The 40,726-nt window shown below is 64.4% G+C and carries 26 protein-coding genes; 9 read left to right on the top strand and 17 right to left on the bottom strand.

The genetic code is table 11. The features are described 5' to 3' along the window. Positions 1–61: 61 nt before the first annotated feature. The 15 genes from AB7F11_RS17970 to dapC all read right to left on the bottom strand — a co-directional run bounded on the left by AB7F11_RS17970 (position 62) and on the right by dapC (position 20,746). Positions 62–895 carry a histidine kinase dimerization/phospho-acceptor domain-containing protein gene (locus AB7F11_RS17970; protein ID WP_428300798.1) on the bottom strand — a complete coding sequence of 278 codons (834 nt, stop codon included), beginning with the start codon at positions 893–895 and terminating at the stop codon, positions 62–64. A 300-nt stretch (positions 896–1,195) separates the two neighbouring features. Then, complete coding sequence (locus AB7F11_RS17975; protein WP_428300300.1) at positions 1,196–2,167, bottom strand: diguanylate cyclase domain-containing protein; 972 nt, start codon at positions 2,165–2,167, stop codon at positions 1,196–1,198. Next, positions 2,164–3,285, bottom strand: a complete 1,122-nt coding sequence (locus AB7F11_RS17980; protein WP_428300299.1) for an HD domain-containing phosphohydrolase — start codon at positions 3,283–3,285, stop codon at positions 2,164–2,166. The genes AB7F11_RS17975 and AB7F11_RS17980 overlap by 4 nt, the downstream gene beginning before the upstream one ends. Next, positions 3,282–4,904 carry a cellulose biosynthesis protein BcsG gene (gene bcsG / locus AB7F11_RS17985; protein ID WP_428300298.1) on the bottom strand — a complete coding sequence of 541 codons (1,623 nt, stop codon included), beginning with the start codon at positions 4,902–4,904 and terminating at the stop codon, positions 3,282–3,284. The genes AB7F11_RS17980 and bcsG overlap by 4 nt, the downstream gene beginning before the upstream one ends. Continuing rightward, entirely contained in the window at positions 4,859–7,279 is a 2,421-nt protein-coding gene (gene bcsA / locus AB7F11_RS17990) for a UDP-forming cellulose synthase catalytic subunit (protein ID WP_428300297.1), read from the bottom strand. The genes bcsG and bcsA overlap by 46 nt, the downstream gene beginning before the upstream one ends. Continuing rightward, positions 7,266–9,149 carry a cellulose synthase subunit BcsC-related outer membrane protein gene (locus AB7F11_RS17995; RefSeq protein ID WP_428300799.1) on the bottom strand — a complete coding sequence of 628 codons (1,884 nt, stop codon included), beginning with the start codon at positions 9,147–9,149 and terminating at the stop codon, positions 7,266–7,268. Before AB7F11_RS17995 ends, bcsA begins: the two co-directional genes overlap by 14 nt. Before the next feature lie 8 nt (positions 9,150–9,157). Continuing rightward, on the bottom strand, positions 9,158–10,330 hold the full coding sequence (gene bcsZ, locus AB7F11_RS18000) for a cellulose synthase complex periplasmic endoglucanase BcsZ (RefSeq protein ID WP_428300295.1): 1,173 nt from the start codon (positions 10,328–10,330) through the stop codon (positions 9,158–9,160). A gap of 4 nt (positions 10,331–10,334) precedes the next feature. Continuing rightward, positions 10,335–12,470 (bottom strand): cellulose biosynthesis cyclic di-GMP-binding regulatory protein BcsB, encoded by a 2,136-nt coding sequence (bcsB, locus tag AB7F11_RS18005; protein ID WP_428300294.1) that lies wholly within the window; start codon positions 12,468–12,470, stop codon positions 10,335–10,337. Positions 12,471–13,010: 540 nt separating this feature from the next. Continuing rightward, a complete protein-coding gene (locus AB7F11_RS18010; protein WP_428300293.1) occupies positions 13,011–13,259 on the bottom strand; it encodes a GlsB/YeaQ/YmgE family stress response membrane protein in 249 nt (82 codons plus the stop codon). A gap of 65 nt (positions 13,260–13,324) precedes the next feature. Next, the gene (locus tag AB7F11_RS18015) at positions 13,325–15,271 is read right to left on the bottom strand and encodes an ABC-F family ATP-binding cassette domain-containing protein (RefSeq protein ID WP_428300292.1); all 1,947 of its coding nucleotides are present in this window, start codon (positions 15,269–15,271) and stop codon (positions 13,325–13,327) included. Next, complete coding sequence (prmB, locus tag AB7F11_RS18020; RefSeq protein ID WP_428291611.1) at positions 15,268–16,173, bottom strand: 50S ribosomal protein L3 N(5)-glutamine methyltransferase; 906 nt, start codon at positions 16,171–16,173, stop codon at positions 15,268–15,270. The genes AB7F11_RS18015 and prmB overlap by 4 nt, the downstream gene beginning before the upstream one ends. 10 nt (positions 16,174–16,183) lie before the next feature. Beyond that, entirely contained in the window at positions 16,184–17,356 is a 1,173-nt protein-coding gene (dapE, locus tag AB7F11_RS18025) for a succinyl-diaminopimelate desuccinylase (RefSeq protein WP_428300291.1), read from the bottom strand. 11 nt (positions 17,357–17,367) lie between these two features. Beyond that, positions 17,368–18,528: a PilT/PilU family type 4a pilus ATPase gene (locus AB7F11_RS18030; RefSeq protein WP_428291613.1), complete on the bottom strand. Its 1,161-nt coding sequence runs from the start codon at positions 18,526–18,528 to the stop codon at positions 17,368–17,370. A 121-nt stretch (positions 18,529–18,649) separates the two neighbouring features. Next, complete coding sequence (gene dapD / locus AB7F11_RS18035; RefSeq protein WP_428291614.1) at positions 18,650–19,474, bottom strand: 2,3,4,5-tetrahydropyridine-2,6-dicarboxylate N-succinyltransferase; 825 nt, start codon at positions 19,472–19,474, stop codon at positions 18,650–18,652. Positions 19,475–19,522: 48 nt separating this feature from the next. Beyond that, complete coding sequence (dapC, locus tag AB7F11_RS18040; protein WP_428300290.1) at positions 19,523–20,746, bottom strand: succinyldiaminopimelate transaminase; 1,224 nt, start codon at positions 20,744–20,746, stop codon at positions 19,523–19,525. 117 nt (positions 20,747–20,863) lie between these two features. On the opposite strand from dapC, the gene smc reads away from it, so the two are divergent. The 8 genes from smc (at position 20,864) to AB7F11_RS18080 (ending at position 35,156) form a co-directional block, all read left to right on the top strand. Then, entirely contained in the window at positions 20,864–24,382 is a 3,519-nt protein-coding gene (gene smc / locus AB7F11_RS18045) for a chromosome segregation protein SMC (protein ID WP_428291727.1), read from the top strand. 43 nt (positions 24,383–24,425) lie between these two features. Continuing rightward, the gene (locus AB7F11_RS18050; protein ID WP_428291728.1) at positions 24,426–25,559 is read left to right on the top strand and encodes a cell division protein ZipA C-terminal FtsZ-binding domain-containing protein; all 1,134 of its coding nucleotides are present in this window, start codon (positions 24,426–24,428) and stop codon (positions 25,557–25,559) included. Next, positions 25,559–27,637, top strand: coding sequence for an NAD-dependent DNA ligase LigA (gene ligA / locus AB7F11_RS18055; RefSeq protein ID WP_428300289.1), 2,079 nt, complete (start codon positions 25,559–25,561; stop codon positions 27,635–27,637). Before AB7F11_RS18050 ends, ligA begins: the two co-directional genes overlap by 1 nt. An 88-nt stretch (positions 27,638–27,725) precedes the next feature. Next, the gene (locus AB7F11_RS18060) at positions 27,726–28,685 is read left to right on the top strand and encodes an ankyrin repeat domain-containing protein (protein WP_428300288.1); all 960 of its coding nucleotides are present in this window, start codon (positions 27,726–27,728) and stop codon (positions 28,683–28,685) included. Between the two features lie 99 nt (positions 28,686–28,784). Beyond that, a complete protein-coding gene (def, locus tag AB7F11_RS18065; protein WP_428291773.1) occupies positions 28,785–29,324 on the top strand; it encodes a peptide deformylase in 540 nt (179 codons plus the stop codon). A 111-nt stretch (positions 29,325–29,435) separates the two neighbouring features. Beyond that, a complete protein-coding gene (locus tag AB7F11_RS18070; RefSeq protein WP_428300287.1) occupies positions 29,436–30,866 on the top strand; it encodes an efflux transporter outer membrane subunit in 1,431 nt (476 codons plus the stop codon). Continuing rightward, positions 30,863–31,990 (top strand): efflux RND transporter periplasmic adaptor subunit, encoded by a 1,128-nt coding sequence (locus tag AB7F11_RS18075; protein WP_428300286.1) that lies wholly within the window; start codon positions 30,863–30,865, stop codon positions 31,988–31,990. Before AB7F11_RS18070 ends, AB7F11_RS18075 begins: the two co-directional genes overlap by 4 nt. Before the next feature lie 10 nt (positions 31,991–32,000). Further along, positions 32,001–35,156: an efflux RND transporter permease subunit gene (locus tag AB7F11_RS18080; protein ID WP_428291266.1), complete on the top strand. Its 3,156-nt coding sequence runs from the start codon at positions 32,001–32,003 to the stop codon at positions 35,154–35,156. Positions 35,157–35,215: 59 nt separating this feature from the next. On the opposite strand, the gene AB7F11_RS18085 is transcribed toward AB7F11_RS18080, so the two are convergent. Further along, positions 35,216–37,924, bottom strand: coding sequence for a [protein-PII] uridylyltransferase (locus tag AB7F11_RS18085; protein ID WP_428300301.1), 2,709 nt, complete (start codon positions 37,922–37,924; stop codon positions 35,216–35,218). Between the two features lie 31 nt (positions 37,925–37,955). Beyond that, the gene (gene map, locus AB7F11_RS18090; protein WP_428291268.1) at positions 37,956–38,780 is read right to left on the bottom strand and encodes a type I methionyl aminopeptidase; all 825 of its coding nucleotides are present in this window, start codon (positions 38,778–38,780) and stop codon (positions 37,956–37,958) included. A gap of 127 nt (positions 38,781–38,907) precedes the next feature. Between map and purL the strand changes: the two genes are divergently transcribed. Next, positions 38,908–40,726 (top strand): phosphoribosylformylglycinamidine synthase (gene purL, locus AB7F11_RS18095; RefSeq protein ID WP_428300284.1); only part of this gene is annotated, 1,819 nt, incomplete at its 3' end.

A 40,726-nucleotide genomic window follows, 5' to 3' on the forward strand; every position in this document is an offset into this window, starting at 1 on the left:
GGACTTTTAATCCGTTGGTCGGCAGTTCGAGCCTGCCACGTCCTACCAGGGAACCAAGGACTCAGTCGAAAGGCTGAGTCCTTTTTTCTTGGGCATCATTTGCAAGTGGGCCTAAGCGAAGCACCATCAAAGGGCCTCCGCCTGTCGATGGATCAAGCCTGAAATCTCCGCCCTGGGTGTGCATCATCCGCTGACAAAGGTGCTCAATTGCACTCATGTTGTCAAAAATGCTTCGACTGCCTGGCGTCTCCAGTGTTTCTGCCGACGGCTCGGCGCTCGCCTCGAATTGGAGGAGGCGGGCGCCGTCACGAACATCCACGCTGATGCAAAGGCGCGCCTGTGCCATGCCTCGCGGTGCATCCAGGGCAACGCGTGTTGCAAGGTACATCACCAGCAGGGCGAGTTCGCCGCCAGACGGAACATGGAAATCCCGTACTAGACGGATCGAGACCCGGGCACGTTCCTTTGCGGTGAACGGATAGGCGTCCATCAATACCGCCACCAATCCGGATGCTGCGCAGCTGAGCGGCTGTCGATGGGGAAACGCACCCAGTGCGGCTTGCGCTGTCTGGGTCATGAGGCGCAGGCAATGTTTGGCATTGCGGCCGATGGCTTCCAGCGCCTTTTGTTCCGCACCTGTCGGTGCTGCCATGCCGGTGAGCATGCCCGAGCGCTGAATAAGCGCATCGGAATAGCCCTGAATGAGCGATAGCGGGGTGTTGATCTCGTGGGCGAGGATGGCGAGCGCGTCGCGCAGTCCCGAACCGCTTGCAGCCAGACGCTGTGCTGTTGGCCGCTGTCCGCCACACCAGTCCAATGCATCGTGAAAGTGCCGTCGGATCTCATTGCGTTCCAGTGGCATGGTCAGAACGCGGAACACGGGACTTTCGTTCATGGCTGCGAAGTCAGCGCGTGGGTCGCTGCAGTCGCTGATCAGCAACCTGACCATTCCCCGGTGGCGGCTCTGATCGCCTTGCGAAAGGTCCGACCTCAATCGGCGGAGCATGTGGTGATTGCCCGCGATCACTGCGGGTGCGAATCCGGGATCACACAAATATTGCAGCGCAACATCTTCACTGTTCGTCGCGCAAATGCAGAGTGCATCTGCGAGATCTGATGTCAAGTCGGGGCCTGACCCTGGATGACCGTGAACAAGCAGGATCTCAGCGCACGGAGTGAATGAAGCGTTCAGAGGTCAGCTCTCCGTCGTCAGGGTATCGAAGCCAGTTTCAAAGCCCAACTGGTCCTGTGGCTGACGCTGCCAGATGAACTCGTGTACAGACCCCTTGCGTGAACTCTTGGCCTCGTACATCGCTCGATCCGCCAGCTGGAGAAGCTGCTCGCTCGAACTGCCATGCAAGGGTGCATATGCAATACCAATTGAAGTGCTGATGGTGAGTTGTTGCCCTTCACCAGATTGCCATGGGTCATTCATCACGTGGCCGATGGTGCGTGCAATATGCAATGCCTCATCCCCCGTGGAGACGGGTAGCAGTATGACGAATTCGTCGCCGCCCATGCGGGCCACCAGCGTTTCCGATGCATCTGGGCTGTGGTCGCCGACGGCATGTTGGGAGCGCTGGATTGCGAGCCGGAGGCGACGGGCTACCTCGCGCAAGCACAAATCTCCAATGTGATGTCCCTGGGTATCGTTGATTTCCTTCAGGTCGTCGACATCCACAAAGAGCAGCGCATACTGGCGCTCTTCGCGACGCAGCGTGTGCAACTTTGACTCCAGCTGACGCAGGAAGTAGGCACGGTTGAAGAGGCCAGTCAGGGAGTCGAGCTGAGACAGTTCCCTGAGTCGAGCTTCGGTCTGCATGCGCTGGGAGATGTCGGACATGATGCAGGCGTGCCGAGTGCCGTTGCCATCCTGGTAGCGGTCGACCACCAGCCGCACTGGCAGGGGCGACGCATCCGCATCCGCGCGACGCAGCCAGATGTCGCCACTCCAGTGGCCAGTGAGCGTCAGAACGCTCTCTACTTCCTGGGCCACTGCGACGCTGCTGGCCTCGAACAGATCGCGCAGCGATAGGTCCCTCGGACAATCGCCTTCAAAACACATCATGCGCAATGCAGCAGGATTGGCAAAGTCGATCGTCAGATTCTCGGACAGCACCAGGATGGCTTCCGAGATACTGACCAGTGGAAGGTGATAGTCGATCATGTTGGCAGGGGCGACATCTCGTCGTCTCCGTGGGCGCGGGCAATCGCGGCAAACTGATCGGCGAGATCGAGAAACGCCTGGATGACATCTGGATCGAACTGTGTCCCGCTCCCTTCTCGTACGATGTCGACGGCCATTTCGTGGGGAAATGCGTCTTTGTAGACTCGCTTGGAGATCAATGCATCGAACACGTCAGCAACGGCCATAAGCCTGGCCGCAATGGGTATGGCGTCGCGCTCGAGACCTTTTGGATAGCCTTTGCCGTCCCATCGTTCATGGTGACCAATGACGATGTCTTTGGCATATCGGAGAAAGTCGACGGACCGGTCGAGCAGGCGCTCAGCGTCCTCGAGTGCCTGCAATCCAAGCGTGGTATGGGTGCGCATGATGGTCATCTCCTCGGGTGTGAGAGGTCCCGGTTTGCGCAGAATGTGGTCGGGGATGCCGATTTTTCCAATGTCATGAAGGGGTGCGGATTGTGTGATCAGCCGTATTGCGGTGGGTGTCAGTTCAGATGCAAACCGTGGGTGATCACGAAGTCGTTCCGCCAACTTTTGAACATACGCTTGCGTGCGAACGATATGACCGCCGGTTTCCGTATCTCGCGTGCGCGCCAGATTCACCAGCGCCAGCAGCGCGACCTGTTGCGTGGTCTCTATATGTTCGGTGCGTCGTTGCACTTCCTGTTCAAGCGCCGCTTCGCGATCGCGGACGATGTCGTGCGCAGCCTTGATGGCGAGCTGCGCCTGGATGCGCGAGAGGGCGACACGCCGATTGATGGGCTTTCGAAGGCAGTCGGAGGCTCCAACCTCGAACGCCCTGGCTTCACCCTCTGCATCAATGTACGCTGACATGAGAACGACCGGAATGTGACGCGTTGCCTTGTTGCTCTTCAGGCGCTCGCAGACTTCATAGCCATCCATACATTCCATGCGAACGTCGAGAAGGATCAGGTCTGGCGAGTGGTCCTGCGCCATCGTCAGTCCCTCAATTCCGTTGTCCGTCAGGCTGAGGTTGTAGCCTGGAGCAAGCAGCATGGAAAGCTGCTCCAGCATCTCCTGTGAATCGTCTATGACGAGGATTTGAGGCGATCCGTGCCTTGAAGATGGGGGGGTCATGGATGCTCCTGGTGTGCAAGCTGGCTGTATTTCTGGAGGCGTTCAAGATGTTGCCATCCACGGGATGCGGTGCGTATCCACATCGCCTTTTCGTCGAGCGTGACGATGGAATCTCCGTTGTCCGATACGAAGGGGACGCGAGGCAAGTTCTGCGGAGCAGTTCTTAGCACGTCCCAGGGATCTGGTTTGGACAGGAGTTCGGCGAGAAGTGCCGCAAAGCTCAGGTAGCTTGTTGGCCCAGACACCCGAACAGGACTCTGTAGTCCCGATGGGCGCAGAGAGTCCAGGCCAATGAGTTTGACGGCCACTGGGACAAGCGTGATTTCGGGCCATGGCGTTTCGCGCAGGCCCGCAATGGGCTGAGCGCCCTTGCGCAATGCAGCCCCGTGTTCTGGCAGCAGTGCGACAAGTGTTGGGCGTTTCGAAAGCTCGATGTCACCGATGAATCTGTCCAGGTCGCTCATCAGGTGTCCCAGACGCAGGCGGTAGCTATCCGCCATTTCCATTGCCGGCCCCCCTGGCTGGCGGTTGCCATCGTGCAGCGTGACGGTGTTGTAGTACAGCGCCTGGGGAAGGGTAGAGCTTGAAACTCCCGAACGCCAGGCCGCCAGCGTTGCGTGATCGCCGCCGATGGGTGATCCATCGAAAGCCTGCAGGGCGACTTGTGCTCCTGGCAGTCGCACTGGCGTGTGCACCGGCACCGATGTCTCGTCTGCAAGGCTGTCGGCAAAACCGTCAAACCGGCCATCGTGGTTGAGATAGGCCTGCACCTGGTAGCCAGCCAGGGTGAGCTGCCGCAACAACCCGCAGCGCGCGTCCTCGGGACGGTACAGATCTTCATGGTGTGTCTGCCCGCAATTTGCGCGCAAGAGCCGCAGCATGGATGGGCCGCTGTAGCTGGAGACCGAGTTGAACTGCTCGAACACCAGATCGAATCGGTCGAACAGCGCACTGCGTCCCAGACCGATGGCGTCCAGATCATCCCAGGAAAGCGAACACACATGCAGCAGGACCACATCGAAAGGCGGGCGCTCACCTTGCACGAACGGGTATGCCCTCTGCTGTTCGTCTCTCCAAAAGTTTTGCACCCTGGCTTGTGGGTCGAAGTTCGCGCCATTTTGTGGACCTGCCTCACCTGCATTCAGCATGGAGGAATCGGCTTGCACGGCATGTCGTTGGCTGGCGGCCAGTGGCAGAACCAGAAGCGACAGGCACAACAGAACGTCCAGTCGAAACCAGCGGTTGAGCCATAGGCTGACGAGCAGCAGGGCCAGCAGTGATGGGAGGAAGCCGTCTTGCAACAGTCGCAAGCCAAGCTCAAGGGCGTAGCTTTGAGAGAACTCCGTGAGCTGGCTCAACTGCTGAATCAGTCGTGGCCCGATGCTTGTCCCGACTTCGTGGGCTGCCAGTGCCAGTGCTGCAGGCCAGGCCAGAAGTGCACGCACCCATCGCCAGGGCCGCTGAGCAATCGGCCAGTACACCAGAAGCGCCAAGGGGAAGTTTAGCCAGGCCTCGAGCTGCAGGCGTTCGTGCGCTGCCAGGAAAAGTTTGGAGACAAAATAGATGTGCCAGCTCATCGGGCCTGCCCCCTTTTCAATCGCCGGCAGGCGGTGTGCCACGCTTCCTTGCACCCTAGCAAGAGGCCGTGGGCGTAACCGCTCGTTCCTGTGCGCAAGAGTTGGCGAACCTCAAAGAAGGGACGATCAAGGTGGCGCTGCGAAGACTGTCGACGCCACAGGTCTGATCGCGTGAAAGTGCAGGCCAAGAAATTGCGCTGCCCGAGCAGATCAAGGCGGTCGATTTGCAGGCCCAGCAAGGTGCCATTCGAGCGCGAGAGTGTGGCGGAAAATGTGTGCCATGTATTTCCGTCGTGCAGCTCCAGCTGGCAGGCAGTGCCTTTGGGGATGGGCCGCACGACTTGGGTTTGAAGTCCGACGCCATTCAGCGAGAAGTCGATCAGGCTGGCCTGGATAGGTGAGATCGACGGTACCAGCAGCCGCGCAGGGAGTGGTCGTGCGACGCGTACGCGTGGCGTACTTCGAATCTGCTGGCTCTCCGTGGCGACACGTATCGCGACACCCAGCGTAAGCAAATTGAAGATGGCCCATCCCATGTTGAGCCAAATGGCCGCGGCGTCGGGCCCGACGTTGGATATCAACGTTCTGGCACCGAAAATCAGGCCAGTCATATTGACCCCAACGAGCACGATATAGGGTGCGGCGATGGCCCAGTCGAAGAACTCGCGGTCAATTCGGCCACCCTTTGCTGTTACGTTGAAGCGCCCCAGGCGCGGCGCGACCAGGGCCGTCCAGGTTGGCCGAAGGATGTACCAGGCCAGCAAGGTTTCGTAGACGTTTCCCCAGGATGAGGCTCGGTAGGGGCCATGCACCTGGCTCTCAAAGATCTTCCCCATGAGTAGATGGGGGATGAGGTAGGCCAGCAGCGTGGGCATGCTGGTGTGGAGCAATTGCAACCCAAACACCAGATAGAAAAGAGGCGTGATCAGAAGAATCAAACGCGGCAAGGCACTGAAGAAGTGCAACATGGCATTGCAATAGCAAAGACGTTGCATCAGGCTGAGCCCGGGTCCAAGCAGCGGATTGTCGAGTCGAAAGATCTGCGCCATGCCCCGCGCCCACCGGATTCGCTGACCGATGTGTCCAGACAGGCTTTCAGTGGCGAGTCCGGCGGCGAGAATGCGGGGAAGGTAGGTTGTCGTGAAGCCCAGTCGATGGAGTTTCAACGCCGTGTGTGCATCTTCCGTGACGGTTTCCACCGCAATACCGCCGATGAGGTCTAGAGCGCTTCTTCGAAGTACGGCGCATGAGCCGCAGAAGAACGAAGCATTCCAGAGGTCGTTGCCCCTCTGGACCAGACCGTAGAAGAGCGTTCCTTCGTTGGGTATGCTGCGTTCCAGGCGGGTATTCCTCTCCATGGGGTCTTGCGAAAAGAGGTGGTGCGGTGTTTGCACCATGGCGCAGTCGGGTTGGCTTATCAACCACCCCATAGTGGCTCGCAAGAAATCGCGCACGGGCATGTGGTCGCAGTCGAAGATTGCAACAAACTCGCCCGACGTCAGCGCCAGTGCATGGTTGATGTTGCCAGCCTTGGCATGGCGGTTGTCAGCACGGCGGACGTAGTTCACCCCTGCAGCTGCGGCAAAGTCGGCAAATTCGTCGCGGCGACCATCGTCCAAAAGGTGGATGTGAAGCTTCTCCACGGGCCAGTCCATATTCTGGGCCGCCAGCACCGTGGGGCGCACAATGTTCAGCGGCTCGTTGTAGGTGGGGATGAAGATGTCAACATGGGGCAGGTCTGGATCGGCGACGAGCACTGGCGCTTTTGGTCGCCTCAAGGGCCAAGCCACCTGGGCATGGCTAATGGCCTGCACCGACCAGTAATACGCTTCTGTTGCCAGGAGCAACAACCCAGCGATCGCTTCGACTGCGCCGTTGAAGTGCAGCGTCTGCGTTACTCGCCACCACGCGTAGCGTCCCGCCAGTACGATGGAAAAACCCATGATGAGCAGCACGCGCGCGCGGTCGTCGGCCCTCCTGTGTGCTCGTGAACATAGAAGCGCCACGCCGATCAGGCTGCACCCCAACAAGGCTTGATGGAGGTTGGGCAAAGGCGCCAGCACGATGGCCGCCACGATGGCCAGTCCAAGGACCGCAGCGGTCCGCAAGACCAGCTCTGGCGGGTGAATTGACCATTGGCGCGCAACGGTTGTCCACCGAGAGGTGGTGCGGGTGTCATGGCTTGCGACATCGCGCCTGCGGTGGCGCAGCGGTGCCGCACGCGTTGGCCTTTGCCTGGTTTCTCTGGGTGGTGGCGCCAAGAGCGTTTTGAGCGCGGTGCGTTGGGACGCTGACATGTGGGCATTGCTCCAGCGCAGCAACGCCATCAGGGCGCGAGGACGCAACAGGCAAAGCGCCAGGCGCCAGCTTGGCGGCAGCGAATGCGCGACTGGCGCTGTGGCTTCAAAGGCCGGCATGTGGCAAGACCGTAGAAGGCCACAGGGGCACCGGGGCGCGCTGCGGCTTTTCATGCCAGCGCAGGTACAGGTGCAACGAATCTCTCGCGTAGTCGGTTGACCGCTCCATCGACAACCGCATGCCTGTCGTCCAGTGGCTGTTCATTCGATATTCCAGCGTTGTCTGAAGCGCCCAGCCGGCGCCTGGGCCGCTGCTGGCGCCGTAGAAGGCGCGGCCCTGCTCGGCGGCCATGGCCTGCAGGTCTGGGCGAGTGGGAAAGCGCGCGGCACTCGCGGTGCTTGCGTGGCCCCAGGACGGCGCCACACGCAACAGCCAGGAGAGGTTCGTGTGTCTCATGGCCGCCTGAATCGGAAGGCTGAATGTGGTGCTGCTTTGCGGGCTGTAGTAGCCACCATGCCCCACGCTGTAGTGATTCTGATTGTTGTCAAAGGCCCGCATCCTGAGGACCGGGGCCACGGCCAGATAGTGATCAGCACCACGGCTAAGCACCCAGTCCGCCCCCAGTGCGGCCGCATGTTCGCGATTGGCCTGAACCTCGCGCCCCCGGTAGGTGGCGGCCTCCATTTCGGCGAACGGCTGCAGCCCTTTCCAGGTCGTGGAGAACTGTAGAAGCGCTGACGATCGGCGCACCCCACCCCAGACGATTCCAGTCGCCGGGTCACGTTGTCCGCCATAGGCAAGCAGGCTGGAAGTGACGGGGCGACGCGCCACCGACAAGCGCCAGTCCGACTGACCCAGCTGGCCTTTCAAACTCAGACCGGCACTGAGGTCGGCGAATTCGAAGCCAATCGGCGATGTCCCCACGTCGGCTTGCCAGTGATCCGCCTCGTAGCCTGCGATGAACGCCGTGCCACTCGCTCGCCCGCGAACTGCCATGGCATCCCAGGGCTGCAGCGAGGTGAGGGACGTGCTTCCCCATTCACCAGATTGAGCGAGCAGGGCTGTGTTGGAGCGCCCCGCATCGAGTTGGACGTTGTCGACATGAACAAACCAGTGACCATGGTCTCCTCTGGGCATGCGCATCCGAAAACTCGCCGCCTGGCTGTTCAGTCGAGACACGGCTTCGTCGCCCGGTTTCTGCACCAGGGTGACACCGGCGGACAGCGTTGGTTGCTGACGGTCGTCCAGGGCCTGCAAGGTGAGACGCGATTCCCGTGCCACCCAGAAAAGCGATGGCGGAGCTTCCAGTGCTTGACGCACGGCGAGCTCCAGACTTGCGCGAGCCATGCCGCGTTCACCGACATCAAGCAAGGCGAGAGCAAGTGCGCGGGTGACGTCCGGTTGTTCGGGGTGTCGTACATTGAGCTCTCTGGCAAGGCGAAGGCCTTCGTTGTAACGTCCCTGTTCCAGGGCTTGCCAAACAGGCTGAAGATTCGGTGCGGCTTTGTCGGTGGCTTCGACGTTTGAGGCCGGCGCGACATTGGCCTCTATGACTGCCTCCTGCTCGGGCGCAGGTGTCGAGGCGGGCAGGGACATCACGGTGGCGATCTTGAGTGTCGGGGTGAATGTGTGGAGGGCGGCAAGCAGGGGAACGTGCTGGTCTGATGGGCGAGGCGATGGATGCTTCGACCTGCGCGCTACATGTCGAATATTCCTCGCTGGGTTTGGCACCGATGGGCTGCCAGCCTGGTTGGCCTCTGGCACTGGAACTGGCTTCGATCCGCTGGCGGTTGACGCCAGGCCCAGCACAAGCAGCGCCTCAGGTTGCTGCGGGTCGATGGCGAGCAACTTGCGCATGACCTGGCGAACGAGGTCTGGCCGGCGGTGCTCGACCCAGAACCGGGCGTTTTCAAGCAACTGCGCCACCTCAGGCGGCTCGCCTTGCCCGCCTGCTCCAAACGACGGCAGCGAGATCGCCAGCAGGGTCAACGCGGGCATCAGTCGACGTGAGGCTCGCATGGTGCTCCTGGCAGCAGCAGTGATCCATCGGTTGCAAAGCGGTAACGGCCCTCTATCCAGCCAAGTCCAAACAGCAGGAGCGCGTGGCTGTAGTAACCGGGAGACTTTGAGCCAAGACTTGGCTCCAGTCGTTTGTTCAAATGCCTGCTTAGCGAGGAGAAACGCAGACTGTCGGCGAGCAGCAGCGCAGCTCCGTCAAAACCTGGAGGGCCTGCAGCGGGCATCGGTTGGCTAGAGGGAGCTTTTTGCGCGTTGAGCGATTCGGGGGCGTGGCCGTGTTGTGCGACCCAGTGAAGCCAAGGCAGGAATCCCAGTGCCAGCCGCTCGAACGCCGGATCGTCGCGGGACATTCCAGTCCACAGGTAGGAGCGAATCGCGTTGTAGCTGCCCAGTCCCCGAGTTTCTGGATCTGGCTGCCAGCCGCTGTTGGCGTCCCAGATCGCCCACTCTGGGGAAATGCCGTGGGGCGCCGACTCCACGATCAACCGCAGGGTGGGCTCCAGCATCTCGAGCCATTCACTTCGAGCGGTGAGGGCGGCCAGGCGCCTGAGCAGCGGCAACGGAGCGTAGCTTGGGTTGAGGCGCCATCGAGTCGGCCCCAGTTGAAATCCCTTTGGAGCGGGGAGCAGGCTGCGTCCCAAGCCGGGCAGCACGGGACTTGCATCGCGCAATAGATGTTCTGCGAGGCTCAACCCCAAGCGGGTGTAGGCGTCGTGTTGCCAGCGCTGACCGGCTTCCAGCAAGGCATAGCTCATCCACAAATCTGCATCGCTGGCGGGATTGGCATCCAGCAACGTCCATTGACCTGTGTCCGATTCCCCCCAATGCCAGCCCGGCGCACGCTCCGCCAGGCTGCCACCGGCCAGATTGTTTTCGGTCCACTGGAGCAATGCCGAAAATTGCTGCCTGTCGCCTGCGACCAGCGAGAAGAACATGGCATACGCCTGCCCTTCCGAAACAGTCGGTCTGTGCGGCAAACTCACATCCTGCACGCGGCCGTCTTGGGAGATATGGTTTTTGCGAAACCACTCCCACAAGGGCCAGACTGGGCAGGTCGCTGCCTTTGAAGCTTGGGGTGCAGCGGCCAGAATCCAAACCAGGACCACAGCGGCGCAATGGCGCCAGTGAATGACCCAGCTTTTCGGAGTCATGATTTCAGGGGTCCGCTTTGGAGATCTTCAGGCGTCGCGTTGCGCGCAGCCTGAGTCGATGGCGGGCGATCCACACCAGCATGCTTAGTGCCAGCGCCAGTGCCACGGCTCCGATCCACGGGTATCTCGTCACGAACAGGGTGACACGCTCCAACAGCGGAAGGTGCCCAATGTGGTAGCGGGTTGGACTTTCGTATGCTCGCACCTCCCGCTCGCGAATCAGCGCGAGGCCACCCTGGATCTGGGTGGCTAGTGCCGGTTCCAGCAAGGCCATCGAGAGCCACCGCAGCGCTTGCGTCTCGTTGCCGCTCAAGGCCACGATCGAGCGACCAGCGTGAAGCGGAGATTCGAATCCCGTCATCATGGCAAGAGGGCCAGTTGCGTCCAATCGCAGCGCAGCCTGCGGGGTGGAAGCGTTTGCGCTGAACATCTCGGCCCGTGCACGAAGCCAGCCCCGCCATTCGGCCACCAGCGTGGGGGGGCCACTCGTTTGTCTGTGCGCCGAGGCCATCAAAAGCATCGGGTTTTTTTGCAAGCGCCCCAGTAAGTCGTGGACTTGTTCCCCCCCGATCAGAAGAAGATCGCGATCGGCCACCCGCTCCAGCGCGTCGGGCGTGGTGATGTCCACGTGCCAGGCCGGTGTACCGGTCCAGCGTCCGAAGCTTCCCATGAGGGCGAGCAAGGTTTCGATCTCATGTTGGTCAGGTTTCCCGGACATGACGATGGCTGTTTGCGACAAATCCGCATGCCGGGTGAACGGAAAGCCTGAACCTGCGAACGCCGCCAGGTCCGGCATCTCCAGAAAATGCGGCAGTGCCGAGAAATCGAGCGTGGATTCAGCGTCTACGGAAGCCCGGGTGGCTTCCGCACGCCCCGCGCAGTTTCCCGCTTGAGGCTTCATTCCCAGGGGTAGGCGAACCTCGAGAGTGTTGGTCTGCTGAGGCTGAAACTCGGGCAGTTTCACAAGCACGGAGCCCGAGGTTTCGCCGATTCCGTTGAGCCAGCCCGCGAAGGAGTCGTTTGATGGAGATGGCCCCAGGCGCCAGGCGCGTACAAAGGTCTCGTTGAGCACGAGACCCATGAGCGCGTTCTCTGTCTCCGAAGCCACGGAGACGCGGTATCGCAAATCCAGCAAGGCATTGCGCCCCGGTCCTTGCCACAGGTCGGGAGGCGTGCGCCAGCGTACTCGAACAGCGTCGGGGTGTGTCCCGGTCAACTGCAGCGCTCCGCGCTCGGGAACAATCTCTCCCAAGCGAACCGGCCGTGTGGTGGTGACCCAGTTGGGCGCGTCATAGGCTGGGCGAATGGGAATGGGTGCGACCTCGTGAATCAGGGCGGAGCTGCCACTGATGGCCTGCCGACCCAGCATTAGGCCCAAGGCTGCCGTTCGCAATTCCTGTTCATTCCGACCATGCAACACCAACAACTTGAGGTGCGGCTTTGCCGGGTTGCGCATCAAACGCACGGTGGGTCCTTGTGCCGCCGGCAAGAGCAGGCCTTCAGGCCCTCCCAGCTGATCGTTGACCAGCACCACAGCGTGTTGATCGGGGAGGCGGTCTCGCAATACCGGAAACACCGCTGTTCGCTCTCCGGCGAGCGAGCCCAGCCAGGACGCCATGATCGAAGCGGTGATCAGTCGTTCGCGATTGGGTTGTTCGCCGAGCACCATCGGCACCTCGATCCTGCCGGCACTGCGTCGGTCGAACCAGGGAACGGGAAACAGGGCCAGCTCGTCTTCCAATGTCAGCGGCCGAATGTCAAGGTCAATGGCGGTCGTGTCCACGTCGACCTCGACCCATAGACTGCTGTGCAGCGGGTCTTCGCATTCCAGTGTGTAGTGCCCGACCATACGTAAGCTCAGCCAGTTGTCGTCCACGAACAGGCGCGGGTCCAGATCGATTTCCCGAACGATGCGTTCCCCGGAGGCAGCCGTATCGGCGCGAATCGGGACGACGCTCAGCAACTTGTCGTTGAGGCGAATCTGGAGATGGGACAGGGCCGGCAGCAGGGCGGGTGATGGGGTGATCGCAAGCTTCAGGCGACCCCGGATCACCATTTCATCCAGTCGCACACCCAGGTGGATGCGTCGCTCACTTTCGGCGCCTCGAAGGGTCAGTGGACCGCCGATCAGTTGCCGCAAAGGCAGGTGAACCGAACGAAGTGACGTTGAATTCTCAGCAGAGGATGTGGTGTTGGCCCAGGCGTTTTGAAGTCCGGCGAAGGCCCATGCAAAAACAAATGCGATGAGCCACCGGCAATGAACGGCGGTGGCCAGATGAGGGAAGGCTGAAGTCGAAACTGAAGCGATTTGGAGGGGACGCACAGGACGCGGATGTATGGCGTTGGAGGGATGACCCCTCACCATATCGCAGCCATTCGCTCAGTCTCGCTGGCGGAATAGAACGTCAAAAATCGGCAACGAAACGTCTCATGGAGGCCCCGGAAATCTCAGCTTCCAGGTGGTACTGCATCGGGTACGGGGTTTACCTTGAACGACTTCTCTCCACGAGTGCTCCGGGAGATGGTGCGGTTCCGCATTGACGGGCTGCCACGCGGCATCAACGCCGGCGCCCGGTTTCCTGGTCAGAAGATCGTGCTTGGGCCGACCAACGAGATTTCGACAAGGGCATCGACGCCCTCGTGGACAGCATCTCGCGATATGCGCGAGAGGATGCTTCGGTCACTTTTTCTTCACGAAACCGTAGATCACGAGAAGGATGATGGCGCCGATCACCGAGGCGATGAATCCCACAGGCTCGCCCTGCTGGTAGAAGCCCAGCGCCGCGCCCAGGTAGCCCGCGACAAAGGCGCCGGCCACGCCGAGGATGGCGGTCATGATCCAGCCCATGCCGTCGTCGCCGGGCTTGATGGCTCGGGCAACGAAGCCCGCGATGAGACCGATGAACAGGGTTCCGAGAATGGACATCATGGCAAGAGGCCTTCCTGTGGCTTGGGTTGAGGGGCGGCGCGGCGAACCGGTTCGCGCAGGATACCTCAGGCACCCACGGCGTCGATGGCCTCGTGCAATTCCAGCCAACGTGCTTCCAGGGCTTCGTTCTCGTCATTCACGGCCTTCAGGCGCTTGCCGGCGTCGGCAATGTCGGTCGGGCTGAGCGGCTGGCTCATGGCCGCTTCCAGGCGTTCCTTTTCCTGCGCCAGTGCGGCCAGGCGTTTTTCGATTTGCTCCAGCTCTTTCCTGAGCGGCTTGGTCTTTTCGGCCAGTTGCTGGCGGCGCTGTTTCTGCTCGGCCTCGGGCGCCACCACGGGAGTGCGCTGCTGCTCGCGCTGTTCTTGCCGCTGGGACTCGCGCGACTGTTTGGCCATGTCGAGCAGGTAGCGCTGGTAGTCGTCGAGATCGCCGTCAAAGGGCTCAATGCCCCCTCGCGAGACCAGCCAGAATTCGTCGCACACGGCGCGCAGCAAGGCGCGGTCGTGGCTGACCAGCATCACGGTGCCTTCGAACTCGTTGAGTGCGACGGACAACGCTTCTCGGGTGGCCAGGTCGAGGTGGTTGGTGGGTTCGTCCAACAGCAGCAGGTTGGGGCGCTGCCAGACGATCATGCACAGCACCAGGCGGGCCTTCTCGCCGCCGCTCATGCTGCCCACGGTCTGCTTGACCTGGTCGCCGGTGAAGTTGAAATTGCCCAGGAAACTCCGCAGGTCTTGCTCGCGGGTGGGCTGGCCGCTCAGGCGGCCTTCGGCGGTGCATTCACGCACCAGCCGGATCATGTGCTCGAGCGGGGTGTCGGCCGGGCGCAGCACGTCGAGTTCCTGCTGCGCGAAATAGCCGATGTTCAGGCCCTTGCCTTCGGTGATCTGACCAGCCAGGGGCTGCAGGTCGCGAGCGATGGTCTTGACCACGGTCGATTTGCCCTGGCCGTTGGCGCCAAGGATGCCAATGCGCTGCCCGGCCAGCACCGAGCGGCTGATGTTGCGCACGATGACGGTGGGCTCACTGCCTTCGTCGGGCGGCGGGTAGCCAAAACTGGCGTCGGCCATGGCCAGCATGGGGTTGGGCAGGTTCTGCGGCTCGGCGAACTCGAAGGTGAATTCGGCGTCGGCCAGCACCGGCCCGATTTTTTCCATGCGCTCCAGTGCCTTCACGCGGCTTTGTGCCTGCTTGGCCTTGCTGGCCTTGGCCTTGAAGCGGTCGATGAACTTCTGCAGGTGCGCCATTTTGTCCTGCTGGCGCGCATAGGCGGATTGCTGCAGCGCCATTTGCTCGGCGCGCATGTCTTCGAAACGGCTGTAGTTGCCGCCATAGCGGGTAAGCTGCGCAGCGTGGATGTGGATGGTGACGTCGGTGACGGCGTCGAGAAACTCGCGGTCATGGCTGATCACGAGCATGGTGCCTTCATAGCGCTTGAGCCAGGCTTCAAGCCAGACGAGGGCGTCCAGGTCCAGGTGGTTGGTGGGTTCGTCGAGCAGCAGCAGGTCGCTTGGGCACATGAGGGCCCGAGCGAGCTGGAGGCGCATGCGCCAGCCTCCCGAGAAGCTGTCGACCGGGCGCTCGAGTTCGTCGGTGCGAAAACCCAGGCCGAGGATAAGGGCCTGCGCGCGTGCGGCGGCATCGTGTTCGCCCGCGTCGTGCAGCGCCATGTAGGCGTGGGCCATGCGCTCGCCGTCGCCGCTGTCCTCGGCCGCGCTCACTTCCTGGCGCGCCTGAAGCAAGGTCACGTCGCCTTCGATGACGAACTGGGTGGCGGGCATGTCGGTCTCGGGCATGTCCTGCGCCACCTGGGCCATGCGCCATTGCGCAGGCACGTAGAAGTCGCCCTTGTCTTCGTGCAGGGTGTGGTTGAGCAGGCCGAACAGGCTGGACTTGCCCGCGCCGTTGCGGCCGACCAGGCCGGCCTTCTCGCCGGGGTTGATGGTGCAGGAGGCGCCATCGAGCAGCACCTTCGCCCCGCGGCGAAGGACCAGATTTTTCAGGGTGATCATGGGGAGGGCGTCTGCGAGAGGGGCAGCGCCAGGAGCGATTCGTGGGTGAGCAGAAGGACCTGGTCGTCGCCGGCGCTGGTGGCCAGCCAGAGTGCTTCCAGGTCGGGAAAGGCGGCCTCGAAATGCTCGCGCTCGTTGCCGATCTCGAGCACGAGCACGCCGTGGGGTTTGAGGTGTGTCGGCGCGTCGCGCAACAAGGCCCGCACGAAATCCATTCCGTCCGTGCCGCCCGCGACGTTGCCGTCCAGCGCCAGGCCTGGCTCGGCCCGGTACTCGGGCGGCAGGGTGGCCATGCTCTGGGCGTTCACGTAAGGCGGATTGCACAGAATCAGGTCCCAGGGACCGGGGCAGGCGGCCAGGCCGTTGGACGCCACCAGTCGTATGCGATCCTGCAGTCCGTGGCGCTCCACGTTGATGCGCGCCACGGCCAGGGCATCGGTGGAAATGTCGGCGCCGGTGACATGCACGTCTGGATAGGCCATGGCCGCCAACACGGCGAGGCTGCCGTTGCCCGTGCACAGGTCCAGCACCTCACGGCTGTCTTCGTCCAGCCAGGGGTCGATCGAGCCTTCGGCCAGCAGTTCGGCGATGAAGCTGCGCGGCACGATGGCACGGCGGTCCACATAGAAAGAGACGCCCTGCAGCCAGGCCTCGTGGGTGAGGTAGGCGGCGGGTTCGCGCGTGTCGATGCGGCGCTGAATGAGTGCATCCACCGCAGCCTGTTCTTCGGCGGTGACGAGGCGGCGGGCGAGCACATCGACATCACTGTCCAGCGGCAGGCGCAGTTGCCACAGCACCAGCCACACCGCCTCGTCGCGGGCGTTGGTGGTGCCATGCCCATAGGCCAGCTTTGCCGCTTCGAGGCGGTGAAACGACTGCGCAATGACTTCAGCGAGGTTCACGGCCGCGGCCTCATGCGCTGGCGCCGGCCTGGAGTGCCAGGTGCTCCAGGGTTCGCCGGTAGACGTTTTTCACCGGCTCGATGTCTGCCAGTGCCACATGTTCGTCGATCTTGTGGATGGTGGCGTTGGGTGGGCCGAACTCGATGACCTGCTCGCAGACTTGCGCGATAAAGCGCCCATCGCTCGTGCCGCCGGTGGTGGAGAGCGTGGTCTGTATACCGAGTTCGTCCAGGATGGCCTGGCGTACCGCGTCCACCAGCGTACCGGGCGGGGTGAGAAAGGGTCGTCCGCCCACCGTCCAGGCGATGTCATAGCCGGCCCCCTCGACCAGGCCGTGACGCTCGAGGATGTCGCGCACGCGCTGTTGCAGGCTCTCGGGCGTGGACTCGGTGGAGAAGCGGAAATTGAAGTCGATCTCCACGTTGCCGGGGATCACGTTGCTCGCGCCGGTGCCGCCGTGGATGTTGCTGATCTGCCAGCTGGTGGGCGGGAAAAAGGCATTGCCCTCGTCCCAGGTGGTGGCCACGAGTTCGGCCAGCGCCGGAGCCGCCAGGTGGATCGGATTCTTCGCCAGGTGCGGGTAGGCGATATGGCCCTGCACGCCCTTGACGGTAAGCCTGCCGCTCATCGTGCCGCGCCGACCATTCTTGATCATGTCGCCGGTGCGCTCGACCGACGTGGGCTCGCCGACGATGCACCAGTCCAGCCGCTCGCCGCGCTGCTGGAGCGTGTTGCAAACGATCACCGTGCCGTCCACCGCGGGGCCTTCTTCGTCGCTGGTGAGCAGAAAGGCGATGTCAATGGCGGGCTCCGGGTGCGCGGCCAGGAACTCCTCGCAGGCCACGACCATGGCCGCGAGCGAGGTTTTCATGTCGCTTGAGCCACGGCCGTAAAGCTTGCCATTGCGTTGGCTGGGTACGAAGGGGTCACTGGTCCAGGCTTGAAGCGGGCCGGTGGGCACCACGTCGGTGTGGCCGGCGAACACGAGCGTGGGGCGCTGGCCGGTGCCGCGGCGGGCCCACAGATTGGTGACGCGAAACGCCGCCGGACCGCTCTCCAGCGTCTCGCAGTCAAAGCCCAGCAGGGCCAGTCGAGCGGCGATCAGCGCCTGGCAGCCTTCGTCGCTGGGGGTGACGGAGGCGCGCGCGATCAGTTGCTCGGTGAGTCTCAGGGTGGCGGACATGGAGGATGGAGTCAGAACTTCACGTCCAGCGTGAACTCGGTAAAGGTCGCCGCGTCGGCGTTCTCTTCCTCGCCAGGCGTGGCCGCATCGGCTGCTTTGCTGGAGTTGAAGTCGTTTTGCAGGCGCCAGAGCAGGTTGTTGGGAGAGTCGGCGTGGGCCAGGCCTTCGTTGCGGGACACCAGGCCATCGCCAATGAGGCGTGAGAGATCCTGTTCGAAGGTTTGCGAGCCCTCGGCCAGCGATTTCTCCATGGCCTCGCGCACGCCGGAAAAGTCCGCCTTCTGGATCAGGTCGGCGATCAGCGAGGTGTTGAGCATCACTTCCATGGCGGGCACGCGGCCGCCGGTGTGGGTGCGCAGCAGGCGTTGCGAGACGATGGCGCGCAGCGCGGCGGCCAGGTCGCCCAGCATGGTGGGGCGCACTTCCACCGGGTAGAAGCTCAGGATTCGGTTGAGCGCCTGGTAGCTGTTGTTGGCGTGCAGCGTGGCCAGGCACAGGTGGCCCGACTGAGCGTAGGCTATGGCCGCCGACATGGTTTCGCGGTCGCGGATCTCGCCAATCAGGATCACGTCTGGCGCCTGCCGCAGTGCATTCTTCAGCGCGATCTGCAGCGAAGCGGTGTCGGGCCCGATCTCACGCTGGTTCACCACCGATTTCTTGTTGCGGTAGACGTATTCGATCGGATCCTCGATGGTGAGCACGTGGCCGGTGGCGCGCTCGTTGCGATGGTCGATCATGGCCGCCAGCGTGGTGCTCTTGCCGGCACCGGTGGCGCCCACCATGAGCACCAGTCCACGCTTTTCCATCACCAGCTCGGCCAGCACGGGCGCCACGTTGAGCGAATCCAGCGCCGGAATGTCGCCAGGAACAAAGCGGATCACCACCGCGATGTGCCCGCGCTGGCGGAACGCGCTGATCCGGAAGTTGCCCAGGCCCTCCAGCGGCACTGCCATGTTGAGCTCGCCCGTCTCCTGCAACTCTTCCATGCGTGTGGCCGGCACGATCTCGGCAAGCAGGTTGCGCGGCGCCTCGGGCGGCAGCACCTGGCTGTTGATCGGAATGGTCTGCCCGTTGATCTTGATCATTGCCGGCGCGTGCGCCGTCAGGTACACGTCCGAGGCCTTCTTGTCGGCCATCAGGCGCAAGATGCGTTCCATCGTTCCGCTGCTCATGCTGATTCCTTCGGGTGAATGTGGTCAGTGAGGCAGGCCGCCGCGCCGGGCCGCCCCAAGCAAGGCCAGCCCCCTTGGGGGGCAGCGACCCGCGCAGCGGAGGAGCGTGGGGGCATCATGCTCAATCTCTGAGGAGGTCGTTCAGACTGGTTTTTGAACGTGTCTGCGCATCCACCCGCTTGACGATGATGGCTGCGTACAGGCTGTACTTGCCGCCATCCTTGGGCAGGCTGCCACTGATCACCACCGAGCCTGAAGGCACGCGGCCATAGCTCACTTCGCCCGTGGCGCGGTCATAGATGGGGGTGCTCTGGCCGATGTACACGCCCATGGAGATCACCGAATTTTCCTCGATGACCACACCTTCGACCACTTCGGAGCGTGCGCCGATGAAGCAGTTGTCTTCAATGATGGTGGGACCTGCCTGCAGCGGCTCGAGCACGCCGCCAATACCCACGCCGCCGGAGAGATGCACGTTTTTGCCGATCTGGGCGCAGGAGCCAACCGTGGCCCAGGTGTCGACCATGGTGTTCTCATCGACATAGGCGCCGATGTTCACGTAGCTGGGCATGAGGATTGCGCCCTTGGCGACGTAGCTGCCACGGCGTGCCACGGCTGGCGGCACCACGCGCACGCCCGTGGCCTTCATTTCCGCTTCGCTGAGGTGGGCGAATTTGGTCTTGACCTTGTCGAAGAAAGCGAGGTCGCCGCTGCGCATCACTTCGTTGTCCTTGAGGCGGAACGACAGCAGCACGGCTTTCTTGATCCACTGGTGCACCGTCCACTGGCCCACGCCTTGGCGCGTGGCCACGCGCAGTTTGCCGCTGTTGAGTTCGGAGATCACGTGTTCCACCGCTTCCAGCACCTCTTTGGGGGCGGCAGCAGGGGAGAGGTCGGCGCGGTTGTCCCAGGCGGTGTCGATGAGGGTTTGCAGTTGTTGGGTCATGGAACTCGGGGCAAGTGTGAGCAAAGGAAGAAACGGAAGACTCGCGCCTCAGGCGCGGCGCGAAACGAACTCGACGATGCGGTTGGCGGCTTCCAGGCACTCGGCGGGTTCGGCCACCAGCGCCATGCGAATCCGGCCGGTACCCGGGTTGACGCCGCCGATCTCGCGGGCCAGATAGCTGCCGGGCAAGACCGTCACATTGTATTGAGCCAGCAGCTCGCGGGCGAAGGCTTCATCGGCGCTCAGGCGCCGGCCAGCGTCGGCGAAGGCTGCAGGCACGCCCGCCCAGAGGTAGAACGCGGCATCGGGCAAGGCCACGTCGAGCACTTTTGCCAGCAAGGGCGTGACCTGTGCGAACTTTTCGCGGTACTGGCGGCGGTTGTCCACCACGTGGGCCTCGTCGTTCCAGGCCGCGATGCTGGCGGCCTGCACCGCCGGGCTCATGGCGCCGCCGTGGTAGGTGCGGTAGAGCAAAAACGCCTTGATGAGCGTGGCGTCTCCGGCCACGAAGCCGCTGCGCAGCCCTGGCACGTTGCTGCGCTTGGACAGGCTCGTGAAGCTGATGAGCCTCGGGAAGCCTTCGCGACCCAGGCGCTGGGCGGCTTCCAGTCCACCCAGCGGAGGCTCGTCGCGGAAGTAGATCTCGCTGTAGCACTCGTCGGAGGCGATCACGAAGCCATGGCGGTCGCTCAGCTCGAACAGGCGGCGCCATTCTTCCAGTGGCATCACGGCGCCGGTGGGGTTGCCGGGCGAGCACACGTAGAGCAGTTGCGTGCGGGCCCACACCGATTCGGGCACGCTGTCCCAGTCGGTGGCGAAATTGCGTGCCGGGTCGCTCGCCACGAAGTGGGGCTCGGCGCCGCCCAGCAGGGCTGCGCCTTCATAGATCTGATAGAACGGATTGGGCATCACCACCGTCGCGCCCTCGCGGGTGGGGTCTATCACGGTCTGCGCAAAGGCGAACAGGGCTTCGCGCGACCCGTTGATCGGCAGCACCTGGGTGGCCGGATCAAGCGCGATGCCGTAACGCCGCTGCACCCAGCCGGCGCAGGCCTGGCGCATGGCAGGTTCGCCGGCGGTGGCTGGGTAACCTGCCAGCCCGGTGGCCAGCGAGGCGGACAGCGCCTGCTTGAGAAATTCGGGGGTGGCGTGCCGGGGTTCGCCGATGCCCAGGCTGATCGGACGCAGTGCCGGGTTGGGGGTGATGTCCGAGAACAGCCGGCGCAGCCGTTCGAAGGGGTAGGGCTGCAGGCGCGCAAGCAATGGATTCATGGCTGGGGATTATCGGGGCTGGCGCCCACGGTATCATCGACCACCGCCGCAGCGTGCCCTTTGCGGTGAAATTGCCTTTGAATTCAAACACTTGGCCTTGACTAGGGATCCCGCAGCGTGCGCCTCAACTCGATCAAGCTCTCCGGCTTCAAGTCCTTCGCCGAACCTACCAATTTCATGCTGCCGGGCCAACTGGTGGGGGTGGTCGGCCCCAACGGCTGCGGCAAGTCCAACATCATGGACGCGGTGCGCTGGGTGCTGGGCGAGTCCAAGGCCTCGGAACTTCGCGGCGAGTCCATGCAGGACGTGATCTTCAACGGCACCAACACGCGCAAGCCTGCCAGCCGTTCCAGCGTGGAACTGGTGTTCGACAACAGCGATCACCGCGCCGGTGGGCAGTGGGGCCAGTTTGGTGAAATTGCAGTCAAGCGCGTCCTCACGCGCGACGGCACCAGCAGCTACTACATCAACAACCAGCCCGTGCGTCGCCGCGACGTGCAGGACGTGTTCCTCGGCACCGGCCTGGGTCCGCGCGCCTACGCCATCATTGGCCAGGGCACCATCAGCCGCATCATCGAGAGCAAGCCCGAAGAACTGCGCTTGTTCCTGGAAGAGGCGGCCGGGGTCTCCAAGTACAAGGAACGCCGCCGCGAGACCGCGCACCGGCTGGCCGACACGCGCGAGAACCTCACGCGGGTGGAAGACATCCTGCGCGAACTCAACGCCAATCTGGACAAGCTGGAAAAGCAGGCCGAGGTGGCCGCGCGCTACAACGCGCTTCAAGCCGGCGCCACGCTCAAGCAGCACCAGTTGTGGTTCCTGAAACGCAGCGAAGCCGAGTCCGATCAGGTCAGGGTGAAGAACGACGCCGCTCAGGCGGTGAACGACCTGGAGTCGCGCACCGCCGACCTGCGCCGCATCGAAGCCGAACTCGAAACCATCCGCCAGGCGCACTACGCCGCCGGCGACCAGGTCAACCAGGCGCAGGGCAAGCTGTACGAGGCGAGCGCCGAGGTGGGCAAGCTCGAGGCCGAAATCCGCTTCGTGGTGGAAGGTCGCCAACGCGTCGAACAACGCCTGTTGCAACTCAAGGAGCAGATGGGCTCGTGGGCCACGCGCAGCCAGGACGCGGCCGTGGAGCTGGAGCAGATCGCCGAGTCGCTCGTGCAGGCGGAAGACCAGTCGGTCGTGCTGGCCGCTCAGGGCGAGGAGCAATCGGTCGCGCTGCCCACGCTTGAAGACAGCCTGCGCCAGGCGCAGGCCCGCGCCAATGAGCAGCGCACCAGTGTGACGCAGGTGCAGCAGCAGATTCAGGTTCTGGCCGCCGAGCAGCGCAACGTGGAAGAGCAGAGCCGTGCGCTGAACCAGCGCCGCGAACGCCTGATGGCTGATCGCAACGCACTGGCTGCGCCGGACGAAGCGCGCCTGCTGAGTGCGCAAACCCAACTGGCCAGCGCACAGGAGACCGCCGAAGTGGCCGACGCCGTGCTGCACGAGCTGCAGGACAGCGTGCCGCAACTCGACGACGCTCGCCGTGCCGCGCAGCAGGCGGTGAACCAGGAATCCGCTCGCCAGGCCGATCTGTCGGCGCGCATGGAAGCGCTCAAGGCGCTGCAGGACAGGGTCAAGACCGATGGCAAGCTCGCACCCTGGCTGGCCAAACATGGGCTCGATGGCCTGCAAGGTCTGTGGAGCCGCATCCACATCGAGACGGGTTGGGAAAACGCCCTCGAAGCGGCTCTGCGCGAGCGCATGGGTGCGCTGGAGGTATCGCGCCTGGACATGGTGCGCGCCTTCGGCAACGACGCACCGCCGGCCAAGCTGGCCTTCTACAGCCCGCCCGCCGGTGCCGTCGCCTCCGCCAGCAGCGCCGGCCTCAAGCCCCTGGCGGCCTGGCTGCGCCTGAACGACGCGGCGCAACACGCACTGCTCGCGGAATGGCTGCACGGCTGCCTGACCGCTTCCAGCCTGGAAGAAGCACTCGCGCAGCGCGAACGGCTGCAACCCGGCGAAGTGATCTTCGTGGCCAGCGGCCATGCGGTCACCGCGCACAGCGTGAGCTTCTACGCACCCGACAGCGAGCAGGCCGGCCTGCTGGCGCGTGCCCAGGAAATCGAGAACATCGACAAGCAGCTCAAGGCCCAGGTGCTGATTGCCGAACAGGCGCGCGCCGCGCTGATTCGGGCCGAGGCCGCTTACACCGACGCTTCCCAGCGACTGGTGAGCGCGCGCCGTGAAGCCGCCGAAACGCGCGGCCGTGCGCACGAGCTGCAGGTGGAGGCGCTGCGCCTGACCCAGCTGGCCGAACAGACCCGTGCGCGCAGCGAGCAGATCGCCAGCGACCTGGCGGAGGTGGACGCGCAACTGGAAGAGCTCCAGGAACGCCGCGTGACGGCCGAAGCGCGGTTTGAAGAACTCGACATGCAACTGGCCGACAGCCAGGAGCGCCACGCCCAGCTCGATGACCACGTGATCGAAGCCGAGCGGGCATTGAACCAGGCACGCGAACAGCAACGCGCACTGGAACGCCACGCTCAGGAAGCCACCTTTGCATTGCGCAGCCTGCAGGCACGCCAGGGCGAACTGCAACGCGCGATGGAGACCGCCGCCACGCAGGAACAATCGCTCGCCGAGGAGCAGCAGCGCGCCAGTGACGAGCTCGCCCGCCTGACCGATGCCGCCGCCCAGGCTGGCCTGCAGGACGCGTTGGCGATGAAGCTCGAACGGGAGCAGGCGCTGGGGGCGTTGCGCAGCCAATACGACGACCTCACCGCCAAGCTTCGCGCCAGCGACGAACGTCGCCTGCAGCTGGAACGTGAGCTGGAGCCCTTGCGCAGCCGCATCACCGATTTCCAGCTCAAGGAACAGGCCGCGCGCCTGGGAGTGGAGCAATACAGCCAACAGCTCGAAGAAGCGCAGGCCGATCTGGCCGCCGTGGCGCAGAGCATCACTGAAGGCAACGTGCGCCTGTCGGGCCTTCAGAGCGAGATCGACCGCCTGCACCGCGAGATTCAGGCGCTCGGCGCGGTGAACCTGGCCGCACTGGATGAACTCACCGCCGCGCGCGAACGCAAGACCTTCCTGGACGCGCAGTCGGCCGATCTGGTGGAAGCCATGAACACGCTGGAAGATGCGATCAAGAAGATCGACAACGAGACGCGTGACCTGCTGGGCAGCACGTTTGAAACCGTCAACACCCACTTCGGCAAGATGTTCCCTGAGCTGTTCGGCGGCGGCAATGCCAGGCTGGTGATGACGGGCGAGGAAATCCTGGACGCCGGCGTGCAGGTGATGGCACAGCCACCGGGCAAGAAAAACCAGACCATCCACCTGCTTTCAGGTGGCGAGAAGGCGCTGACCGCGATCGCTCTGGTGTTCGCCATCTTCCAGCTCAACCCGGCACCGTTCTGCCTGCTTGACGAGGTGGACGCGCCGCTGGACGACGCCAACACCGAACGCTACGCCAGGCTGGTGACGGCCATGGCGAAGGAAACGCAGTTCCTCTTCATCAGCCACAACAAGATCGCCATGGAAATGGCCGAGCAGCTGATTGGCGTCACCATGCAGGAGCAGGGCGTCTCGCGCATCGTCGCAGTGGACATGGAGTCTGCAGCCGGCATGCTCGAACCCACCTGAAGCCTCCCCCGAATCCACCGAACCACGAGCGGGACCCCACACCATGAGCACGCTGCAAATTGGCCTGGCCATCATCGGAGGACTCGTTCTGGCCGGCGTGGTGGCCTACAACGCGTGGGTGACGGGCAGAAGCGTGCCGCGCACCGCGCGCGAGCGCGGCGCGCACAACGCCGACGAAGCGGCAGGCGACGAAACGCTGCCTTATTCGCCCGCCGATCTCTCTGAGAACGAAATCCAGCGCATCGACCCGGTGCTGGGCGAGATGCCCGGGGCGCCACCGCCGCCCGCGCCTGCGGTGGTGGCCGCGGCCATCGCCTCGGTAAGCGTGAACCCGCTGATGGCGCAGCCCGAAAAGAAGCCCGGTCTGGACGCGCTGATCGACGTCATTGCGCCACTGCAGCTGGAGCATGAGGTCTCGGGTGACGCGGTGCTGGCCGCCTTGCCCGGCACGCGCCGCGTGGGCAGCAAGCCGTTTGCCGTGGAAGGCCTTTGCGAGGCGAGCGGCGAATGGGAAAGCCCGCGCCTGGGCCAGCGCTACCGCAGCCTGCAGGCTGGCGTGCAGCTCGCCAACCGATCCGGCCCGCTCAACGACATCGAGTTCTCCGAGTTCGTGGTCAAGGCGCAGGCCTTTGCCGATCTCCTGGCGGCCGCGCCCGATTTCCCCGACATGCGCGCCGAGGTGGCCCGTGCGCGTGAACTCGATGCATTTGCCAGCGGGCACGATGCCCAGCTGGGCTTCACCTTGCGGGCACGGCGCACCGCATGGAGCCCGGGATACGTGGCCCAACATGCGTCGCGCCTCGGTTTCATTGCTGGCGCGCTGCCCGGGCGCATGGTGCTGCCCGGCAGCCAGAGCGGGCACGCCGCCATCCTGAGCCTGGTCTTCGACCCGCAGGCTGCCATGGCCGAAGATCCCGAGCAGACTGCGCTGCGGGAAATCGCGTTGTCGCTCGAGGTGACCCACGTGCCGCGCAGCGAACAACCCTTTGTGCGCATGCGCCAGGCGGCCATGTCGCTGGCCGAGGCCATGGACGGCGTGGTCACCGACGACGCCGGGCAGCCACTCTCCACCGACACCATGGACCGCATCGGTGCCGACCTGGAAAGCCTGTACGACGCGCTGGACAGCCGGGACCTGTCTGCCGGCTCCGCCCAGGCTCGCCGACTTTTCTCCTGATGACCGACGATCTTTTTGCCAAGCCGTCAGCGCCGGCCGAGCGCGCTGCCGCATTGCGCGAGCAACTCCACCACCACGCCCACCGCTACTACACCCTCGACGAGCCGGAGATTCCGGACGCGGAATACGACCGCCTGTTCCGGGAACTGCAGGCCATCGAGGCCGAACACCCCGAATTGCTCACGCCGGATTCTCCGACCCAGCGCGTGGGTGGAGACATCCTCAAGGAACTGGCTGCCGTGCGCCATGCCTTGCCCATGCTCAGCATTCGCACGGAGACCGACACCGAGGCCACGGGCGCGGTGGCGTTCGACGCACGCGTGCGGCGCGAGCTCAAGCTCAGCGAGAGCGACCCACCGGTGGACTACCTGGCCGAACTCAAGTTCGACGGCCTGGCCATGAGCCTGCGCTACGAGCTGGGCGTGCTGGTGCGCGCGGCAACGCGCGGCGACGGAGAGACCGGCGAGGACGTGACCCACAACGTGCGCACGATCCGCCAGATTCCCTTGCGGCTGCCTGCCGGGGTGCCCGAGGTGCTGGAAGTTCGCGGTGAGGTCTACATGCGGCGCGACCAGTTCGACGCGCTCAACGAACGCCAGCGCAAGAAGATCGCGGGCGGCGCCAAGGGTGAGAAGACCTTTGTGAATCCGCGCAATGCGGCAGCCGGTGCCGTGCGCCAGCTCGACTCGAAGATCACCCGCGAGCGCCCCCTGAGTTTCTTTGCCTATTCCTGGGGTGAGGTGCAAGGCGATGGGCAGCCACCGGCCACACAGTTCGACTGGCTGATGCGCCTGAAGGCCTGGGGTTTTCCGGTCGCAGACCAGACCACGCGTTGCCGGGGCGCCGATGAGCTCGTGGCCTTCCACCGCCGCATTGGCGAACTGCGGGACACACTGCCCTTCGACATCGACGGTGTGGTCTACAAGGTCGACGCGCTGGATCTGCAGAGGCAGCTCGGGTTTGTCACCCGCGAGCCGCGCTGGGCGGTGGCACACAAGTACCCAGCGCAGGAACAGCTCACCACTGTGCTGGCCATCGACGTGCAGGTGGGCCGCACGGGCAAACTCACCCCGGTGGCCAAGCTCGCGCCGGTGTTCGTGGGCGGCGTGACGGTGACCAACGCCACCTTGCACAACGAGCTGGAAGCCCGTCGCAAGGATGTGCGGGTGGGCGACACGGTGATCGTGCGCCGCGCAGGTGACGTGATTCCTGAGGTGGTCTCGGTGCTGGTCGACAAGCGGGTTGGAAATCCGTCTCCTTTCACCATGCCCTCGCAGTGCCCCGTGTGCGGCAGCGACGCGGTGCGGGAAGAGGGCGAAGCGGATCACCGCTGCACCGGGGGCCTGTTCTGCGGCGCGCAGCGCAAGGAGGCCATCTTGCACTTCGCGCATCGCCGCGCGGTGGAAGTTGAAGGCCTGGGCGAAAAGCTGGTCGAACAGCTGGTGGACACGGGGGTGGTCAGGACCCTGCCCGACCTCTACCGCCTGGGCCTCACTTCGCTGCTGGCGCTGGAACGCATGGCGGAGAAGTCGGCGCAGAACATCCTGGCCGCTCTGGAGAAATCCAAGCGCACCACGCTGCCGCGTTTCCTTTTCGGTCTGGGCATCCGCCACGTTGGCGAGGCCACGGCCAAGGAGCTGGCACGCCATTTCGGCCAGCTCGATCGCATCATGGACGCGAGCGTGGAAGCCCTGTCGGAAGTGAGCGACGTGGGTCCGGTGGTGGCACAGAGCATCCGCACCTTCTTCGAGCAGCCTCACAACCGCGAGGTGGTGGAGCAACTGCGTGCTTGCGGCTTCACGTGGGAAGAGGGCGAGCCGGCGGAACGTGTGCCACAGCCGCTGGCGGGCAAGACTTTCGTGCTCACCGGCACCTTTCCCACCCTGAGCCGCGATCAGGCCAAGGACCTGCTGGAAGCCGCTGGCGCCAAGGTGGCTGGTTCGGTGAGCAAGAAGACCGACTACGTGGTGGCCGGTGCCGAGGCTGGGAGCAAGCTGGAGAAGGCGCAGGCGCTGGGCGTGGCGGTGATCGACGAGGCTTCGATGCAGGTCATGCTCAAACCTGCCTCAGACACCTGAATCGCGGGGACTTGCCCCGCATCAACTTTTCGAAGCCGGCTCAACCGGGCTTCATGGCACAACACAGAAACCGGAGTAGACAGGTAGCGTGGAAGAAGAACTGAATGCACTGAATTTGGCGATCGTCCAGCAGCGTGAAGAAGACGCCCTTGGGCACATCGAGGCGGCGCTCGCGAAAGGCGTCGATTCCGAAGGACCACTCTGGACCTGGGCCCCACTTCACAGCGCGATCGAACATGGCCAATGGCGGGTGGTTCAGGCCCTGTGTGACCAGGGTGGTGCGAACGTGCGCGAAAACCTGGATCTGGATCTGGACATTGCCGCGTGGACGCCGCTCTATCATGCGGCTGCAACTGGCCAGGCAAAGGCGGTGGAAATACTGCTGCGGGCAGGCGCGGAAGTGGATGTGCAAGATCCCAATGGGCGCAACCCGCTTCACCATGCGGCCCAGGGTGGCCATGCGGATGCAATCCGCGAGCTGCTGAGGGGTCGCGTGAAAGTGGACGTACAGGATCCCAATGGGCAGACCCCACTTCACCATGCGGCCAAAGGCGGCCATCAGGGCGCGATTCAGGCACTGCTGGAGGGCCGTGCGACAGTGGACGTGCCAGATTCAGACGGGCGAACCCCGCTTCACCATGCGGCCCGGGGTGGCCATGTGGGGGCGGTCCAGGCGCTGCTGAGGGGCCGTGCGAAAGTGAATGCGCAAGATTCAGATGGGCGTACCCCGCTTCACCATGCGGACCGGGGTGGGCATGCAGCAGCGTCCATTGAGCTTCGCAACAGTGGTGCGAACATGACGGTGTTTTCGCCTGATTTTCATGCCAGATACCCGTCATTTTTCCGCGCTCAGGTTTCGCAACCGATCCCTGTTCAGTCGGCGGACCCCGAACATGCGAATGCGGCAGAAGCCGTTACTCCGGGCATCGTGAGTCCACCGCAGCCTCAGTACCAAGTGTTGCTCGACGCCTGCACTGCAAGAGATGCACGCCAGTCTTCCGCAGGCGCAGCACCGCGACGCCATGAGAAGGGCGGTCTCTCCCAGTGAAGGACAGGGCCGCAAACGTGGGGAACGTTGCGAGCACCCGTGTACCACCACCGCCATGAACCGGAGACCCGCTCCACCCGTCGCCAGCCATCCAACCCCATGACCATCCACACCATCCTGAAAATGGGCGACCCGCGCCTGCTGCGCATGGCTCAGCCAGTCACGAGCTTCGACACGCCCGAGTTGCACCGGCTTGTGGCCGATCTGCAGGAGACCATGGCGGCTGCCAATGGCGCCGGCCTGGCGGCGCCGCAGATCGGCGTCGATCTGCAGGTGGTGATCTTCGGCAGCGGGTTGCCGAATCCACGCTACCCCAACGCGCCGGTGGTGCCGCGAACCGTGCTGGTCAATCCGGTCATCACCCCGCTGGGCGATGAGGAGGAAGAGGACTGGGAGGGTTGCCTCTCTGTGCCCGGCCTGCGCGGCGTGGTGCCGCGCTGGCGCCGCATCCGCTACCAGGGAGTCGATGAGCGTGGTCAGACCATCGACCGCGAGGCCGAGGGGTTCCATGCCCGCGTGGTGCAGCACGAGTGCGACCACCTCTGGGGCAAGCTCTACCCCATGCGGGTGCGCGATTTCACCCGGTTCGGTTTTACTGAGGTGCTGTTTCCCGGGCTGGAATCGCCAGACGACGACTGAGCAGGCGCTTGCTGGCGCCTTCGTTACAAAACGAGGCGCCTTTGAAATATTCGCGGGCTGAAATCGAATAGAGTCAAGCCCGATCGAAAACGCAACAGGGATTCACCTTTCATGAAGCGCAAGCTTGTCGTGCTTGCGGGTGTTGCCATTCTCAGCGCCTGCAGCCTCACCAAGCCCCCGGTCGACTCAGCCGTTCCGATGCCCCCGTCCTGGTATGCACCGCCCCTGGCACACCAGGGCAGTGTCGAGCGTCTGGATGCCTGGTGGAGCCGGTTCGACGACCCGGTGCTGGCCGACTGGATCGCCCGCGCCCAGGCACAGAGCCCGACCGTGGCGCAAGCGCGTGCGCAGGTGATTGCCGCCCGCGCAGCCCGGCTTGGCGTGGAGGCAGAAACCGGGCCGCAGGTGGCCCTGGTGGCCAACGCCAGCCGAGGCATCACCGACCCCACCATTCCCCTGGGCACCTCGTTGAACGCGGGCCTGCAGGCGTCCTGGGCCATCGGCCTGTGGGGCGAGACCGAGTCGCGCCGCAGCGGCGCGCAGGCGCGGCAGGACGCCTCTGGTGCCGGCTGGCACGAAGCCCGTGTGCTGGTGGCGGCCGAACTGGCGGAGTTGTACTTCGCGCAACGCCTGTGCCGCGAGCAACTAGGCGTGGCCACGCGGGACCGCGACTCGCGTGCCGTGACCGCCGAGAACAACGCCGTTTCCGAGCGCGCCGGGCTCACCGCACCGGCGGTGGCCGCGCTGGCTCGCGCCAGTGGCGCCGAAGGTGCGGCGCGGGAGCGGGCGCAGGCCGAACTGTGCGAGCGGCAGGTCAAGTCTCTGGTGGCGCTGACGGGCCTAACCGAACCCGAACTGCGCCAGCAACTCTCGCTCGCTCCGGCGTTGCCCGCCTTGCTGGGTTCGGGTCGGCTCGACGCCATGCTCTCGGTGAACGCCGTGCCGGCCGAGGTGCTGCGCCAGCGGCCCGATGTGTACCGCGCCCAACGCGAACTGGCGGCCGCCAGCGAGGACGTGGGCGTGGCACAGGCTGCGCTGTATCCAGGTCTTTCGCTCTCGGGCAGCCTGCTGCGCAACCGTTTCTCCGGCGGCGGCACGCAGGCCACGTTCAACACCTGGTCCATCGGCCCCATCACGCTGAGCCTGCCGTTGCTGGGCCGTGAGGCGCTGCGCGCCAACACCGACAGCGCCCAGGCTCGCTACGAGGCGGCTGCGCTGGCCTATGCGGGCACGTTGCGCCAGGCCGTGGCTGAGGTGGAGCAGTCGCTGGTGTTGCTCTCCAGCCTGCACGAGCGCGTGGCCTCCACCGACATCGCCGTGGCAGGCTACGGCCAGTCGTTCCGGGCCACCGAAGCGCGCTACCGCGTGGGCCTGGCCAGCCTCAACGAGCTGGAGGAAGCGCGGCGTCTCAAGCTGGCTGCCGACAGCAGCGCCATCGCGCTCCAGCAGGAACGCATCAACGCCTGGATTCGGCTCTACGTCGCCCTGGGCGGCGGATTCGACCCCGTGAACAACGCCAACGTCTTGAAGAAACCATCATGAACGTGACCACTCCGCAAACGCCCCGGCGCACGCGCTGGATCTGGCTGGCCATCGGCCTGGCCCTGGTTCTCGTCGCGGTGTTCTGGATGTTTTTGAAGCAGCCATCCGAAGCGAGCCCTGTTGCCGAAGTTGCGCCGGCCGAAGCCAGGCCATCGCTCACGGTCACGGTGCACAAACCCACGCGGGCCAGCCTGCCCATCAGCCTGCAGGCCAACGGCGATATCACTGCCTGGCAGGAAGCCAGCGTGGGCGCCGAGGTGAACGGCCTGCGGCTCGCATCGGTCAACGTGAACGTGGGCGACGTCGTGCGCAAGGGCCAGGTGCTGGCGGTGTTCGCCAGCGAAACCACGCGGGCCGACAGCCTGCAGAGCAAGGCCAGCGTGATGCAGGCCGAGGCCAGTTACGAAAACGCCAAGGCCGACGCCGACCGCGCACGCTCGATCCAGGACACCGGCGCGCTTTCGCGTTCCCAGGTGGCGCAGTACCTCACACAGGAAAAGGTGGCACGCGCTCAATGGGAGGCCGCCAAGGCCGCTCTTGAAGCCAACGAGGTGCGCCTGGGCAACACCAGGGTGCTGGCGCCGGACGACGGCATCATCTCGGCCCGTGCGGCCACCGTGGGTTCGGTGGTGGCGCCGGGCCAGGAACTGTTCCGGCTGGTGCGGCAGGGGCGCATGGAGTGGCGCGCCGAGGTCACGCCCAGCGAAGTTGGTCGCATCCGTGTGGGGCAGAGGGCGCTGGTGACGGCGGCCACCGGCCTGGAGATCAGCGGGCAGGTGAGGGCGATCGCACCGACCGCGAATGCGCAGACTCGCAACATTCTGGTGTTCGTCGATCTGCCGAAACACACCGATCTGAAGGGCGGCACCTTTGCCAAGGGACGCTTTGACCTCGGGCAGAGCGATGCGCTCACCGTGCCGAGCGAATCCCTGGTGGTGCGCGACGGCAACAACTACGTGTTCGTGATCGACGACAAGAACAAGGCCAGCCAGCGCAAGGTGCAGACCGGACGGCGGGTGGGTGAGCGCGTCGAAGTGCTCGAAGGCCTGAAGGAAGAAGAATCGGTCGCGGTGCAGGGCGCGGGTTTCCTGAACGAAGCCGATCTGGTCAAAGTGGTTCCGTGAGGGTCGCCGCATGAACGTCTCCGCCTGGTCCATTCGCAACCCCATTCCGGCGGCGATGCTGTTCGTCATGCTCACGCTGGCGGGCCTGTTTTCCTTCAAGCAGATGAAGGTGCAGAACTTCCCGGATCTGGACGTGCCCAACATCACGGTGCTGGCCACGCTGCCGGGCGCCTCGCCCAACCAGCTCGAGAACGATGTCGCCCGCATCATCGAGAACAGCCTGGCTTCGCTCCAGGGCTTGAAGCACATCTACACCAAGGTGCAGGACGGATCGGTGTCGATCACGGCCGAGTTCCGCATCGAGAAAAACACCCAGGAGGCGCTGGACGACGTTCGTTCGGCGGTGGCCAAGGTGCGCGGCGACCTGCCGTCGGATCTGCGCGAACCGATCGTCAACAAGATCGAGCTGGCCGGTGGCGCCGTGCTGGCCTACACCGTGGCTTCAGACAAGATGGATGCCGAGGCTGCGTCGTGGTTCGTGGAAAACGACATCGCCAAACTGTTGCTCTCGGTGCCTGGCGTGGGCGCGGTCAACCGCGTGGGCGGCGTGGAGCGCGAGGTGCAGGTGCTGTTGGACCCGCTCAAGCTGCAGGCGCTGGGTGCGTCCGCCACCGACATCTCGCGTCAGCTGGCCAAGGTGCAGATCGAGAGCGCAGGCGGGCGTGCGGATCTTGGTGGCAGCCAGCAGCCCATGCGCACGCTGTCGTCGCTGCGCACGGCCGAAGAGCTCTCCCGACTCGAACTTGCCCTGACCGATGGCCGGCGCATCCGTCTGGACCAGATTGCCGAGGTGAAGGACACCGTGGCAGAACCGACCGCCGCCGCCTTTCTGGACGGCAAGCCGGTGGTGGGCTTCGAGGTGGCACGCAGCCGTGGCGCCAGTGAAATCGAAGTGGGCAATGGCGTGCGCGCCAGGCTCAAGACGCTGCAGGAGCAGCGGCCTGATTTGCGCATCACCGAGTCATTTGATTTCGTGACACCGGTGGCCGAAGAGTTCGACGGCTCCATGAAGCTGCTCTACGAGGGAGCCATCCTGGCCGTGCTGGTGGTGTGGCTGTTCCTGCGGGATTTCCGGGCCACCGTGGTCTCGGCCGTGGCGCTGCCGCTGTCGGCCATTCCCGCCTTCATCGGCATGTACTACATGGGCTTCACCATCAACGTGGTGACGCTGCTGGCTTTGTCGCTGGTGATCGGCATCCTGGTGGACGACGCCATCGTGGAGGTGGAGAACATCGTGCGCCACATGCGCATGGGCAAGACGCCCTACCAGGCCTCCATGGAAGCGGCCGACGAGATCGGGCTGGCGGTGATCGCCACCACCTTCACGCTGATCGCGGTGTTCCTGCCCACCGCCTTCATGTCGGGCATCCCCGGCAAGTTCTTCAAGCAGTTCGGCTGGACGGCGTCATTCGCGGTGTTCGCTTCGCTGGTGGTGGCCCGTGCGCTGACACCCATGATGGCCGCCTACCTTCTCAGGCCCGTCGTGATGGCCAAGGACATGCCGCGCTGGGCGCGCAGCAGCCGACTGACCGGCGCGATCTGGCGCTGGATGACCAACCAGGATGAACCCGCCTGGCTCAACACCTACCAGGGCTGGGCAGCGTGGTGCATTCGCCACCGCTGGGTCACCATGGTCGGCGCGGGCGCGTTCTTCGTGGGTTCAATCATGTTGATCCCACTGTTGCCTCAGGGCTTCATTCCGGCCGATGACAACTCGCAGACCCAGGTCTACCTGGAGTTGCCACCCGGTGCCACGCTGCAGCAGACCATCCGCACCGCTGAGCGCGCGCGCGAACTGGTCACCGCGGTGCCGCACGTGAAATCGGTCTACACCACCATCGGCTCGGGCTCTGCCGGCAGCGACCCGTTCGCGCCGCAGGGCGCGACGGAATCGCGCAAGGCCGCGCTCACCATTCAGCTCGACGCCAGGGGTGCGCGCCCGCGCAAGCAGGTGATCGAGAACCAGCTTCGCGAGGCCATGTCCAACCTGCCGGGCGTGCGCAGCAAGGTCGGCCTGGGCGGATCGGGCGAGAAATACATCCTCACGCTCACCGGCAACGACGCCGCGGCCATGCAGACCGCCGCCACCGCCATCGAACGCGACCTGCGCACGATCCAGGGCGTGGGCAGCATCCAGTCCACCGCCGCGCTGGTGCGCACCGAGATCAGCGTCACGCCGGACCTGGCGCGTGCCGCAGAAATGGGGGTGACCAGCAGCGCCATCGCCGAGACGCTGCGCATCGCCACCGTGGGCGACTACGACAACGCCTTGCCCAAGATGAACCTGCCTGAACGGCAGGTCCCCATCGTGGTGAAACTCGACGTCGGTGCTCGCCAGGACCTGGACCTGCTCGCGCGGTTGCCAGTGCCCGGCAGCAAGGGCCCGGTGATGCTGGGCCAGGTGGCCACGCTGAGCATTGGCGGCGGCCCCGCGGTGATCGACCGCTACGACCGTTCGCGCAACATCAACTTCGAGGTGGAGCTGGCCGGCATCGCGCTGGGGGACATGAAAACGGCGGTGGAAAAGCTCCCGAGCCTGCGCAACCTGCCAGCGGGAGTGAACGTGATCGAGATCGGCGATGCAGAGGTGCAAGGCGAGCTGTTCGCGAGCTTTGGCCTGGCCATGCTCACGGGTGTGCTGTGCATCTACATCGTGCTGGTGCTGCTGTTCAAGGCGTTCCTGCATCCGTTCACCATCCTGGCCGCGCTGCCCCTGTCGCTGGGTGGCGCTTTTGTGGCGCTGCTATTGACCAACAAGAGCTTTTCGATGCCATCACTCATCGGCCTGATCATGCTGATGGGCGTGGCCACGAAGAACTCGATCCTGCTGGTCGAATACGCCATCGAGGCGCGCCGCGAGCATGGATTGAACCGGCTCGACGCAATTCTGGACGCCTGTCACAAGCGAGCACGCCCCATTGTGATGACCACGATCGCCATGGGCGCGGGCATGATGCCGATTGCGATTGGATGGGGCGCGGCGGACAGCAGTTTCCGATCACCGATGGCGGTGGCAGTGATCGGGGGCCTGATCACGTCCACCTTCCTGAGTTTGCTGGTGATTCCGGCGGTGTTCACCCTGGTGGACGATGTGGGGAACTGGTTTTCGGGCTTGTTTCGGCGCAAACCAGCGTCTGCGGGCGCTCCGGAAACCGTTCGCGCCTAGCGACTGGCGAGATCCGGATGAAGCCGCACTCAGCCAGCGTCAGCGAACAGCCCGCCGACTCAACCCTCCAGCGTCTCCAGCAATTCCGTCTCGATCTCGATCTGGCGTTTGTTCATCTGCAACTGCGCACCGCTGATGAGGAACGTGTCTTCCACACGTTCCCCGAGGGTCGTGATCTTTGCGAGTTGCACGCTGATGTCGTTGCGGGCGAGCACGCGTGTGATGCCGTAGAGCAGGCCCGCGCGGTCGCTTGCAGACACCGACAACAACCAGCGTTGCGCTTTCTCGTCTGGCCGCAGATCCACGCGTGGCGTGACCGGAAAGCTCTTGACCCGGCGCGAGAGACGTCCCTTGGTCGGCGTGGGCAACGGGCCGCGCTCGTCGATGGTCTGGGCCAGGTTGTTTTCCACCATGGCGATCAACTCGCGGTAGTGCTCTGACAGCGCAGGGGCCACCACCTGAAACGTGTCCAGCGCGTGACCGTCGCGCGTGGTGTGCACGCGCGCGTCCAGGATGCTGAAATGCGAACTGTCGAAATAGCCGCAGATGCGGGCGAACAGGTCGTGCTGATCGGGCGCATACACCAGCACCTGCAAACCTTCGCCCTCAGGTGAAAGCCGGGCGCGCACGATGCACTTGTCAATCACTTCGGGGGCGCCTTCGACAGGCGCTGGGGCCGGTGGCTGCCTGGCCTGCTGGGCGGCGCTCTGTGCGATCTGGCGCGTGAGCACCCGTGTGTGCCAGGCGATCTCGTCGGCCTGGTGGCGCATGAAGTAGCTCACGTCGAGCGTGTCCCAGAGCGCCTTGTGAGCCTGATGGGGCAGGGCGTGCAGGGCGAGCATGGACAGGGCTTCGCGCTTGCGGCCTTCGATGACCGCCCCCGGGTCGGGCGCGCGGCCACCGAGCGCGCGCAGCGTGTAGCGGTACAGGTCTTCCAGCAGCTTGCCCTTCCACGCGTTCCAGACCTTGGGACTGGTGCCCCGGATGTCGGCCACGGTGAGCAGGTACAGGGCCGTGAGGTAGCGTTCATTGCCCACGCGTTGGGCAAAGGCTGAGATCACGTCCGGATCGCTCAGGTCTTCCTTCTGAGCCATGCGGCTCATGGTCAGGTGTTCGGCCACCAGAAATTCAATGAGCCTGCAGTCTTCGCGGCCGATGCCGTGCTGGCGGCAGAAGGTGCGCACGTCGCGCGCGCCCAGCTCGGAGTGGTCGCCGCCCCGGCCCTTGGCGATGTCGTGGAACAGGGCCGCGATGTAGAGAATCCAGGGCTTGTCCCAGCCCGCTGCAAGCTGCGAGCAGAAGGGGTACTCGTGCGAGTGTTCTGCGATGAAGAAGCGGCGCACGTTGCGCAGCACCATCAGGATGTGCTGGTCCACCGTGTACACGTGGAACAGGTCGTGCTGCATCTGGCCCACGATGTGGCGGAACACCCAGAGGTAGCGACCCAGCACCGAAGTCTGGTTCATCAGCCGGATGGCATGTGTGATGCCCTCGGGCTCCTGCAGGATTTTCAGGAACAGCGCGCGATTGACCGGGTCGGCACGAAAGCGCGCGTTCATCACCGGGCGGGCGTTGTAGAGCGCGCGCAGGGTGCGGGCCGACAGGCCCTTGATGCCCACGGTGGTCTGATAGAGGTGAAAGGTCTCCAGGATGGCGTGGGGCTGCTGCACATACAGGTGGTCGTTCGCCACCTCCAGCATGCCGCCTTTGTCGAAGAAGCGTTCGTTCAGCGGGCGCAGTCGGTCCACGCCTGCCACGTCGCTGTGCAAGCGTTCCTGGATGTTGAGCAGCAGGATCTGGTTGAGCTGAGTCACCGCCTTGGCGGCCCAGTAGTAGCGTTTCATCAGTGCTTCGCTGGCGCGGCGCGTGCCGCGTGCCGTGGGCACCACATGGGGTTCGCCAGGGTGGCCCGGCGTGATGACGGCCGGCACCTGTGCCTTGAAGCCGAACGACTCGGCCACGGCAGTCTGCAGGTCGAACACCAGACGGTCCTCGCGCCGGTTGGCCAGCAGGTGCAACCTGGCTCGGATCAGGCTGAGCAGTGCCTCGTTGGCCTTGATCTGGCGTGCTTCCAGAGGCGTGGCCAGCCCTTTGCGCGCCAGCTCGTCCCAGCTTCGCCCCAGGCCTGCGGCCTTGGAGACCCAAAGGATGATCTGCAGGTCGCGCAGGCCCCCCGGCGATTCCTTGCAATTGGGTTCGAGTGAATAGGGCGTGTTCTCGAACTTGGTGTGGCGCTGGCGCATTTCCAGCGTCTTGGCGACGAAGAAGGCCTTGGGGTCCATGGCCTCGGCCAGATCGCTGACCAGACGGCCGAAGGCGTTCTTGCTTCCGGCGATCAGGCGGCACTCCAGCAGCGAAGTCTGCACCGTCACGTCCTTGGACGCCTCGACCACACAGTCGCCGATGGTGCGGACACTGGAGCCAATCTCCAGGCCCAGGTCCCAGCAGGCGCCGATGAAAGACTCCAGGCGCGTCTTGAGCGCGGCGTCGCTGTCGGGCAGGCTGCCATCGGGCAGCAGCACGAGCACGTCTACGTCGGAAAAGGGAAACAGCTCGCCACGCCCGTAGCCCCCCACGGCCACGAGGGAGAATCCCGGACCGAAACCGGCCAGGGCCCAGAGCTCGCGCAGGGTCTGGTCGGTCAGGCGGGAGAGTTCCTGCAGCGCCTTGCGCACGCCCCGGGTGGATGAACCTTGAACACCGAGCCGGGCCATCAGCGCGGCCTTGTTGCTGCGGTATTCGAGCCGCAGCGTGCCGAGGTCGCCCATGATGGAGGGCGGTGCAGCGACGCTCATGGACTCAGGCAACCGCGGCTGCGGGCGCCACGAACTCGGGCACGGCAGGGCTGCCAGCGGACAGGGTGAGCACCTCGTAGCCGGTCTCGGTGACGAGCACCGTGTGTTCCCACTGGGCGGAGAGGGAGCGATCGCGGGTGACGATGGTCCAGCCGTCACCCAGTTCCTTGATGTCACGCTTGCCGGCGTTGATCATGGGCTCGATGGTGAAGGTCATGCCTGGCTTGAGTTCTTCGAGCGTGCCGGGGCGGCCGTAGTGCAGGACCTGCGGATCTTCGTGGAAGCGTTGGCCGATGCCGTGACCGCAGAATTCGCGCACCACCGAGAAGCCGTTGCCCTCGGCAAAGGTCTGGATGGCATGCCCGATGTCACCCAGGCGCACGCCCGGACGCACCATGACGATGCCCTTCCACATGGCCTCGAAGGTCACCTGGCTCAGGCGGCGCGCCTGCACCGAGCAAGCTGCAGGGCCGCCAATCAGGAACATGCGGCTGTTGTCGCCGAACCAGCCGTCCTTGATGACCGTCACGTCCACGTTGAGGATGTCGCCCTTCTTGAGCGGCTTGTCGTTGGGAATGCCGTGGCAGACCACGTGGTTGATGGACGTGCACAGGTGCCCCGGGTAGGGAGGGTAGCCTTGCGGCTGGTAGCCGATGGTGGCCGACACCGTGCCTTGCTGCTTCATGTACTCGGCCGCAAGGCGGTCGATCTCGAGGGTGGTCACGCCTGGCTGAATCAGCGGCGTGAGGTAGTCCAGCACTTCGGAAGCCAGCCGGCAGGCCGTGCGCATGCCCGCAATGCCGGCCTCGTCTTTGTAGGTGATGCTCATGGGGCGCGATTATCCCATCTGGCCTTGCCCGGCGGTGTTCCCGCAGGGCAAGGCCATGGGGACGGCCGGGTAAAATCCCGGGTTTTCCACCCGGGCCCACCGGGTCAACGCACCTCAGGCTCCCAACGTGTCCCTGCACCTGCGCATTTTCGACGGCGGCACCGCCATCAGCGGTTTCAAAGTCCAGCAAATCCTGCCCCGACTCGCGGGCATCTCCGACAAGATCACCAGCCTCGCGGCCCGCTTCGTGCATATTGCCGCCTTCGACGGCGAGCCCGGCGCCGCCACCGTGCAGCGCCTGGGCGAACTGCTCACCTACGGCGAGCCTTGTACCGAAGCCCATCTGGCCCTGGAGAAGGCCGGCGCCCCGGCCCTGCTGGTCATGCCGCGCCTGGGCACGGTCTCGCCCTGGGCGTCCAAGGCCACCGACATCGCGCACAACTGCGGCTTGAAACTGCACCGCGTGGAGCGCCTGGTGGAATACCGCGTTGGGCTGAAGTCGGGCCTGCTCGGCAAGACCAGCCTCTCGCCCGAACAGCTGCGCGCCGTGGCCGATGTGCTGCACGACCGCATGACGGAAAACGTGTCGCTCGACCGCAGCCAGGCGCAGGCGCTGTTCACCGAACTGCACCCGGCGCCCATGGAGCAGGTAGACGTGCTGGGGGGTGGACGCGCGGCGCTGGAGCGTGCCAACACCGATTGGGGCCTCGCCCTGGCGGAAGACGAAATCGACTACCTCGTGACCGCCTTCCATGGCCTCCAGCGCAACCCCACGGACGTCGAACTCATGATGTTCGCGCAAGCCAACAGCGAGCACTGCCGCCACAAGATCTTCAACGCGCAATTCACCATCGACGGCGTGGCGCAGGACAAGAGCCTGTTCGGCATGATCCGCCACACCCACCAGCAGGCGCCGCAACACACCGTGGTGGCCTACTCGGACAACGCCTCCATCATGGAAGGCAGCGTGGTCGAGCGTTTCGTGGCGCGCATGGGCAGCGGCGCGTCGCCGGTCTACTCGGCTGAAACCGCCACGCACCATGTGCTGATGAAGGTGGAAACCCACAACCACCCGACCGCCATCTCGCCATTCCCCGGTGCTTCCACGGGCGCGGGCGGCGAGATCCGGGACGAAGGCGCCACAGGCCGAGGTTCCAAACCCAAGGCGGGCCTGACCGGCTTCACCGTGGGCAAGCTCTGGGGTGGCTGGAGCGACCAGCCGGGCGGCAAACCTGAACACATTGCCAGCCCGCTGCAGATCATGACCGAGGGCCCGCTCGGGGGCGCAGCCTTCAACAACGAGTTCGGCCGGCCCAATCTGCTGGGCTATTTCCGCGAATACGAGCTGTTGGTGGACGGCGTGCAGCGCGGCTACCACAAGCCCATCATGATCGCCGGGGGCGTGGGCGTGATCGACGCCGGGCAGACGAAGAAGATCGAGTTCCCGGCGGGCTCGCTGCTGATCCAGCTCGGCGGCCCAGGCATGAAGATCGGCATGGGTGGCAGCGCCGCCAGCTCCATGGCCACCGGCACCAACGCCGCCTCGCTCGACTTCGACTCCGTGCAGCGCGGCAACCCCGAGATCGAGCGCCGCGCCCAGGAGGTCATCAACCACTGCTGGCAACAAGGCGAGAACAATCCCATCCTGGCGATCCATGACGTGGGCGCCGGTGGCCTTTCGAACGCATTTCCCGAACTCACCAACGATGCCGGTCGAGGCGCCCGCTTTGATCTGCGCGCCGTGCCGCTGGAGGAGAGCGGTCTGGCGCCCAAGGAAATCTGGTGCAACGAAAGCCAGGAACGCTATGTGCTGGCCATCGCACCGGAGTCGCTCGACCTCTTCACCGCATTTTGCGAACGGGAACGGTGCCCGTTTGCGGTGATCGGCGTCGCAACCGACGAACGCCAGCTCGTGCTGTCAGACGCCCCCGTTCGCCCTGACGCCA

The organism is Hydrogenophaga sp., from assembly GCF_050250835.1.
GTDB lineage: Bacteria > Pseudomonadota > Gammaproteobacteria > Burkholderiales > Burkholderiaceae_C > Hydrogenophaga.

Excerpts from the sequence above, each read along its gene's own strand:
- AB7F11_RS17970 (WP_428300798.1), bottom strand. The coding sequence starts at position 895 with ATGAACGAAAGTCCCGTGTTCCGCGTTCTGACCATGCCACTGGAACGC.
- AB7F11_RS17975 (WP_428300300.1), bottom strand. The coding sequence starts at position 2,167 with ATGATCGACTATCACCTTCCACTGGTCAGTATCTCGGAAGCCATCCTG.
- AB7F11_RS17980 (WP_428300299.1), bottom strand. The coding sequence starts at position 3,285 with ATGACCCCCCCATCTTCAAGGCACGGATCGCCTCAAATCCTCGTCATA.
- bcsA (WP_428300297.1), bottom strand. The coding sequence starts at position 7,279 with ATGCCGGCCTTTGAAGCCACAGCGCCAGTCGCGCATTCGCTGCCGCCA.
- bcsZ (WP_428300295.1), bottom strand. The coding sequence starts at position 10,330 with ATGACTCCGAAAAGCTGGGTCATTCACTGGCGCCATTGCGCCGCTGTG.
- AB7F11_RS18010 (WP_428300293.1), bottom strand. The coding sequence starts at position 13,259 with ATGATGTCCATTCTCGGAACCCTGTTCATCGGTCTCATCGCGGGCTTC.
- AB7F11_RS18015 (WP_428300292.1), bottom strand. The coding sequence starts at position 15,271 with ATGATCACCCTGAAAAATCTGGTCCTTCGCCGCGGGGCGAAGGTGCTG.
- dapE (WP_428300291.1), bottom strand. The coding sequence starts at position 17,356 with ATGTCCGCCACCCTGAGACTCACCGAGCAACTGATCGCGCGCGCCTCC.
- AB7F11_RS18030 (WP_428291613.1), bottom strand. The coding sequence starts at position 18,528 with ATGAGCAGCGGAACGATGGAACGCATCTTGCGCCTGATGGCCGACAAG.
- dapD (WP_428291614.1), bottom strand. The coding sequence starts at position 19,474 with ATGACCCAACAACTGCAAACCCTCATCGACACCGCCTGGGACAACCGC.
- dapC (WP_428300290.1), bottom strand. The coding sequence starts at position 20,746 with ATGAATCCATTGCTTGCGCGCCTGCAGCCCTACCCCTTCGAACGGCTG.
- AB7F11_RS18050 (WP_428291728.1), top strand. The coding sequence starts at position 24,426 with ATGAGCACGCTGCAAATTGGCCTGGCCATCATCGGAGGACTCGTTCTG.
- ligA (WP_428300289.1), top strand. The coding sequence starts at position 25,559 with ATGACCGACGATCTTTTTGCCAAGCCGTCAGCGCCGGCCGAGCGCGCT.
- def (WP_428291773.1), top strand. The coding sequence starts at position 28,785 with ATGACCATCCACACCATCCTGAAAATGGGCGACCCGCGCCTGCTGCGC.
- AB7F11_RS18070 (WP_428300287.1), top strand. The coding sequence starts at position 29,436 with ATGAAGCGCAAGCTTGTCGTGCTTGCGGGTGTTGCCATTCTCAGCGCC.
- AB7F11_RS18075 (WP_428300286.1), top strand. The coding sequence starts at position 30,863 with ATGAACGTGACCACTCCGCAAACGCCCCGGCGCACGCGCTGGATCTGG.
- AB7F11_RS18080 (WP_428291266.1), top strand. The coding sequence starts at position 32,001 with ATGAACGTCTCCGCCTGGTCCATTCGCAACCCCATTCCGGCGGCGATG.
- AB7F11_RS18085 (WP_428300301.1), bottom strand. The coding sequence starts at position 37,924 with ATGGGCGACCTCGGCACGCTGCGGCTCGAATACCGCAGCAACAAGGCC.
- map (WP_428291268.1), bottom strand. The coding sequence starts at position 38,780 with ATGAGCATCACCTACAAAGACGAGGCCGGCATTGCGGGCATGCGCACG.